Source organism: Mycobacterium sp. RTGN6 (assembly GCF_033804605.1).
Classification (GTDB): Bacteria; Actinomycetota; Actinomycetes; order Mycobacteriales; family Mycobacteriaceae; genus Mycobacterium.
The window spans coordinates 745107-802777 of record NZ_JAPZKZ010000002.1; the positions used below are offsets into that span (position 1 = coordinate 745107).

The window sequence follows — 57671 nt, forward strand, 5'->3', positions numbered from 1 at the left end:
TCGGCGCTCGGGGGTTACCAGCGTCGCCGCCGCGCTGCGCGAACGGATGCCGGAGCACGCCGTCGTCGAGGGTGACGCTCTTGCGGGCGAACGCCCCGCGGTGGTGGTCGTGGTGGCGTCGGCCGTCGCACCGGTGGCCGAATCCGATTGCACTGGAATCGATGTGGTGACTGCGGAGGTCGACGCGGTGGTTGGGGTGATCGCCAAGATCGACGCGCACCGCGGGTGGCGCGACGTGCTCGCCGCCAACCGCGCCACCTTCGCGGCGCGGTCCTCGCGGTACCGGGCGATTCCGTGGCTGGGCGTCGCGGCGGCCCCGGACGTCGGCGACCCGAACGTGGACACGCTCGTCGCGGCGCTGCGCGAACCTCTCGACGAGTCATCCGGGCGACTGACCCGGGTGGGACGGTTGCGAGGGTGCCGCGCCGCGCTAGTTCGCGAGCGCCGGTCGACGCGGACCGAGCGGGCGATGACGTTGCGCGCGGGGCTGCACCGGGAGCGCCTTCGGCTCGGTCGGTTCGTCCGGCAGCGCTGCGCTGGGCTGCGCGCAGAGTTCCGTGCGGCCGCCGCCGAGGTGCCTCGTGGCCGGGCCCGCGACTTCGAGCAGGCGCTCGCCGCCGAGGCCAGCGAGGTGCTGGCTGAACTCGACGAGCAGATCGCCACGGGGTTGGGGGAGTTGGCCGCCGCACTCGGCGTTGCTGCCCCCGCTACGCCCGGACTGATCGTCGCGCCGGAACTACCGGGGCTGCCCATCACGACGCCGGGTGTGGAGAGCCGCCTGACCGTCGCGCTGGGCGCGGGGTTCGGGTTGGGCGTCGCGATGGCGGTCAGCCGCGTGATGACCGGGCTCGCGCCGGGACTCACCGTCGCGGCGCTCGCGGTCGGCGGGCTCGCGGGGTGTGCGTTGACGGCGTGGCTGGTGATGGCGCGGGCGCTGCTGCAGCACCGGGCGGCGCTCGACAGATGGGTGACCGAGGCCGTCGCAGCGCTGCGTTGGCAGGCCGAGGACGTCATCGCAGGCGGGCTGCTCGCGGCCGAAGCCGGCCTCGCGACGGAACTCGGGGCCCGCGACGAAGCCCTATCCGTCGCGGCGGCGGAACGCATCAGGGGCATCGACGACGAAATCCGCAGGTTGACCCGGCACGAGGAAACGGGCAGGTGAGCCACTGTGAGTCCGCAGCATTCAATTGCGGAAAATGCGGCCCAACTTTTGCGTATCTGAATCGTTCCTGTGAGGGATCGGACATACTCCCGATTTACCGCGGGTATGTCACCCACGTTAACCTTCATTTAAGGACCACCGCGACCGCAAGCAGGAGTTTCACATGACCGCAGCGACCATTCCGGGTTTGGACAACGCACCGACCAAGCACGAGGGATTGCTTGCTTGGATCCGTGAGGTCGCCGAGCTAACTCAGCCCGACCGGGTGATGTTCGCTGACGGCTCCGACGAGGAGTACGAGCGGTTGGCCGCGCAGCTCGTCGAGGCGGGCACCTTCCAGAAATTGAACCCGAAGAAGCAGCCGAATTCGTATCTCGCGCTGTCCGATCCGTCCGACGTGGCCCGCGTGGAGTCGCGCACCTACATCTGTTCCGAGCGTGAGATCGACGCAGGTCCCACGAACAATTGGATGGACCCCGCCGAAATGCGGACCGTCATGAAGGAGCTATACCGCGGCTCGATGCGTGGCCGGACGATGTGGGTCGTGCCCTTCTGCATGGGTCCGCTCGGTGCCGACGATCCGAAGCTCGGCGTCGAGCTCACCGACTCCGAATACGTGGTCGTCTCGATGCGCACGATGACCCGGATGGGCAAGGCCGCGCTGGACAAGATCGGTGACGACGGCTTCTTCGTCAAGGCCCTGCACTCGATCGGTGCGCCGCTGGAGCCCGGCCAGAAGGACGTGCCGTGGCCGTGCAACGACACGAAGTACATCACCCACTTCCCGGAGACCCGCGAGATCTGGAGCTACGGGTCCGGGTACGGCGGCAACGCGCTGCTCGGCAAGAAGTGCTACTCGCTGCGCATCGCGTCGGCGATGGCGCACGACGAGGGCTGGCTCGCCGAGCACATGCTGATCCTCAAGCTCATCTCGCCGGAGAACAAGGCGTACTACATCGCCGCTGCGTTCCCGTCGGCCTGCGGCAAGACCAACCTCGCGATGCTGCAGCCCACCATTCCGGGCTGGCGCGCCGAGACCGTCGGCGACGACATCGCATGGATGCGCTTCGGCAAGGACGGCCGGCTGTACGCCGTCAACCCGGAGTTCGGCTTCTTCGGCGTCGCGCCGGGCACCAACTGGGACTCCAACCCCAACGCCATGAAGACCATTGCCGCGGGCAACACCGTCTTCACCAACGTCGCCAAGACCGATGACGGCGACGTGTGGTGGGAGGGTCTTGAGGGCGAACCCGACCACCTGATCGACTGGAAGGGCAACGATTGGGTCCTGCGCGAGACGGATACCAAGGCGGCGCACCCGAATTCGCGCTACTGCACCCCGATCTCGCAGTGCCCGACGCTGGCCCCGGAGTGGGACGACCCGCAGGGCGTGCCGATCTCGGCGATCCTGTTCGGTGGGCGTCGCAAGACCACGGTTCCGCTGATCACGCAGGCCCGCGACTGGCAGCACGGCGTATTCATCGGCGCCACACTGGGTTCCGAGCAGACGGCCGCGGCCGAGGGCAAGGTCGGCACCGTGCGGCGTGACCCGATGGCCATGCTTCCGTTCCTCGGCTACAACGTCGGCGACTACTTCCAGCACTGGATCGACCTCGGCAAGAACTCCGACGAGTCCAAGATGCCCGCGGTGTTCTTCGTCAACTGGTTCCGCCGTGGCGAGGACGGCCGCTTCCTGTGGCCGGGCTTCGGTGAGAACAGCCGCGTGCTGAAGTGGGCCATCGACCGCATCGAGCATCGGGCCGAGGGCAAGACCACCCCGATCGGCATCGTGCCAACGGCCGCCGACCTGGACCTGTCCGGACTCGACGTCGAGGCGACGGACGTCGACGAGGCGCTGGCGGTCAATGCTGACGAGTGGCGCAAGGAACTGCCGCTGATCGAGGAGTGGTTCGAGTTCGTCGGCGAGAAGCTGCCCACCGGCATCAAGGACGAGTTCGACGCGCTGAAGACCCGCCTCGCCAAGACCGACTAGTTCTGATCGGATTCTCCGCGAGCGTGCGTGTCGGTACGCCGACACGCCGACGATTGCGGCAGTTCGCGCACGCTCGCGGAGGAAGCCGGCGCTTTCGCCGACCTAGTTGACACCCGTCAAGTTGGGACGTCGTAAAGTCTGCTCATGCAGATTCGCGACACCGCCGAAGCGACCCCTGACAAGCCCGCCATCATCTTGCATCCATCCGGGACGGTTGTGACCTTCGGCGAGCTCGAGGCCAGGGCGAACCGGTTGGCGCACCTGTTCCGGTCGGCCGGTCTGGTCGAGGGCGATGCGGTCGCGATCCTCATGGAGAACAACGAACACATCCACGCGGTGATGTGGGCCGCCCGCCGGGCCGGGCTCTACTACGTACCGATCAACACCCATCTCACCGCGGCCGAGGCGGCCTACATCATCGACAACAGCGCCGCCAAGGCCATCGTCGGCTCCGGCGCGTTGCGCGAGACCCTCGCCGGGCTCGGCGTGGAACTGCCCAACGGACTTCCCTCCGTGCTGCTGATCGCAGATGGCGACCTTGACGGCTGGCAGCGGTATCCGGAATGCGTTGCAGATCAACCCAGCACCCCGATCGGGGACGAGATCGAGGGTGACCTACTGCAGTACTCGTCGGGCACCACCGGCCGCCCGAAGGGCATCAAGCGCGACCTGCCGCACGTTCCCCCCGCCGAGTGGCCGGGCATGATGTCCGCGCTGGTCGGGTTCTGGATGCACCCGAACACCGTCTATCTGAGCCCGGCGCCGCTGTACCACACCGCGCCTTCGGTGTGGTCGATGCAGACGCAGGCCGGCGGGATCACCACCGTGGTGCTGGAGAAGTTCGATGCCGAAGGAGCCTTGGACGCCATCCAGAAGTACCGCGTCACGCACGGTCAGTTCGTCCCGGTGATGTTCACGCGCATGCTGAAACTTCCTGAGCACGTGCGGAATTCGTATGATGTGTCCAGCCTGGAACGCGTCATGCACGCCGCAGCACCCTGTCCGGTGGAGATCAAGAAGCAGATGATCGACTGGTGGGGGCCGATCGTCGACGAGTACTACGCCTCATCTGAGGCCATCGGTTCGACGCTGATCACGGCCGAGGACTGGCTTACACATCCCGGCTCGGTCGGCAAGCCCATGATGGGTGTGCTCCACATTCTCGACGAAGACGGCAATGAACTACCCCCGGGTCAGGCCGGCGAGATCTACTTCGAAGGTGGACTCGACTTCGAGTACCTCAACGACGCCACGAAAACGGCGTCGTCGCGCGACTCCCACGGGTGGAAGACCGTGGGGGACATCGGCTATCTCGACGACGACGGCTACCTGTACCTCACCGACCGGCGCCATCACATGATCATTTCCGGCGGGGTCAACATCTACCCGCAGGAAGCCGAGAACATGCTCGTCACCCACCCCAAGGTCATGGACGCCGCGGTGTTTGGCATCCCCGACGACGAGATGGGTCAGCGCGTTCAGGGCGTCGTGCAGACTGTCGACCCGGCCGATGCGACCGACGCGTTCGGTGAGGAGCTGCAGGCCTGGCTCCGAGATCGGTTGTCGCACTACAAGTGTCCGCGGTCGATCTCGTTCGAGGCCGAACTTCCGCGCACCGATACGGGCAAGCTCTACAAGCAGAGCCTGATCGAGAAGTACTCGACGCCGGTCGGATGAGCCCGATGGGCCCGTACGTCGTCGACCTCGCGGATCCCCCGCACGAGCCTCCGCTCGGCGTCGTCGTCGCGGTGGGCGATCCCGGCGCCCTTGGGGCCGAATACTGGCTGCAGCGAGCGAGTTTCACCCTCGTCGAGCAGGCCGCACCCGACCGGCGTACCGTCACCGTTCCGTCGGTGACCGAGGCGATGAGCGGGCTCGCCGAACGAATGGCGCGGTGGCCGCAGGCGGCCGCGGTGTGCGACGACGTGCTGCGTGCGGTCGACGTCGACGCCCCCGCATTCCCTGGCGTGGTGACGGAGTCCCTGGCGTACTCGACGCTGCAGTCCGGAGCCGAGTTCGCGCGCTGGCTCGCCGAACGTGGGCCGGCGACGGTGCCCGCGCTCGCCGATCCGGTGGTGGCCGAACGGACCGGGGACGTGCTGTCGGTGCGGTTCAACCGGCCGACGCGCCACAACGCGTTCTCGACCGACGCCCGCGCGGCGCTGCTCGACGCGCTCGACGTCGCGCTGCTCGATCCATCGGTCACGGAGCTGGTGCTCGGCGGTAACGGCCCATCCTTCTGCAGCGGAGGCGATCTCGCCGAGTTCGGTACCCTCGCCGATCCCGCGAGCGCACACCTGGCGCGCACCCGCTACAGCCCGGCGCTAGCCCTCGACGCGCTCACCACTCGGCTCGGCGTTGCGTGTCGGGCCGAGGTGCACGGGCAGGTGCTCGGCAGCGGGCTGGAGATGGCCGCGTTCTGTGGGCACGTGACCTGCCGCGCTGGCGCCACGCTCGGCCTCCCTGAGCTCGCGCTCGGGCTGCTCCCCGGCGCGGGCGGCACGGTGAGCATCACGCGACGGATCGGCCGTTGGCGCACGGCGTATCTGGTGCTCTCGGGGCGGTTCATCGACCCGGCGACTGCGCTGGACTGGGGCCTCGTCGACGCCGTCACCCCCTAACTGGAGCGGCGCAACGTCACGCGGTAGGTGTATTGCTCCGGTAGGAAGTGGCTGACCGCCAACTCGACCGGCGTGCCCGACGAGTCGGAGTACAGCCGGTCGACTCGTAGCATCGGATGCCCGGGGGCACAGTCGACACCTCGGGCGACGGACTCGTCGGCGGGGGCCACGGTGATCGACTGCGCCGCTTCGGTGATCGGCTCATCGAGGTGCGGCTCGAGCAGCGCGATCACGGTGCTGGTACTGACGGCGCCGTCGCGAAGCTCGGCCGCGCCGGCGACGACCCGCGCGACGGACTCCGGCAGGTGCACCTTGGTCACCACGAACGGCACGCCGTCGTGAAGCCGCCGGAACACGACGATGTACACGACGTCGTCGTCCAGCCGCAGCCGACTGGCCGCCTCGACGTCGACCCGACGACGCAGGCCCGACACCACCTCCATGGTGGTGTCGTCCGACAGGCTCATCAGGTCCTCGATGGAGCCCAGTTGGCGCAGATACCGGCCGGAGTCGTTGGCGTAGGTGCCGCGCCCGGGCACCCGGTACACCACGCCCTCGGCGACCAGGTCCTGAAAGGCGCGGCGCACGGTCTGGCGCGATACGCCGTGGCGGGCGACCAGTTCGGACTCGGTGGGCAGCCGGGCGCCGTCGCGGTACTCGCCTGCCGCAAGTTCGTCCCGAAGTTGTTGGCGCAGCGTCTGATACGCCGGAGCGGTCCGCATGATCAGATACCGCCGCGGGCCACCAGCTGGCTGGCGATGACGTTGCGCTGGATCTCGTTGGTGCCCTCCCCGACGATCATCAACGGCGCGTCGCGGAAGTAGCGCTCGACGTCGTACTCGGTGGAGTAGCCGTAGCCGCCGTGGATGCGTACCGCGTTGAGTGCGATCTCCATGGCGACCTCGGAGGCGAACAGCTTGGCCATGCCGGCCTCCATGTCGGCGCGCTCTCCGCTGTCGTAGCGTTCGGCGGCGTGCAGCGTCAGCTGGCGGGCGGCGGTGAGCTTGGTGGCCATGTCGGCGAGGTAGTGACCGACGGCCTGATGCTTCCAGATCGGTTGCCCGAAGCTCTCCCGCTGCTGCGCGTACGCCAGCGCGTCCTCCAGCGCGGCCGTGGCCACCCCGAGCGCCCGCGAAGCAACCTGAATGCGGCCGGTCTCAAGGCCTTTCATCATCTGCCCGAAGCCCTTGCCGGGCACGCCGCCGAGGATGGCCGCCGTGGACGTCCGGTAGCCGTCGAACGACAACTCGCAGGTCTCGACACCCTTGTAGCCGAGCTTCGGCAGGTCGCGCGACACGGTCAGACCCTCGCCGTGCTCCACCAGCGCCACCGAGATGCCGCGGTGCTTGGGTTCGGCGTCGGGATCGGTCTTGCACAGCAGCGCGATCAACCCGGACCGCCGCGCGTTGGAGATCCACGTCTTGGCACCGTTGATGACGAGGTCGTCCCCGTCGGCCCGCGCCGTCGTCGACATGTTCTGCAGGTCCGACCCGCCGCTGGGCTCGGTCAGCGCCATGGTGGCACGCACCTCGCCGGTCGCCATCGCGGGCAGGTAGCGGCGCTTCTGTTCGTCGGTGCCGAACAGCGACAGCAGCTTCGCGACGACGGTGTGCCCGCCCATCGCCCCGGCCAGGCTCATCCAGCCGCGGGCCAACTCCTGGGTGACCATCACGTAGCAGGACGTGGAGACCGGTGTGCCTCCGTACTCCTCTGGCACCGCGAGCCCGAAGATGCCGATGCGCTTCATCTGCTCGATCCACGCTTCGGGGTATTCGTTGGCGTGCTCGACCTCCCGCACGGTCGGCTTCACGTCGCGGTCGATGAAGGACCGTACGGTCTCCACCAGCATGAGTTCTTCGTCGTTGAGTCGCATATGTACGGCCATATTGACACGCCCGGCCCAATACTGCCAGCATGTGACGCTGTGACTTTGTACGGCCATATGCCCGGCGGCCCCCATTTCGACGAGCTACGGGTCGGCCAGGTCTTCGACTGGGCGCCTGCGATGACGCTGACAACGGGCGCGGCGGCGGTGCACCAGTCGATCCTCGGGGACCGGATGCGGCTGCCACTCGACGCCGAACTAAGCCGCGCGGTGACGGGCTCGTCGTCGGCGCTCGCACATCCGGCGCTGGTGTGCGACGTCGCCATTGGGCAGTCGACGCTCGTCACGCAGCGGGTCAAGGCGAATCTGTTCTATCGCGGGCTGTGGTTCCATCGCTTCCCGGTCGTGGGTAACACGATCCGCACCACGACGGAAGTCGTTGGACTCAAACAGAACTCGGCCAAGCCGGGGCGGGCGCCCACGGGGCTGGCCGCGTTGCGCATGACCACCGTCGATCAGGACGACCGGCTGGTGCTCGACTTCCACCGCTGCGCGATGCTGCCGCTGAGCGAGGGCGCGCCCGACACCGGATACGACGACGATCTCTCCATCGTCGGCAACGACATGCCTGCACCCACGGATCCGACGGGGCAGTGGGACGCCGACGCGTTCCGCACCCTGGTGCCCGGCCCGCACTTCGACTCCGAGCTCAAGGGCACCGTCATCCCGACGACGGCCGACGTCGTCAGCGGTGCCCCGGAACTCGCCAGGCTGACGCTCAACATCGCTGCCACACATCACGATTCACGCGTCGGTGGCCAACGCCTGGTCTATGGCGGTCACACCATTGGCTTGGCTTTGGCTCAGGCGTCACGGGTGCTGCCGAACCTGGTGACCGTGCTGGGCTGGGAGTCCTGTGACCACACCGGCCCCGTGCACGAGGGCGACACGCTGTACAGCGAAGTGCACGTCGAGGCCGCCACCCCATTGGCCGACGGCCGTGGCGGCGTGCTGCGACTGCGGTCGCTCGTCTACGCGGCCGGTGACGACCTTCAGGTACTGGACTGGAGATTCACCGCTCTCCAGTTCTAGCGGCCCGATCCGATGTCGCCGCCGGGCGGCTCCGGTCACAATGGGGGGTGTGGACGCGGTGGAGGATTGGGGCGCAAGCGGCCTCGCCGACCTGACCGGCGATCCCACCGGACCTCCGGACTTCTCCCGCGCGCAAGTGCTCGGGTACGCACGAGGCGTGACGGCTTCGTACGGGGAGGCGACCGGCGTCGACGTCGACGCCGCAATGCTGCTGGCCGGGCGCGCGGGGCTGCTGGGCTTCGGCCGCGGCGGGCGCATGTCGGCGGGCGGGGCCAGCAGGTTGTTCGCCGCACGCGACGGCTGGTGCGCATTGACCCTGTCCAGATCCGATGACGTCGACGCCGTGCCCGCCCTCGTCGAGGCCGCCGAAGCGCCGGCCGATCCGTGGCGAGCCGTCGAGTCCTGGGCCGTTGGCCGCAGCGCCGCGGAGGTGACCGAACGCGCCCGGCTGCTCGGCCTGCCCGCTGCGGCGCTGGGGGAGGCCCGCGCCACGCCGGTCGCACCACGACGGATCGGTGAGCGCACGGCGCCACGTGGACTGTCGGGTCTGCTGGTGGTCGACATGTCCTCGATGTGGGCAGGCCCGTTGTGCGGCCAACTCCTGGTGCGCGCCGGAGCCGTCGTCGTGAAGGTGGAAAGCCGTGCCCGGCCCGATGGCACCAGATCGGGACCAGCTGTCTTCTTCGACTGGATGAACAGCGGAAAGCTTTCCTATGCAGTCGATTTCGACGATCCGACGCGTCTGCGCGCCCTGCTGGCGGTCGCCGACGTCGTGCTGGAGTCCTCGCGACCGGCAGCGCTTCGACACCGCGGGCTCGGCGCGGAGGACGTCGCGGGCAAGCCGGGGCGAGTGTGGCTGCGGATCACCGGCCACGGCGTCGATGGCGACCACGCGAACTGGGTGGCCTTCGGCGATGACGCCGCCGTGGCCGGCGGGCTGGTCGGAGCTGGCGCGGACGGCCCCGTGTTCTGCGCCGACGCCATCGCCGATCCGTTGACGGGCCTGCAGGCCGCGCTTCTGGTGGCCGAGTCGTTGGCGCGCGGCGGCGGCGAAGTGTTGGACGTGGCGATGGCCGGAATCGCCGCAACGTATGCGCAACTTCCGACGGGCCCGAGTGGCGGCGGCCCCGCGTTGCCTCCCCGACCCCCTCCGGCATCGCCTCCGGCGGCGGCACTGGGCGAACACGACGTGTGTGTCGAGCGCCTGATCGACGAGAGAGGCCCGGCCCCATGCTAATTCAACGCGCCATCCGCTTGGACGGCACCGTCGTCGACGTCAGGACCGACCACGGCATCCTCGAGGTGGCCGAGCGCCTGGCGCCCGTCGCGGGGGAGGACGTACTGGACGTCGCGCACCGTACCGTCATCCCCGGGCTGCACGACCATCACGTCCACTTGCATTCCGCCGCAGCGGCATTGACCTCGGTGCGGGTCGGACCTCGCGAGGTCGACGATCGCGAGTCGTTGCGCCGGGTGCTCACCGGCGCGAGCGTCGGCGAGGACGGCTGGATCAGGGCGGTCGGGTACCACGAAGCCGTCGCCGGCCCGCTCGACCGCAACGCGCTCGACGAGCTTTCGCCCGGCGTCCCGGTCCGCGTGCAGCACCGCAGCGGCGTGTTGTGGACGCTCAACTCGGCCGGCTTGGCCCGGGTCGGACTGCCCGACCATCCCGACGGGCGGCTGCGCAGTGCCGACCCGCATTGGTCGGATACGTTGCAGCGCCGCGAATCCGGGCTGTCGGAGATCAGTCGCCAGCTGGCGGCGTACGGCGTCACCGGGGTCACCGATGCCACTCCGGACCTCGGGATCGAGGACGTCGTCAAGTTCGCAGAAGCCAGTCGGCGCGGGGAGCTCTTGCAGCGCGTGCACTGCCTGGCCCCTGGGAAGCGCATCTTGCACGACGACGACCTCGACCTCGGTGCGCTCACCGACTGGATCGGCGACCGCCATGACGAGGGTGCCCCAGTGGCGGTGCACTGCGTCACGGCGGCGCAACTCGTCGTGACGATCGCGGCCCTTCAGGCAGCGGGTGTCAGGCCAGGCGACCGCATCGAGCACGCGGCCGTCGTCCCCGACGACTGCGTGTCCGAGCTAGCCGGACTCGGCGTGATGGTGGCGACGCAGCCGAATTTCGTCGCCGAGCGCGGGGATCAATACCTCACTGACGTACCCCACGGCGACCATCCGCAGCTGTGGCGGGTGGCGTCCCTGCTCGCCGCCAACGTGCCCGTCGTCATGTCGACCGACCTGCCGTACGGCGACGCCGACCCGTGGGCGGCGATGCGCGCGGCGGTGCACCGCAGCACCGCTGCGGGCGTCGTCCTCGGTGCCGACGAACGCATCCCGGCGCCGACCGCGCTGACGATGTTCCTCGGCTCGCCCGGGCAGCCGATGCGACCGCGCACGGTCGAAACAGGTCAGCCCGCCGACCTGTGCGTGCTCGCCGCGTCGCCCGCCGAGGTGTTGGCAGAGCTCGACGCGGCGATGGTCGCCGCAACGATCGTCGACGGATGCGTCGTCTCCCGAACTGACTAGTGGCGCGGAGTCAGACTTCTACGGTTTCGCTCTGCGTGAGCGTTCGCCGCAGGAATTCGATCTGGCTGGCGGAGAACGATTGCGACACAGACGCTTTCGCGGCGATGGCATCGAAGCCGTGGAAGGCGCCCGGGACGACCTCGACGTCGCACGGCACGCCTGCCGCCCGTAGCCGCTCGGCATAGGCGAGGTCCTCGTCGTGGAATAGGTCTACGGTACCGACTCCGATCCATGCTGCCGGTAGTCCGCTCAGGTCGTCGTGGCGGGCGGGGACCGCGACGTTCGGATCGGCGTCACCCAGGTAGCTCGACCAACCGAACCTGTTGCTCGCGCGCGTCCACAGCCGGTGCGCCGAGTCGTCGGGTCCGACCTCGTGGCCCGACCGGTCGTCGAGCATCGGATACACCAACAGCTGGGCCGCAAGTGTCACCTCCCCGCGATCGCGAGCCAGCAACGCGAGCGCGGCGGCCAGGCCGCCACCCGCACTGGCCCCGCCGACCGCGACGCGGTTGGGGTCGACGGCCGGTAGCCCGGCCAGCCACGTCAGCACCGCGTAGCAGTCCTCGAGTGAGGTGGGGTAGGGGTACTCGGGTGCCAAGCGGTAGTCCACCGACGCCACGGTGACGCCGAGCTCGCGCGCGAAGCGACGGCAGAGTCCGTCGTCCTGCGATGCGTTGCCGATGACGTACCCGCCGCCGTGGATCCATACCAGTCCGGGCCCAGCACCGGTCGAGTTCGGTGGCCGGTGCAGTCGCACGCCGACACCCGATGTCAACGTCAGCACCTCGACCTCGTCGGGGGCGCGGCGGTCCATGAGTCGCATGGCGCCACGGAGTAGCGGCAGCGTGTACGGGGTCACCATCGAGCGGGGGACGAACCGCGCGGCACGGCGCAGGTCCGGGTGGAAATCAGACACGCAGCCGACCCTACGCGGCTGGCGGCGGCGGCGGTGGCGGGGCGAACCCGGGCAACGTGATCGGCGGCAGCCCCGGGATCTCGATGACGCCCGGCTGCGGTCCAGGGGGCTCGGTCGGCTCGACGGCGGGCCCTGGGGGCGGCCCCTGCCCAGCCGGCAGGGCGGCCGACGTCGGTGACGACGCCGTCGTGGTCGGCGTGGCCGTCGCCGACGGTGCGGGACTGGCCGCGGTGGACGTGGGACTGCGGGGCGGTTGGGTCGCGACCGGCTCCGGCGGGGCGATGGTGGTGGAGGTGACGACGGCAGGCGGGGGAGGCTCGGGCGGCGACGAGGGCGGGGGCGGGGGCGGTGCCTCCGGCGCTGCGACGACGGCCTGATCGCCCGCGGACGTGCCCCGCACGCTTCCGACGAGCGGCCGCAGCCCCTGCTCGGCCGGGGAGACGAGCCCGCAGAAGACCTGGCGGCTGCCCGCATCCCAGCTGGCCGGGGCGATGGTGCCGTAGTTCAGCACCAGGCCGGTGGTCTGCATCGGGGTCGGGGCGACGTAGGCCTCGGTGGCCCGGGTGCACTCGTCCCTGACGAACGCGTCCTGCTCGGGGCCGGGCGGCACCCCACCGGGGAACCGGTCGGTCAGGTTCACCGAACCGGTGACCTCGACGGCGTGCGCCGCCGCGCAGTCCACCGGGAACTCCGTCGACCGGTTGGTAGCCGGGTCGAGGCCCAGGCACGTACCGGCGGGCCACACCTTGGACTGGTCGAGTGTGGCGACCTGGCCCTTGAACGCGACCGGTTTGCCTTCGGCACCGAGTAATTGCAGACCGCACAACAGGTTTCGGCCATCGGCTTGGCGACCTTCGGCGTCGCCGGCCCAGAGCACGCTGATGGTGAACCTGCTGTTGGGGTCGTACCGGGGTCCGAGGTACTGACGCACCGCGGCCTGGCACGGTTCGCCGAAGTTGGTCATGTTGACCGCCTTGGCGACCTCGAACATGTGGTCGTCGCGGCACTGCACGAACGACGGCTTGTCGGGCGAGTCGGCCGGCCAACTCAGGCAGGTGCCGCTCTGGGCATTGCTGAACACGACGCCTGCCCGACTGTCTCCGCTCGGCTCGCCCCTGGTGTCCGGTGTCGCGGTGAGAAGCTGGATGACACCGCCGATGAGCAACGCCACCAGCGCCAGCCCCAACGCCGCCCGGCGGTTCGAGTGCGGGCTGCGTTCACAAGGGTTCGCTGGGACGCTCACGGGAAGCGGTCCAGATCGGTCGTGGAGCGCAGCGACCACCGTCTGGAGGTCGGCCGTATCCTCGGTCGGCAGCGACGGCGAGTCCTTCATCACCGTCAACGACGCCTCCCTGCGGTCAGCGTCGGCCCGTTAGCTGCGACGACACGCGAGCCAGGTTTGCTAGCCACGACCATCAAGCCTGGCACAGGTGCGCTTATCTCGCTACGTGGGCCCCCAGACGGCTCCTCTTCCGTGGCCTGGCCGTTACTTGAGCAGCGGATCCCGCGGCAGGCCGAGGATGCGCTCGGCAATGGTGTTGCGCGTGATCTCGGACGTGCCGCCGGCGATGGTCATGGCGCGGTTGCCGAGGTACGCCTGGGCCACCTGTTGAGCCTGGCCGACGACCGCCGCGGATCCGGCCAACTCCATCCCGAGTTCGGTCAGCCGCTGGCACTGTTCGGCGACGAGCAGCTTGGTGACGTTTCCCTCGGGACCCGGTTCGGCACCCGCGATGGCACGCGTGACGCGGCGAAGGTTGAGCAGCCGCAGGGTGTGTCCCTCGGCGATCACCTCGCCGGCCTGTCGGACCCGAGTGGCCGCCGTCTCGGCGGGGGCGCTGTCGAGCAGCTTGATCAGGTCGTCGGCGGTGAACCCCGTCGGCGCTCCCGAGCCACCGCCGATCGAGATGCGCTCATTGCCCAGCGTGGCCCGCGCGACGAGCCAGCCCCGGTTGACGTCGCCCACCACGTCGCCGTCCGGCACGAAGACGTCGTCGAAGAACACCTCGTTGAAGTGTGCGTGGCCGGTGATTCCCCGCAACGGGTTCACCGTCACGCCCGGCGCCTTCATGTCGATCGCCATCATCGTCACGCCGGCGTGCTTGGGTGCGTCGGGATCGGTGCGCACGGTCGCGAGGCCCCACTGGCACTGGTGCGCGAGGCTCGTCCACACCTTCTGGCCCGTGACCCGCCAGCCGCCGTCGACCTTCTTGGCCGACGTGCGGACCGCGGCCGCGTCCGAACCCGCGCCCGGTTCGGAGAACAACTGGCACCACATCACCTGCCCGCGCAGCACCGGTTCGACCCACCGGTCGCGCTGATCGTCGTTGCCGGCTTGGGCGATGGTGAGCGTGACCCAGCCGGTGATGCCCATGTCGGGTCGGTCGACCCCACTGAACTCCTCTTCGATCACCAGCTGTTCCAGCACCGCGGCGGCCCTGCCGTACGGGGTCGGCCAGTGCGGTACCAGGTAGCCCGAGTCCACCAGGAAGTCGCGCTGCTGCTCCTTGGGAAGCGACCGCAGCGTGGTCACGGCATCGCGTGCGGCAGTGCGGAACTCCTCGGCTTCTTCTGGCAGCGTGAACGACGCACCGTGCGCCTGGCCCGAGCGTTGACCGTCGACCACGTCGATGAGGGGGTCGGCCCCGTCGCCCATGATCGCGGCCAGGGTGCGCGCCCGGCGCAGATACATGTGCGCGTCATGCTCCCACGTGTATCCGATGCCGCCGTGCAGTTGAATGTTGTACTCCCCGTTGAAGATCTGAGTACGAATCGCGTGCGATGCGGCCACCGCAGCGGGGAACCAGGCGCTGTCCAGATCGTCGGCCCTGGCCGCGTCCCACGTGGCGGCCGTGGTCTGCTCGGCGTTGACGAGCATGTTGGCTGCGTGGTGCTTGACCGCCTGGAACGTGCCGATGGTGCGACCGAACTGCTCCCGAACCTTGGCGTACTCCACCGCCATGTCCAATGCGGCCCAACTGATTCCGACGGCCTCGGCGGACGCCAGGATGCGCAGCACGGTGCGCGCCCGACGCGCGGCGCCGCGGAGTACCCGCGCTTCGGACAGGGCCACGTTGCGCAGTGCGACCGAGCCGATGCTGCGGGTGGTGTCCATTGGCGAAAGTGCGGTGACCGCAACGCCTTCGGCGTCTGCGTCGACGACGATGATGTCGTCCCCGGCGGCCAGCACCAGCACGGCGGCATCCGGGGCACCCAGCACCGCCGGGCTCTCGCCGGTCACCACCAGGTCGGAGCCGACGACGATGCTGCCGGACAGCCCGAGTGCGCCGACGGTCGTGCCGTCGGACAGCCCCGGAAGTAGCTGGGCACGCACGGAATCCGCTGCGCAACGATCGATCACCACTGCGGCGGCCACGGTCGGCAGGAATGGGCCGGGGCACAGTTCGCGGCCCTGCGCTTCGAGCACCACGGCCAGTTCGGACAAGCCGAATCCGGAGCCGCCGTACTCTTCGGCGACGGCCAGGCCATGCCAGCCGAGCTCTACCGCGGCCGACCAGATGTCGGCCGGGTGGGTGGAACCCCCGGAATCCGGATCGAGCGTGGCCCGCGCAGCGGCTCGGCTGTTCAGCCGTCTTAGCTGGCCAGTTGCCGAATCGGCGAGCGCACGGTGTTCGTCGGTGATCGCCAGCGCTGTCGTTCCCAGAGATATGCCCACCAACTCACATAACCACCCACCTGCGCGCGTCGTACCTGTGATTGGAGTCACATTCGAAGGCCCAACGTGGCGCGGGTAGACAACTTGCCCAGATTGTCGCTTACCCGTCAGTAACCGAGGTACGCTCGCGCGATGACGGCTCGACCGGACACCCGGTACCCCGGACCGACCTTGGCCACCCGCGCGAAGTGGTTGCTGGATGCGAGTCCGTCGGACTACCTGCTGGCGCTCAGCGTCGCGTCGACGTCGCTGCCCGTGATCGGCAAGCACCTCGAGCCGCTCGGCGGCGCCACCGCCATGGGCATCTGGGGCGTGCGCCACATGCCCGACTTTCTCGGCGCGGCAGTCAAGTCCTGGTTCACGCCGGGAATCGGCGAGGTGCGCAAGCGCGACCGCGACAAGACCAACGAGGTCGTGCAATCCGCGCTGCGCGGCGTCGTGTCCCCCGAGGCGCTCGACATCGAGTGGCCGGCGCCCGACTCCACCCCTCCGGTGTGGAAGGCGTTCGAGCATCGCCGCAACGTGTATCGGAGTTCGGTCCGGTACGGCGACCATCCGTCACAGCTGCTCGACGTGTGGCGGCCAAAGGAACTACCGGCGCAGCCCGCGCCGGTGATGATCTTCGTGCCGGGCGGCGCGTGGGTGCACGGCGGCCGGATCCTGCAGGGCTACGCCCTGATGTCGCACATGGCGGAGCTGGGTTGGGTCTGCCTGTCGATCGACTACCGGGTGGCGCCGAATCACGCATGGCCCCAACACATCACCGACGTCAAGACCGCGATCGCCTGGGCTCGGGCCAACGTCGACAAGTTCGGCGGTGACCGCGACTTCGTGGCCATCGCAGGCACGTCGGCCGGCGGACACCTGGCAGCGCTGGCCGGCCTGACACCCAACGACACCGAGTACGACACCCCACTGCCGGAGGGCTCGGACACCTCGGTGGACGCGGTCGTCGGCATCTATGGCCGCTACGACTGGGAGGACCGCTCCACGGTCGAGCGGGCGCGGTTCGTCGACTTCCTCGAGCGCGTCGTGGTGAAGCGCAAGATCACCAAGCGCCCGGAGCTCTTCCGCAAGGCCTCGCCGATCGCACGCACGCGCGCCGACGCACCGCCGTTCCTGGTGGTGCACGGCTCGGGCGACACCGTCATCCCAGTACAACAGGCCCGCGACTTCGTCGAGAAGCTGCAAGGCGTGTCGCGGTCGGTGGTCAGCTACGCCGAACTGCCGGGCGCAGGGCACGGCTTCGACATGACCGACGGGGCGCGTACCGGATCGGCGGCCACCGCAATCGGGTTGTTCCTCAACCAGGTTCACCGAAATCAGACTCTGGTGGGGTCGAAGCAGGTTATATAGGCCTCCGGGAGGAGGTCAGGTGTGAAGAGGCTCAGCGGCTGGGACGCCGTACTGCTGTACAGCGAGACGCCGACGGTGCACATGCACACCCTGAAGCTTGCGGTCATCGACATCTCCGAGCTCAAGGGCAGGCAGTTCGGCGTCGACGAGTTTCGCCACGTCATCCACGGCAGGCTCCACAAACTCGACCCGTTCCGCTACGAACTCGTCGACATCCCGTTCAAGTTCCACCATCCGATGTGGCGGGAGAACTGCGAGGTCGACCTCGACTACCACGTGCGCGCGTACCGGGTCGACGCGCCAGGTGGCAGGCGGGAACTCGACGATGCCGTCGGCAAGATCGCCAGTACCCCGCTGGACCGCAGCCGCCCGCTGTGGGAGATGTACTTCATCGAGGGTTTGGCCAATGGCCGGATCGCGGTGCTCGGCAAGATCCACCACGCGCTCGCCGATGGCGTGGCGTCGGCGAATCTGCTGGCCCGTGGCATGGACCTGCAGGCCGGCCCCGACGACCGCGACTCCTACGCAACCGATCCCGCGCCCACCCGACCCGAGTTGGTGCGCACCGCGTTCGCCGACCACATGCGCCAGATCGGCAGGCTGCCCGGCGTGATGGGCTACACCGCCAAGGGAATCAACCGGGTGCGCAAGAGCTCCAAGAAGCTGTCGCCTGATCTCACCCGGCCGTTCACCCCGCCGCCGAGCTTCATGAACCACATGGTGGACGGACAACGGAAGTTCGCGACGACGACGCTGGCGCTCGCGGACGTCAAGGAGACGGCCAAGCATCTGAGCGTGACCATCAACGACATGGTGCTTGCGATATCGGCCGGGGCACTGCGAACCTTGTCGCTCAAGTACGACGGCCACGCCGATCACCCGCTGTTGGCTTCCGTCCCAGTGAGTTTCGACTTCTCGCGGGAGCGCATCTCGGGCAACCGCTTCTCGGGCGTCATGATGGTGGTGCCGATTCAGCTCGACGATCCGCTGGCCTGCGTGCAAGCCGTGCACGACGCCGCGGTGGATGCCAAGGAGACCCATCACCTCATGGGCCCGGAACTGGTCAGCCGATGGTCGGCGTACTTTCCACCCGCTCCTGCCGAGGCGTTGTTCCGTTGGCTCGCAGGCAAAGACGGTCAGAACAAGGTGCTGAACCTACCGATCTCCAACGTGCCTGGCCCGCGCGAGCCCGGCCGCGTCGGCGGCGCGCTTGTCACCGAGATCTACTCGGTGGGGCCGCTCACCACGGGCAGCGGGCTCAACATCACGGTGTGGAGCTACGTCGACCAACTCAACGTCTCCGTGCTCTCCGACGGTGCCACGTTGGAGGACTCGCACGAGCTCATCGACGCGATGCGCGATGCATTCATCGAAATCCGGCGTGCTGCAGGACTTTCCGATAAGTTGACCGTCGTCGAAACTGCCATGGCGGAGTAGGCTACGTCAGGCGTGCGCTCGTTGACGTAGTTCGGCGGTGGCCTGTTCGGCGGTCATCGGCCTGCCGAGCAGGAATCCTTGGGCAAGGTCGCATCCGCATGCCTGCAGGGTCTCGAGTTGTTCGACGGTCTCGACTCCCTCACCGACGACGGTGAGATCGAAAGCGCGAGCGAGCATCACAATCGCGACGATGATGGCCTTCGCCCGAGCGGCAGGGAGGTCCTCGATGTACGACTTGTCGATTTTGAAGCACTCGAAGACCGGGTAACGGTTCAGGTAGGAGATGGAGCTGTATCCGCTGCCCAAGTCGTCAAGCGAAATGCCGACCCCCATCTGGTGCAGCGCGGCGAGGGTGCCTGCCACTCGAGCAGTGTCGGCGACCCAGACGGTCTCGGTGATTTCCAGTCCCAACGCCGCGGGGTCGAGTCCCGTCGCCGCCAAAACGGCGGCAACTTTCCCCGCAAACGCGCCGTCTCGCAGCTGTAGCGCGCTGATGTTGACGCGTACGCCTACGTCGGTGAATGTTCGCCACACGGCGGCCTGCGCGCAGGCGGTGCGCAGCGCCCATTCGCCGAGATCGCCCACCAGACCGGTGCGTTCGGCGGCGGCGACGAACTCGATCGGGTCGATCACGCCGAGGGTGGGGTGGGTCCATCGGGCGAGTGCTTCCATGGCCACGATCTCCCTAGTGGCGATGTCGACCAGGGGTTGATACCGCAGATTCAGTTCGTCTCGACCCAGTGCCGCGCGCAGGTCCATGGACAGGCGACGAGTTCGGTCTGCGTCGTACAGGTCGTCCCGATCGAAGATGGCGTGGCCTCCGGTGCCGGTGTCCTTGGCCCGATACATCGCCAGATCGGCGCGGCGGATGAGTTCCTGGCGGGTGGAACTCGGGTCAGAGACGGCGATGCCGATGCTTGCGCTCAGCGGTGTCGGTTCGTATCCCGGCGCGTGCGGGGTGTTGATCGACGCGGTCAGCGCATGCGCCAATTGCTGTGCCTGGTCGATGCCGCTGATGTGTTCGGAAATGATGAGGAATTCGTCGCCGCCAACGCGGGCAACGGTGTCCTGTGGCCGCGCGGCGGCGGCGAGCCGGCCGGAGAACCGCACCAACGCGCGGTCTCCTGCTTCGTGCCCGAGACTGTCGTTGATGATCTTGAAATCATCGATGTCGAGCAGTAGCACCGCCATCGAGGTGTCGTCACGTTCTGCGCGGGCCAGGGCCTGTTCGATGCGTTCATAGGCCAGTGTTCGATTGGGCAGGCCCGTGAGGGGGTCGTGCATGCTGCGCTCGTGGAGCAGCCGGTCGAGGTCGAGTCGACGAATCGCTGCGGAGAGCACACTGGCGACAGTCTGCAGAAAGGACACGTCACGATCGTTGTAGACCCGGTTGTCGTTGCTGTGCACCGACAGCGCACCCCACGGTCCTTCCGCGCCCGGAATCGGTACGCACACGCCGCTGCGGAAGCCGTAGCTGGCCATTGCCGCGGTCGAGAATCGGGTTTCCTTGTCTCGGTCTTCGCAGACAACCACAGTGTTGGTGATCAGCGTGTATCCCATCAGTGACTGGGTGCCGGCTGGCAGGGTGGATGGGCGCGGAAACTGACCCGTGAATCCGAGCAGCGCAATGCTGTCGTCATCGCCCTCGATTGGGCGGGTGATCATCGATCGGTGCACCCCCATCAGCTTCGACGCTGCCATGGTTGCTGCGTCGAGTAGTTGGTCGAGCTCGCCGTCGAGGGCTAATTTGCTCAACTCGGCGACTGCCTGCTGCTCGGCGGCCCGGTATTCCGACGCTTCGACAACGGCTTCCCACTGAAGTTGGTCATGCCGATCACCGCGATCCCGCACGACCGACACGATGACACTCGGCTCACGCGGGCCGCGGTCGACGATGAACGCTGCGATCTCCACCGGGATCGGTTGCTTGGTGACGAAGTGCGTCAACTCGGTGAGCCCGCGCCACTCCCTAGTGCGGCGCAGTGCGAACTTGGCCTCGCCCGCCATTTCGCGCCCGGAGTGGCTCAAAACGTCCGCCATCGACACGGGCTGGTCCACCGGCAGTTCGGCCAACCCGACCAGCGCCAGACCAGCCGGATTGACGTGAAGAATTCGTCCGGACAGCTCACACACGGCGATCATGTCGGTTGACCGATCGAGCACCGAACGCAGAACGCCGATGTCGTTGATCGCGTCGCGCACGGCACCCCCGCTTCTGACTACCCAGCGACGAACCTAGCGCCGCGGTGGCGCCGTCACTAGAGCCCCATCAGGATAGGCGGTGGTAGCTCTCCAGGTGCACGCAATGATCATGCGGCTCCTGGTCGAGGCTCGCCACCCAACGTCGGGTCCCCCTGGCGGCAAAATCAGCATCCCGGCCTCAATGACCTCGACTCGCGGGACCAGTCGATGCCTCAGCGTGCGGTATACGCGGTGAGCGACCCGGATTCAAGTGTCGAGCTGCAGGTAGGGCAAATACCCGAACCTGAGCGAGGCGCCCCGTCGGGTCACCGTGGGAGCGTTCGACCAACCTCAGGTGGTAGATAGCTGGAACTGACCGTCGTCGCGAGAATCGGTCAGCCCCGGGTGGCTTTCACCCAGTCGAGGAAGTGCTGCACGGCGATGGCGGTGAAGTGCCCGTGGGGGGAGCCGAAGAAGTCGAAGGCGTGCTGGGCGTGCGGAATCTCGGAGTAGACGACCGGTTGGTCCGACTTCTCCTCGAGCGCTTCAGCGAACGCGCGCCCCTCGCCCACCGGAATGATCGTGTCGTTCACACCATGGAGCACGAAGAACGGCGGAGCGTCCGGGCGGACCTTCGTGATGGGAGACGCGTCGAGGAACACCTGGCGGTTCTCCTTGAAGCGCTTCTTCACGATGTAGCGCTGCAGGATCGAGATGAACTCGGGGCGTCCGTCGCCCTCGGTGCTGAACCAGTCGTAGCGGCCGTAGATCGGCACCGCCGCGACTACTGAGGTGTCGGCGTCCTCGAACCCGGGCTGCCATTCCGGTTCGTTCGGCGTGAGCGCCGCGAGCGCGGTTAGGTGTCCGCCCGCCGATCCGCCGGTGATGGCCACGAAGTCGGGGTCGCCGCCGTACTCGGCGATGTGCTCCTTGACCCACGCCAGCGCCCGCTTCACGTCGACGATGTGCGCGGGCCAGGTGTTGCGGGGACTGACCCGGTACGCGATCGACACGCAGATCCAGCCACGCTCGGCGAAGTGGCTCAGCAGCGGGTAGGCCTGCGGGCGGCGCATCCCGATCGCCCAGGCCCCGCCGGGAACCTGCAGCAGCACGGGCGCCTTGCCGTCGAGGGGCAGCTCAGCGCGGTGCCAGATGTCGGCGACGTTGGCGCGGTGAGGGCCGTAGCGCACGGTGTCGGCCTTCTTGACGTACGCACGCCGTGTCCATGCCGTGCGGATGACGCCGCCCCGCCGTCGCCGCCGTTCCTGCTCCGCCACCGCCTCGTAGTTCTCGCCCAGCGTCGCGCGCAACGGCTCCTCGAAGTGCGGCCGCGACTGCATGGCGCGTCGATAGACGAATCCGAGCACGCCCCAGCTGAGCACCGTGAGCGCCAGCGCGCTCCGGCCACGCACTCCGGTGAAGTCGCCGCGCAGCCCGCGCCGGGCCGCATCGAGTACCGAGGCGCCGATGACCACCGGAGCCGCCTCGCTGCTCGGCCAGCCGAACGCGAACACCGGCAGCGTGGCGTAGCCCTGCCTGCGCAGCGGCGCGTAGGAGTTGGCCGCGTTGACGAGTTCGGCGGTGGCCCGCAGCAGGGGGTAGCGCCGGCGCGCCCTACGCCCCATCGCCGTCGGCCTGAAGTTCGGCAAGCTCACGCCGAAGGATCTTGCCAGTGCTGCCGCGTGGCAACTCGCCTAGCACGATGATCGACCGCGGCACCTTGTAGTTCGCGAGGTTCTCGCGCACGTGGGCCTTCAATGCGTCTGGCGTCGCCGACGAGCCGTCGGCCAGGACGACGAACGCCGCGAGCCGCTGCCCGTACTGCTCGTCGTCGACGCCGAGCACCGCGGCCTCGGCCACCTCGGGGTGCGCCGCGAGCGTCTTCTCCACCTCGATCGGGTAGACGTTCTCGCCGCCGGAGACGATCATCTCGTCGTCGCGGCCCACCACGAACAGCCGGCCCTCGGCGTCGAGGTATCCGACGTCGCCCGAATGCATGTAACCGTCGTGAAAGGCTTTACCTTTCTCGGCGGCGCCTCCGGTGTAGCCGTCGAACTGGGTGGAGTTGCGCACGTAGATGGTGCCCACCTCGCCGGTCGGCAGCTCGCCGAAGTCGGCGTCGAGGATCCGGACGTCGGTGCCCTCCGCGGGCCGCCCAGCCGTGTCGGGGGCCGCGCGCAGATCCGCCGGGGTGGCCGTCGCGATCATGCCCGCCTCGGTGGCGTTGTAGTTGTTGTAGATGACGTCCCCGAACTGGTCCATGAACGTGGTGACGACGTCGGGCCGCATGCGCGAACCCGAGGCGGCGGCGAAGCGTAACGTCTTGCCGCTGTATCGGTTTCGAACGGCGTCGGGCAGATCCATGATGCGGTCGAACATCACCGGGACGACGCAGAGCCCGGTGGCGCGGTGGGTGTCGATGAGCGCGAGGGTGGCTTCTGGGTCGAACTTGCGGCGGGTGACGACGGTGCACGCCATTGATGCGGCGAACGCCAGCTGGGAGAAGCCCCAGGCGTGGAACATCGGCGCGACGACGACGGTGACCTCCTCGGTGCGCCACGGCGTCCGGTCGAGGATCGCCTTCAACGTCTCGGGTCCGCCGCCAGAGTGCTTGGCGCCCTTGGGTGTTCCGGTGGTGCCCGACGTCAGCAGGATCACCTTGGACTTCTCGCCTACCCGCACGGGTTGCGCGCCGGAGTGTGTGGCGATCATCTGCTCGACGGTGAACTCGTGGCCTCCCGTGTCGGTCCACGCCACGATGCGCACGGACTCCGGGGCGTCGGCCAACGCGCGGTCGACCGTCGGGGTGAACTCCTCGTCGTAGACCACGGCGACTGACTTGCCCGCGCCCTCACGCGAAATCACTTCGGCCAGTGCGGGTCCCGCGAACGACGTGTTGAGCAGCAGCACGTCGGCGCCGATCCGGTTGGACGCGATGAGCGCCTCGACGAAACCGCGATGATTGCGGGCCATGATGGCGACCACGTCGGGCGGTCCGTCGGGCAACGCCTGCAACGCGGCGGCGAAGGCGTCGCTACGCTGGTCGACCTCGCGGAACGTGAGCGCGCCGAGCTCGTCGACGAGGCCGAGGCGGTCGGGGCAGCGCTGTGCGGCGGCGGCGAAACCCGAAGTGATGCCCATGTGTTCGCGTGCCATGGCGGCGGCGATGCGCACGTACTTGTCGGGCCGCAGCGGCGCGATGACGCCTGCCCGCACCATGGTGGTAACCAAGCCGAACGCGCCGGTGAGCCGGTCGGTGAGCTCCATGATCAGCCGAGTACCGGCAGCTTGCGTTCCTTGGCGAGCTCGTCGAGCGCCTGCTGCATGACGTGGCGGACGTGGGCGTCGACCTCGTCGACGTCGGGGTCCTCGCCGAACTCGGCGACGATGTCGATGGGCGGCAGTACCTGGGTGACGATCTTGGTGGGCAGCGGAACGTTCACGGGCAGTACGGCACTGAGTCCGAAGGGGAAGCCGAACGAGATCGGCAGGATCTTCGCGCGGAACAGCTTGTCCAGCCGCAGCGCCTTGGCGACGGCCGTTCCGCGGCTCAGGTACAGCTGGCTTTCCTGTCCGCCGATCGACACCGACGGTACGATTGGCACCCCGGCGTTGAGCGCGGCCCGCACGTAGCCGGTGCGGCCGCCGAAGTCGATGGTGTTCCGCGACGTCGTCGGTCGGTAGACGTCGTAGTCACCGCCGGGGAACACGATGACGACGCCACCTGTGCGCAGCGCCTCGTCGGCGTTCTCGTGGTTGGCGGGGATGAACCCGGTCTTCTTGAAGAAGTCAGACGTGGGCCCGACGAAGATCAGGTCGAAGCCGAGCGTGTAGGCGGGCCGGTCGTAGCCGTACTTCTCGTAGAAGTCGGTCGCGAACACGGGGACGTCCATCGCGAACAATCCGCCCGAGTGGTTGGAGACGACGAGCACGCCTCCCGGCGGGATGTTGTCGAGGCCGCGGACCTCCGCGCGGTGGTAGCCCTTGATCAGCGGGCGGATCAGGCCCATGACCTTCTCGGTCAGGCCCGGATCCCACTTGGTGACTTCCGATGGTTCACGATCGGCGTTGGCCACGGCTCCCCCTAGGCAAAATTGGAACGTGTTCTAGTTTTAGGGTACCGGGGTTGGCGCTGGCTGGGAAATCCCGTGTTCGCCGCGGGCTACTGCGGGCAGACGGCGGCGGACCATTCGTCGATGCGGCCGTTCATCTCGTTGTAGTCCGGGTCGTCGAACTGCACGCCTCCGACCTCGACGAAGTGATCGATCGCCTCTTGAACGTCGGCGGGCGGGTCGAACTTCGAAAGGGCGTCGGCCGCCGGTTGGGCCTCCTCGGCGTTGCCCGCCAGAATCAGGTCGAGCTTGGCGCTGTACAAGTCGGCGCAGGCGCTCGGATCGAGCGTTTCCCCTGGCGCGGCCTCGGTGGAGGGCTCTTCCTCAGTGGTCTCCGCTTCGGACGACTCGCTCTTCGACTCCGACGCTTTGGTCTTTGCCGTCGGCGTGGTGATCACCACCTTGTCGCTGCCGCAGCCAGACAACAGCAGCGCGCCGGCTGCGACTATCGCGACGATCCACCGATGGGACATGCCATTGCTCCTTTACCGGCCGCAGCCTGCGACTTCGGCGGAAATTTAGCAGAGCAAACGTGGACGCATCAAGATATCTGGGAAATTCCTGGGTAAAGTCCAACGCCTAGATCGAGGCGATGAACTCCGAGGTGTAGAACTCGGCGGGTGTTTGCGAGTTTGACGCGGCCCGTTCGACGATGACCCACGCTCCGGTCTTGCCGGACGCCACGGGCCCCTGCAGGGTCACCGACCCCGCGCCGGCACCGTCGGTCGTCAGGCTCCCGGTGATGACGCCGGGGTCGCCTGGCGCGCAGCCGATGGATGCCCGGGGCGACTGGATGACGCGCACGGCGTACGACGTGTTGGGCAGGGCGGTCGCCATGTCGACCTTCGCGACCACGCTGCCGTCACCGGCTGGGCCGACGTAGGCGACGGGTCTGGCGTATCCCGCCGCATCCACCCACTTAGCCTGACTGAAGTCGCAGGCGCGCCACTTGGCCGACAACGGCATCGGGGACGAAGCCGAGGCCACGGGGGGCGTGAGCGACATCGTCGCGGCAATCAGCGCCACTCCAAAGGAAGTAACTTTCGCTAACGACAATTTGGACACGAGTTCAATACTGCCCAACATCGGACGCAGCCGCAGTTGTCGGTGTCACAGATTCCGTGTGAGTTTGACCAAAACCGCGCTTTAGGTCGGAGCATGGGCGACATGACTCAGGTGCCTTCATCGCTCAACCCGACCAACTACTTCACGCGCATCGGATACGACGGCCCGACCGCGCCGACCGAGGAGCTCCTGCACGGGTTGGTCGCCGCGCACGGCCGCACCATCCCGTTCGAGAACCTCGATCCGCTCATGGGTGTACCGGTCGACGACCTCGGGCCCGCGGTGCTCTCCGAGAAGCTCGTCGAACGCCGACGGGGTGGCTACTGCTACGAGCACAACGGGCTCGTCGGCTACGTACTCGACGCGCTGGGTTTCGGCGTCGAGCGGATCTCCGGGCGGGTGGTGTGGATGCTCGGGCCGGATGCTGCGCTGCCCGCGATGACCCACAACGTGCTCGCCGTGACGGTGCCCGACGATGCGGAGCGCTTTCTGGTCGACGTCGGGTTCGGCGGGCAGACGCTGTCGTCACCGATCCGGCTGATCCCTGGGCTCGTACAGCAGACCCGGCACGAGCCGTACCGCATCGTCGACCGCGGCGACGAGCTGGTGCTTGAGACTCAGGTGCGCGAGCAGTGGCTGCCGCTGTACCTGTTCACCACGATCCCTCGGCCCCGCATCGATCTGGAGGTCGGAAGTTGGTATGTGTCAACGCATCCCGCGTCGACGTTCGTGACCGGCCTGAGCGTGGCGCTGGTCACCGACGAGGCCCGATACAACCTGCGCGGCCGAAACCTCGCGATCCACGGCAGGGACGGCAGCGAGAAGATCCGCTTCGAGACCGCGGCCGAAGTGCTCGAGGTGCTCGGGGAGCGCTTCGGCATCGACGTCGACGACCTGGGTGAGCGTAGCGTTGTGGAGGCTAGGGTGGCACAAGTGCTCGACGCCTGACTAAGGCCCGATGACCAACGCCCACGGATCGTCGGCGGCCAGCGCCTGCTCACCGAGCCTGCGCGCGTGGTACCCCGTCGTGCCGAATTCGTCGGCCCAGCTTCGGGCCCGCATCGTCGCCAACCACAGCGGATGCTCCATGGTCACGCCGATCGCCCCGTGAAGCTGGTGCGCGATGGTGCTCACCGGACCGACGGCTCGGCCCACTGCGACCTTCGCCACCGTGATCGCGTAGTCCGCCTGCGGGCTGTCGAAGCCGAAGTCGGCCGCTGCTGCCGTCGCTAAAGCCGCTGCCGCACGGGCCCGTTCGAGCTCACCGGCCATCCCGGCCAGGGAGTGGGCGACGGCCTGGAACGCGATCAGCGGGCGGCCGAACTGCACGCGCTCCCGGGTATGCGCGGCGGTGAGCTCGGTGGCCGCCTCGAACGCGCCGACGATCTGCACGCAGCGGGCCCACGCGCCGCGGCGTACGAGTTCGTCACCGACAGAAGCGGGGAGCGCGACGAGGTCGTTGGCGGCGACGTCGAACGTGATGGACCCGCGGGGTTCGCCGGCCGGGCCGTGGCTCTCGATCACGTCGGGCTCGGAAATCCATGTCACGCAGGTGGACTCGCCGGTGCGGGCGGCGAGCAGCACCGGCCCGCAGCGGGGCCACGGCACACCGGTCGCCGTGCCGACGATTCGACCGCCAGCCGACACGGCATCGGCGAGCGCGACGGTCAGTGGGCCGGAGGTGGGCACGTCGAGTCCGGCGCGCGTCGCCAACCACCCTGCGAGGACGTCGGTTTCGGCCACGGGCACCGCGCCGGCCCAGCGCGCGAGCCCGCCGAGCACGATGGCAGATTCCCGCACACCGGCCCCTTCGGCGGTGGTCAGTCGGCTCAACCCGGTGTCCTCGAGCGTGTGCCACAACTGCGCGTCGAAGGCATTCGGCAGGCCGCGTTGGCCTCCGGATTCGAACGAGCGGCGGCCGACGTCGTCGACGAGCTGGCTCAGTTCGTCGGTCGGCGCGCTCGCAGTGTCGCGCCCCACGTTCTTTGCGACGACGCCGCGCAGCACTTCGTTGGTTCCGCCGCGCAGCGTGAACAGCGGAGAGTGCACGCGCGCCGTGTCGAGCAGATCGCGGAGTCGCCCAGCATCGGGTGACCCCGCGTCGACGTGGTCGATTAGGTCGGCGGCCACCTCGACAGAGTCCTGCTCGAAGCGGGTGCCGAGGTCCTTGACCAGCGCGGCCCGCGACGCGGCGTCGTGCCCGTCCGTGAGTGCACGCGCCACGGATATCGACAGTTGGCGCAGTGAACACATTCGGGCGACGAGGTCGCCCGCCGCGACCGCTGGTGCATCTGCGTCGCCCTGTCGTCCCAGCGTGCGGATCACGTCGAAAAGCATTGTGGCCGTGGACAGGATGCGTTCGGGCCCGCTGCGTTCGAACCCGAGCTCGGAGGTCACCTGGTGCCAGCCGTTGCCGACCTCGCCGAGGACGTCGTCGTCGGTTAACGCGACGCCGTCGTAGAGCACCTCGTTGAAGTGGTGCTCACCGTTCATCAGGAGGATCGGGCTCACCGTCACCCCCGCGGCGTCGGTCGGCACGATGAACTGGCTGAAGCCGGCGTGACGATGATCGGGATCGAGCGGGCTGGTCCGGGCCAGCACGACGACCTGATGGGCGAGGTGCGCCCCGCTGGTCCACACCTTCGTCCCGGACAAGCGCCATCCGTCGTCGACTCTGGTGGCGCGGGTCGCCACGGCGGCGAGATCGGAGCCCGCACCGTGTTCGCTCATCCCGATCGCCGAGTACAGGCGGCCCTCGGCGATGAGGGGCAGCAGCCGACGGCGCTGCGCCTCGGTGCCGTACGCGAGCAGCGCGGGCGCCACCTGGCGGTCGGCGATCCAGTGCGCGCCCACCGGCGCGCCGTGAACCAACAACTCCTCTGTCACCACGTAGCGGTGCAGGTAGCCAAGGCCGCGGCCGCCGTACTCGGTGGGGATGGTCAGGCCGACGAAGCCGGCGTCGGCGAGCCGGATGCTGAAGTCGGCGTCCCACCGCGAGAGCCAGCAGTCGACCGCGGGCGCCCAGCCATGCCGGTCGCGATCGGTCGCCAGGAAGGCCCGGATGGCCGATCGGAGATCGGCCAGCTCGGCGTCGTTGGCGCGCAGCGAGTCGTATTCGGTCACTGGGCAGCTGAGTGTAGTGAGCGCAGGAATCGTCATGTTCCTTGGCACGCGTTGAAGCGATACTCGATCACTGTGAGCGATCAACCAAGCGCACCGCGGCGGGACCGCCTGCGGGAGCTACTCGATGCGGTCGTCGCCGCCGACAACTCCGACGTCGCCGACATGGCGCGCAGCAGTTTCGCCTCCGAGTTCCACTTCTCGCGCCAGGTCAGCCGGCTCACCGGGGAACCGCCCGCCGCGCTGCGTCGCCGCGTGATGCTCGAGCGGGCGGCCCGGCGGCTGCAGGGCGGTCAGGGTGTCGCCGCCGTCGCCGCGGACGAGGGCTGGTCGTCACCCGAGGTGTTCTCCCGTGCGTTCCGGCGCGCGTACGGCGTCCCGCCGTCCCAGGCCGCCGACGTCGACTTCTGGTTGGACGCACCGAACGGTCTGCACTTCCATCCGCCGGAGTCCTTGTGGTTGCGGCAGGAGGGCGACGGTACGCCGCCGGACGTCTCCCAGCTGATGGTGGCCCACGACGTCGCCGACACCGCCTACCTCATCGACCAAGCCGCATTGCTCACTGAAGAGCAATGGGCACAACCGATCTCACCCGGACAGATAGTGCTGGAGTGGGACGGCGAGGAGCCTAGCGTCGGTGCGGTGCTCGGCGCGGTCGTGTGGTCCAAGCAGGTGTGGCTGGCCAGCATCGAGGGTCGGGACCAACCCGAGCTTGGCGGTGTTCGCGAGGCGGCCCAACTGGCCGACGACCACCGCGCCGTCGCGGCCAGCTGGACCGCGATGATCACCGACCACACCGAGCAGGGCCGGCTGGGCGACACCGTCATCGACGCGTTGTGCGACCCGCCCGAGTCGTTTCAGTTGTACGGGATCGTCGCCCACGTACTCACGTTTTCGGCGCATCGGCGGGAACTGGTTCGCACCATGCTTGCCCGCCACGGTGTGCACCCCAAACGGGGCGACCCGCTGGATTGGATGAGAGGAAATTGAAATGGCCTGTGTGTATTTCACCGCGTCGAGCTTGGACGGATTCATCGTCGACGAGGCCGACAGTCTGGATTGGTTGATATCCCGCGACGTGGACGCCGATGGGCAGTTCGGCTACCAGGCGTTCGTGAAATCCGTTGGCGCACTGGTAATGGGCTCGGCGACGTACGAGTGGATCGTGGCGAACCAGCCGGGTGACTGGATGTACGAGCAGCCGAGTTGGGTGCTGACCAGCCGCCCGCAGCTCATCGCCGACGGGCATCCGGTGCACACGTTTCACGGTGACGTCGCGGAGCTCCAGCCCAAACTGATCGAGGCGGCCGATGGCAAGGACGTTTGGCTCGTCGGGGGCGGCGACGTGGCGGCGCAGTTCGTGGCGGCCGGACTGGTCGACGAGATGATCGTGACGTACGCGCCGTGCTCGCTGGGCAAGGGCGCGCGGGTGCTACCGGTTCGGTCGGAGTGGAAGCTCACCGAGGTCGGGCGCAACGGGGACTTCGTGTGCGCGCGTTGGGCGAAGGCTGCCTAGCGGTCGACGGGAGCGGAGTTGCCGCCATCCCGTTCGTTCGGCTGCACGGCCGACGCCTGCACTGACATGATCGGGCTGGGGGTTGGATCGCCGATCTAGGGGGAGAGCGTGGCAAACCGTCCGACGGGTGGGAACGATGACGAGAAGCCGGTCCGCCAAGCCGTCGTAGTCGTGCATGGCATGGGCTCACAGGAGCCCGGACAAACTCTCTTCGGCTTCGTCAAGACCGCGCTGTCGCCCGTGCCGGGTGACCGACCGTGGCGTTACTACTCGCGTCCGGCAGAGATCACTCAGTCCTACGAGGCCCGCCGGTGCATCGCGCCGCAACTAAACGGAACCCCCCCACCGCAAGAGCACACCGAGATATTCGAATACCACTGGTCGTACTTGATGACCGGTAACCGGTTTGGGGACCTAGTGCCCACGACGGCGCGACTGCTACTGCGCCGGCGGGCCGGGGTTCCCGATGGCCTCTACGGCGCGTGGCGACTGCTGTGGTGGATCTTGGCCGGAGTGGTCCTGTTGGTGCTGATACTGCTTGCCCTGGTACTGCTCCTGGTTCCCGACAACGTGACCAAGGTGATCGGTGCGGTACTAACGAGCGGTGTCGTTGTCGGTGCTGCGACGCTCGGCGTTGGCTGGGTCGGTAACAAAGTCGCCTCTTCCTTCGTCGACGTCACCCGCTATCTGGACAAGTCGCCGCGGTCCTACTCCGCGCGCCGAGCAATCCGCGGCGGCCTGGTCGATCTTTTGCAGCGGATACACGACGAGGGCTATGACCGCATCGTCGTGGTAGCGCACAGCCTGGGGGGCTACATCGCCTACGACGCACTGACCTCGCTGTGGGCGCAGATGCACGGACTAAACGCTGGCGCGGTACCCGATCCCCCGAGGCCGGGCGACCCAGCCCTGGCCGGCCTCGAGGACCTCGAACAACATTGCGACGTACTGCTGGCTCCGCTTCGTGCTCGGGAAAGCGCGGGTGACGCCAGCACCACGGCGTCCTTGCCGTTTGCGGCCGACGCCGACGACACGGGGACTCGTCCGGACGTTGTCGAGTACCAGCGCTTGCAGTTCGAACTGTGGAAAGGACTTCGGCGCCAAGGCAATCCGTGGCGCGTCACTGACTTCCTCACCGTCGGCACGCCAATGACATTCGCAGATCTGCTGATGACCACGGCCAAATGGCGCGATGGTTTCGGCAAACCCGACGGGCGCAAGGCCAGTTGCTCGATGTTCGGCGACATGACCCGTCGGGGAGATCTGGTGCGGTGCCCGCCACGCGGCGAGACCCGAACGGTTGAAGATGTTCGCGAGCCGGCCCACGTCCACTACGGCCGGAGTCGAGCGCCTGGTCTGCAAGTCCTCGGCTCGCAATCAGTGTTCGGACCGGTGAGATGGACCAACGTCTGGTTTCCGGTAGTCCGCGGCAGCGTGCGCGGTGACTGGTTCGGCGGCCCACTCCGTCCGCTGTTCGGACCGGGTATCCGTGACATCCGGATCGACGGCAACTTGGACAGGCGCTTGACTCCGGCGCTCGCCCACACGTACTACTTCACGTTCGAGAACGACAATAGTGAGGGATCCATCGCACGTACCGTGCGAGATACGTTGGCCTTGAGGGACTCCTACGATTCGCTCGTCGAGCTGCGGCAGTCGGCCCTTCCGACGGATCCAAGTACCGGCGGTCCCGTGATCGAGAGTTGAGCGTTGGCTGACCTGGAAGTGGCCGTCAATCAACATCGACACGAATTCGTGGGATCCCATGGTTCATTTCGACGTGAACAGGTTCTGTCACGGACGATGCGCGTATTCTCCGGAATGGGACTGTGGGGGGTCACGAAATGCCCGATAACCAGGAGCTCGTGTTCGATGCGGGGCCGGTGAGCCCCGGCACCCATGCGCTCGTCATCGGCGTCGGCGACTACCCGCACCTGATCGGCGGCAGTGAACCGACCAGCCCCCACGCCGACGGAATGCAGCAGCTGACGTCACCACCGGTTTCTGCGCGCGAATTCGCCGACTGGTTGCGTGCGGAGTACCAATGCACTGGAAGGCCATTGGCGAGTCTCGCCTTCCTGCTCAGTGAGCCCGGACAGGCACAGGATGTCCCACTCGCGAATTCGACCAACGTGGTCGAGGCCGTTCGGGAGTGGAAACGGCGCGCTGCAGCGGACCCCGCGAATCGCCTGATCTTCTTCTTTTGCGGCCACGGTGTTTCGCAAGGCGAAGACATGGCCCTGCTGTTGTCCGATTTCGGTGCCGACGACGACAACCCCCTCAACGGTGCATTGGACTTCCGGCAGCTGGTCGGCGGGCTCAAGAAATGCGCAGCCAGCGAGCAGGTGTTCTTCGTCGACGCCTGCCGAGCCAGCAGCGACATGATGATCGAGCGTGCGGAAGGCTTCGCGGGAGTGGTGCCGCTGCTTCCAGGAACCCGGCCACCTGAGTTCGGCCCGCAAGCCCCGGTGACGTACTACGCGACGTTGACCGGGGCGCGTTCGCACGGGCGCCCCAATGCGGCGAGCCTCTTCACCGCGGCACTACTGAAGAGCCTGCGCGGTGCCGGCAGCGATGAGCATCAAGACGGTGAGTGGAGCGTGCTCACCGGGCGCCTGCAAGACGCGCTCAACGACTTTCTGAAGGAGCCGAGTTTCGCGGGTCGGTTGACCCTCGCGCAGGTGCCAGTGGCCAACAACCTCACGTCCTACGAATTGCACCGACTGCGTGGCCTGCCGTCGGTACCGGTCTACGTAGGGTGCGAGACGCCCGATGAGAACGCGCAAGCAAAGTTCATCTGCCGCACCGGCGGCGTCGAGAAGGAAGTACGCGAACCCGACGGGAACGACGGTCAGTGGGTGCTCGAACTTCCCTTTGGCGATTACGAATTCGAGGCGATCGTGACCCCCACCGACATCCGAACCAAGAGCCAGACGGTGCGGCCTATTAGCCGTCGGCTCACGCTGGTGGCACCGCAATGAGCACGCTCGAGGTGAGGGTCAACGCCCAGGCGGTCGAAGACGGCACCGTCGGCGGCGCGCAGCTCGCTGGCAACATCTACTCCGTCGAGGGAGTAGCACGATCTCGCCGCGACGTAGTCCTGCCCATCGGCGAACACGTCACTCCGGCGACATTCGTCGTCGATCCTGGTCGCTACGTCGTAGAGGCGGCACTGCCGTCCGGGCGCCTCCTTTCGCATGAGGTGGTCGTCGCAGAGGGTCAAACGGTCCCCGTCGAATTCGACGCCACCGATTCGCCAAGTGCAGACCTCTCATGGCAGTACATCGTTGGCAATGTGGAAAGCGCGGATATCTACACCGCGGAGACCGCGGTTCCGGTGCCGCGGTCACGGGGTGCACAGACGACTCTTCCTGGGCTGGTCGCAGACCAGGTCGCCGGCGCACTCGCCTTGCCAGGTGTGTGGTGTACCGGCGACGCCGATCAGGGGATCGGGTTCGCGGAGCTGCTCGAGGTTGCCGAAGGTCAAGCCGAACGGGTATTCGATTCCTTCACGTCGGCGAGTTGGGTGGACAAGCACGAAGACATCGAGCCGGTGGCGGGGGACGACGGTTTGGTGCTGTTTCGGTTCAACAGCAACACCTTTCCGGGATTGTCTGCCTACGCCACCGGCGGACGACGATTCCTACTCGTCACGTCGATCGTCGGACGATTCGTCGTCACCGTGCCCGTGCCGTGGATGGACGTACGCAGCGCTACGGAAGTCACGGTCGAGGTGCTGGTGAACGGCCGGCAGAGTCCGTTCGGGAACCCCGTCGCGGTAGCCGTGCCCGACCCGACCCTCGGCGCTGGCCTCGGGTACTTGGCCAACGGCGCTTTGGCGCGCGCCGCGACTGTGTTCGGCGACGTCGAAGGGATGCTGTTCGACAAGATGCTGAATCCGCTCGGAGCCGCTGCTGGTGGCTACGTGCTCGTCGGCACCGACACGGCCCAACAACGCACGTATTGGGACGAGTGGATCGACAATCTCGACTCGCGGTTCCCGTCGATGAGTGATGGGGCCATCCTGCGGGCCATCAGAAAGCTCCGAATGGCGCAGAGCGCCGAGGACCTGAACGCGGCCCGCGATGCGCTGATACGTGCATTTCGGCGTGGGGTGCCGATCTTCACGTTGGGGCTCAGCTGGCTCATCGACGGATTGTCGGAATTCCCAGACGACGAGTGCCGCGCCGCACTGAAGCAGGTGCGTCGACTCTCGTGGCGCGTCGACATGCGTGAACCATTCGTCATCATAAGGACAGGACCGACGAAATGATCGAACTACAGATGCTGCCCGGTATAGAGGGCGACTGCTTGCTGCTGTCGTACGGCGACCAAGCCCGGACGCGCCGGGTGATGATCGATGGCGGACGCAAAGCGACCTATCCACTGATCAAACAGTCGCTCAAGGACATTGGCGGCGAGGCGATCGACGTCCTGGTGATCACCCACGTCGACCAGGACCACATACTCGGCGTCCTCGCGCTGTTCGACGACCCGGAGTCGCCCGTCGAGTTCTCCGATGTCTGGTTCAACGGTTTCGACCATCTCAACGACAACCAACTCGAGCAATTTGGCCCTGCTGACGGCGAGCTTCTCACCACGCTCCTCGTCGAACGGAAGTTGCCCTGGAACAAGGCCTTCGATGGTCGTGCGATCGAGGTGGGCCGCGCCCAGCAGCCGTTCGACCCCGAAGCCACGTTCGACATCGTGGCACCGGACCGAGCGCTGCTGGAGAACCTGATCCCCAAGTGGCAAACCGAATGCGCCAAGGAGGGCCTGATCCCAGGCGTTGACCCCGTGGACGAACCGCCGGACGGCTTCGAGCGCTTCGGCGCACTGGACGTTGCGGCGGTGCGAGAACTAGCGGCGACGCCGTTCGAGCCGGACACTTCCCCGACGAACAAGACCAGCATCAGCTTTCTCTTCGAGTACGACGGAACCCGGATTCTCTTCACCGGTGACGGTGACGTTCCATGCCTCATCGCTTCGCTTCAACCGATTGCAGTGCAAGAGGGCGGTCGAGTGCGCATCGAGGCCCTGAAGGTCCCTCACCACGGCAGCGATCACAACATCTCGCGAGAGCTCTTGGAGCTCATCGATTGTCGGCGCTATCTCATCTCGACGAACGGCTCCCGGCACAACCATCCCGATGACATTGCGATAGCGCGGATCCTGGAATTCGGCGGTCCAGGAAAGGAACTGGTCTTCAACTACGCCTCGCGTGCCGCACTTTGGCGCAACGCGACTCTGCAGGCCGAATTCGACTACACCGTCACCGGACCAGTCGACGGCGCCGACGGGTTCGTGCTTGTCCCCTTTTGAGGTTTCAGTCGCTAGCGGCTGACGGAAGGCAGGCCGTTGCGGCGCACGAACTCCCTTGACTTGATGAGGAATTCGAGTTGACCGGCGACGTCGCGCAGCGGTCCGACGGTACGTGTGGAACGGCATAGCACGACCGCTCCCTCGAGTGAGGCGATGCACATCACCGCAAGCGACCCGGCTTCGGCCTCGTCGAACCCGTCGGCGACGAACGCCCGGCTCAGCGCGGCCCGCCACCGGTCGAGGAGCTGGCCTGCGACGGCGGTCAGTTCGGGATCGTCGTCGGACGAGCCGATCGCGGCGGCGACCACCGGGCAACCAGCGGTGAATCCGCTGTCGGCCAGGGTGCGTTCCCAGAACTCGACGAACTCGACCACGAGCGAGAGCGCGCCATATTCCACCGCGTCGTCGATCAGTGTGGTGATCGAGTCGCCCGCGAACTGCAGGGCCTCGGTGAGGAGTTGATTCCGTCCTTCGGGAAAGTGGTAGTACACCGAACCGCGCGGAGCGCCGCTGCGGGTGAGTATCTCGTCGATCGTGACGCCGGCGGCACCGCGCTCGCGCAGCACCTCGGCGGCGCTGAGCAGCATCTTGTGCCGGGTGGAGCCGCGCTTGTTGGCGGGCTTGATGGCCGATTCCGGCATCAGGCGGCGGCTCGCGGGCGGCGCAGCTGCGAGAGCCGCGCTTGCACCGCGCGCGAGCGGTCCTTCAGGGCCTCGCGGCGATCGTGCACTCGGTGCGTGAATCTGCGACCGAGGATGTTGACCTCAACGATCCACATGGCGCCTCCTACCTATGTAATCGACCATAGAACTCGCAACACACTTAATCAAGCTATGTATTCCCGGTCACACCAAATTGATCGGTAACTAGCTGGTGAACGCCCATGGCACCGGCTGACCGTGCACCGGACCGCGCGAGCGAAAATTATGGTATGTTGCATAATTGTGTGTGCGGGCGTTCACTGCCTTCATGGCCACCACCCCCGATCCCACGCTGGACACCGTCACGCTCGAACGCGACGGATTCGTGCTCGTCATGGGCCTCAACCGGCCAGCGAAGCGCAACGCCTTCACCATCGCGATGCTGCAGGACCTCGCGCGCGCCTATGCCTTGCTCGAGCGCGACGACACGCTGCGGGCCGGCGTGCTCGTCGCCCACGGCAAGCACTTCACGGCGGGCCTCGACCTCGTCGACGTCGGCCCCTACATCGCCGAGGGCCGTGACCCGTTCCCCGAGGACGGCCGCGACCCATGGCGACTCGACGGTCCATGGACCAAGCCAGTCGTCGCCGCGGCGCAGGGGCGCTGTCTCACCCTCGGAATCGAACTACTGCTGGCCGCCGACATCCGGGTCGCCGCCGCCGACACGCGATTCGCCCAACTCGAGGTGCTGCGCGGCATCTTCCCGTTCGGCGGCGCCACGATCCGGTTGCCGCGCCAGGCCGGCTGGGGCAATGCGATGCGCTGGCTGCTCACCGGCGACGAGTTCGGCGCGGAGGAAGCGCTGCGGATCGGCCTCGTCCAGGAAGTCGCGCCCGACGCCGATACGGCGCAAGCCAGGGCCAGAGAGCTCGCGCACACCATCGCAGACCGGGCCGCTCCGCTGGGCGTTCAGGCGATCCTGGCGTCGGCGCACCTGGCCGCTTCCGACGGTGACACGGCTGCGATCGCCGCCCTTCGACCAGAGGTCACCCGCCTTTTCGGGACCGCCGACGCGGCGGAAGGCATGCAGTCCTTCATCGAGCGTCGTCCCGCCCGTTTTGCTGGTTACTGACTGGTAGTCGGAGCTAGGCTCGGGGCGCAGTCCAGATGGGTGAAAGGCGCGCCACATGGGTCACTACAAGAGCAACGTGCGTGATCTCGAATTCAACCTCTTCGAGGTGCTCGACCTGGAAAAAATCCTGGCCACTGGGGAGTTCGGCGACCTCGACGGCGAGTCGGTCCGCGAGCTGCTCGCCGAGGCGTCCCGGCAGGCCGAGGTGACGCTCGCGGAGACGTTCGCCGAAAGTGACCGCCACCCGCCAACGTTCGACCCCGACACGCACACCGTCACGTTGCCCGAACCGTTCAAGAAGTCGTTCCGCGACTGGCAGCAGGGCGAGTGGTTCCGCGTCGGGCTGTCCGAGGAGGTCGGCGGCATGCCCGCGCCTGCGATGGTGACCTGGGCCGTCAACGAGTTCCCGCTCGGTGCCCAACCAGCGGCGTTCATGTACCTCGCCGGTCCGGTGCTCGCGAACATCCTGTACCACATCGGCAACGAGCAGCAGAAGCGTTGGGCCGCAATGGCGATCGACCGCAATTGGGGCGCGACGATGGTGCTCACCGAACCCGACGCCGGGTCGGACGTCGGCGCGGGGCGCACCCAGGCCACGCAGCAGGCCGACGGCACCTGGCACCTCGACGGCGTCAAGCGATTCATCACCAGCGGCGACTCAGACGACCTGTTCGAGAACATCATTCACATGGTGCTGGCGCGGCCCGAAGGGGCAGGCCCTGGCACCAAGGGACTCAGCCTCTTCCTAGTGCCCAAGTTCCTGCTCGACCCCGAGACGGGGGCGCCAGGAGCACGCAACGGCGTCTTCGTCACCGGACTGGAGCACAAGATGGGGCTGAAGGTGTCCGCGACGTGCGAGCTGACGTTCGGCCAGCACGGCACGCCGGCCGTCGGATGGCTCGTCGGTGACGTTCACCGCGGGATCGTGCAGATGTTCAAGATCATCGAGTACGCCCGAATGATGGTGGGCACCAAGGCGATCAGCACGCTGTCGACCGGCTACCTCAACGCGCTCGAGTACGCCAAGACCCGGGTCCAGGGCGCCGACATGACCCAGATGACCGACAAGGCCGCACCGCGGGTCACCATCCTGCACCACCCCGACGTCCGGCGGGCCCTGCTGGTTCAGAAGTCCTACGCCGAGGGGCTGCGCGCGCTGTACCTCTACACGGCCGCCCACCAGGACCCCGCCGCCGCGGCCGTCGTGTCGGGCGCCGACGAGTCGATGGCCGAGCGCGTCAACGACCTGCTGCTGCCGATCGTCAAGGGCGTCGGATCCGAACGGGCGTATCAGTGTCTGACGGAGTCGCTGCAGACCTTCGGCGGTTCGGGCTTCCTTCAGGACTACCCGATCGAGCAGTACATCCGCGACGCCAAGATCGACTCGCTCTACGAGGGCACCACGGCGATTCAGGCGCAGGACTTCTTCTTTCGCAAGATCGCCCGCGACCAGGGCGCCGCGCTTGGCCACGTCGCCGGCCAGATCCAGGCCTTCCTGGACGGCGAGTCGGCCCGGCCCGAACTCGCCGACTGCCGAGCGCTGCTCGCCACGGCGCTCGCCGACCTGCAGGCGATGCTCGTCGCCATGACCGGATATCTGATGGGGTCTCAGCAGGATGCGCGCGAACTGTATCGGGTTGGGCTCGAGTCGGTCCGCTTCCTGCTGGCCGTCGGTGACGTGCTGATCGGGTGGATGCTGCTGCAGCACGCCGAGCTCGCGCTCGCCGCACTCGACACCGACACGGCCGAGAAGGACCGCGCCTACTACGCCGGAAAGGTCGCCACGGCAAGGTTCTTCGCGGAATCGGTGCTCCCGCGGCTGTCCTCCGATCGCAAGGTCGTCGAATCCGTCGGCCTCGGTGCGATGGACCTTGCCGAGGAGTCGTTCTAGGCGTCGTGGGCCACTACAAGAGCAATCTGCGGGATCTCGAGTTCAACCTCTTCGAAGTGCTGCACCTCGACGAGGTGCTTGCTACGGGGGAGTTCGGTGGACTCAATGGGGACGCGGTGCGGACCCTGTTGTCGGATGGCGCCGCCGAGGCCGAGGGTCCGCTGGCCGAGGGCTTCTTCGACGGTGATCGCAACCCGCCGACATTCGACGCGGACACCCATTCGGTGACGCTTCCGGAGCCGTTCAAGGAGTCGGTCCGCGCGTGGCAGCGCGGCGGATGGCTGCGCTACGGGCTGTCCGCAGGCATCGGCGGGACTCCTGCGCCGGCGATGGTGCGGTGGTCGATCAACGAATTCCTCGTTGGCGGCCAGCCCGCGGCCTTCTTCTACCTGGACGGCCCACCCATGATGGACGTGCTCTACCGCGAAGGCAATGAGCAGCAACGGCATTGGGCCGCGCTCGCCGTCGAGCGCAACTGGGGTGCCACGATGGTGCTCACCGAGCCCGACGCGGGCTCGGACGTCGGCGCGGGGCGTACCAAGGCGGTTCCGCAACCCGACGGCACCTGGCATCTGGATGGCGTGAAGCGGTTCATCACCTCCGGCGACTGCGACGACTTGTTCGAGAACATCGCGCACCTGGTCCTCGCCCGACCCGTCGGTGCCGTCCCTGGCACCAAGGGGCTCAGCCTGTTCCTGGTGCCCAAGTTCCTGCCCGATCCCGAGACCGCCGCCCCCGGCCCGCGCAACGGCGTCTTCGCCACCGGGCTCGAACACAAGATGGGGCTGACGGCTTCGGCCACCTGTGAGCTGACGTTCGGGCAGCATGGGCAGCCCGCGGTCGGGTACCTCGTCGGCGACGTGCACAACGGCATCGTGCAGATGTTCAAGGTCATGGAGTTCGCCCGAATGGCCGTGGGCTCCAAGGCGATCGCGACGCTGTCGACGGGCTACCTCAATGCGCTGGAGCATGCGAAGGCGCGCGAAGCGGGCCTCGTCGACCCCGACGTGCGCCGGTCGCTGATGACGCAGAAGGCGTACGCGGAGGGCATGCGGGCGCTGTACCTCTACACCGCCGCACACCAGGACCCGGTCGCGGCGATGATCGTGTCCGGTGCCGACGCCGGTATGGCCGCCCGGGTCAACGACCTGCTGCTCCCGATCGTCAAGGGCATGGGATCCGAACGGTCCTACCAGTTCCTGGCCGAGTCGGTGCAGGTCCTCGGCGACTCCGGCTATCTCAAGGATCATCCGCTCGAGCAGTACGTCCGCGACGCCAAGATCGACTCGCTGTACGAGGGCACCACCGCGATCCAGGCGCAGGACCTCATCTTCCGGAAGATCCTGCGCGACAAGGGCGAAGCGCTCGGCCACGTCACCGCGCAGCTCACGGCGTTCCTCGAGGCACCCGATGCGCGAACGGAACTCACCGCGGGTCGCGCTCGACTGGCGGCGGCGCTGGCCGACGTCGAGGCGATGGTCGACGCGCTGGCCGGCTACTACACCCGATCACGCGCCGAACCCACCGAGGTCTACCGCATCGGCCTGAGCTCGGTGCCGTTCCTGCTGGCGGCAGGCGACCTGCTCATCGGCTGGCTGCTGCTGTGGCACGCCGAGCTCGCGCTCATCGCGATGGATGCCGGACCGTCCGAGCGCGACGCGGCCTTCTACCGCGGCAAAGTCGCGGCAGCGAACTTCTTCGCCCACAACGTGTTACCGCGGCTGTCCGCTGAGCGCCGGATCATCGAGCGCGTCGACCTGGGTGCGATGGAGCTCGCCGAGTCGGGCTTCTGATGCGGTTCACGCTCGCGACGATCGCCTGCGCGCTCGCACTGACGGGGGTGGCTTGCACGACAACCGCTACCCACGAAGCGTCTTCGCGCCCGGAGTCGACGACTCCGCCGACCATCGCCTTGAGCCGGCTGCCGGTGTCGCCGTTCTTGCCACCTTCGGTAGTGGTCCGGGGTTCGTTGGAGATGATCGGATACATGACCAGCCCTGGGCCGGACGGCGGTCTCGTTGCGACCGTGTACCTCTGGGCACCGGAGGTGACGTCGAAGGCGCCGGAGGACGATCCGGGTGCATCGCCCCCGTGCGAGCTCGCGCCGAGGGTTACCGGTGCTGGCACCGATCACGTGGTCGTCGACGTCGACCTCGTCTGGACGCCGAACACGTCGAAGAGCGTGCTCATGAATGGCGACTGCCGCGCCGACGGCGGCAAGCATCCGGTCCGGCGCTCGTACGTCGTGGGGCCGGTGTCGTCGTCGGCGAGGTTGTTCACCAGCAAGCCGGAAGCGGACACGCCGCTGCCCAGACTGGCTGAGCCGCCGGGCTAGCACGCTATCTAAACAAACGTCGAGACTGCGGTGAGATCGCATCTCGGCGTTGAAATGCGATCTCACCGCAGTCTCGGCGAAGGGGTGGCGGGTGGTGCAGGTTATTCCGGCTTGTAGCCGAACGGCAGCAGCACGCTCTTCGCCTGCGTGTATTGCTCGATGCCTTCGGGGCCGTTCTCGCGGCCGATGCCGGAGTTCTTGTAGCCGCCGAACGGGGCACCGGGGTCGAAGGCGTACATGTTGACCGCGTAGGTGCCGGTGCGGATCTGCGCCGCGATCTTCATGGCCTTGTCGTTGTCGGTGGTGAACACCGAGCCGGCCAGACCGTAGACGGAGTCGTTGGCGATGCGCACCGCGTCCTCTTCGGTGTCGTAGGGGATCACCGCCAGCACCGGTCCGAAGATCTCCTCCTGGGCGATGGTCATCGAGTTGTCGACGTCGGCGAAGACCGTGGGCTGCACGAACCAGCCGGAGTCGAGGCCCTCGGGGCGGCCGCCACCGGTGACGATGCGCGCGCCCTCCTCGACGCCCTTCTTGATGTAGGCCTCGACGCGCTCGCGCTGCTTCTCGCTGATCAACGCTCCGATCATGGCGCCCGCGTCGTCGGGCAGCCCGACGGGCATGGCTGAGGCTGCGGCGGCGAGCTTCTCGACGATCTCGTCGTAGCGCGACCGCGGCGCCAAGATGCGGGTCTGTGCGACGCAGGCCTGCCCGGTGTTCATCAGCCCGGAGAACACCAGCATCGGCAGCGTGGAGTCCAGGTCGGCGTCTTCGAGGATGATGGCGGCGGACTTGCCGCCCAGTTCCAGCGAACACGGCTTGAGTTTCTCGGCGGCGATCTTGGCGATCTCCTTGCCCACTGCCGAGGAGCCGGTGAAGGTGAACTTGTCGATTTCGGGGTTGGCGGTCAGCGCGCGCCCGGTGTCCGGGCCGCCGGGCACGACTGAGAGCACGCCCTCGGGCAGGCCGGCCTCGGCGAAGATGTCGGCCATGGCGAACAGCGACAGCGGGGTCTCGGCGGCCGGTTTCACCACGATCGTGCAGCCGGCCAGTAGTGCGGGTCCGAGCTTGTTGGCGGCCAGGAAGAACGGCACGTTCCAGGCGGTGACGGCGGCGACGACGCCGATCGGCTCGCGCAGCACCATCGTCGTTCCGTAGACGCCGTCGCGGAAGTCGCGCCAGGTGAACTTGTCCGCCGCGCCCGCGAAGTACTGGAACGACGACATCGCCGCGCCGTACTGCATCATGTCGACGATGGTGGGCGGCTGGCCCGTCTCGGCGGCCAGCAGGAACTTCAGCTCCTCGGCGCGCTCTTCCAAGATCTTGACGGCGCGGCCAAGGATCTCGGCGCGCTCGGCGGGCGACAGGTGCGGCCACGGGCCCTCGTCGAAGGCCTTGCGCGCGGCGGCGCACGCGGCGTCCACGTCGGCCGCGGCGGCCAGCGGCACCTTGCCCACCAACTCGCCGGTGGCAGGCGAGTGCACCTCGATGACCTCGCTGGTCGACGGCTCGACCCACTTACCGCCGATGAACAACTTGTCCCACTCGGTCTTGAACGCCGTGCTCTGTGTCATGAGCGTCACATTACCCATCGAATCGCGAAACGAGAACCTGTTGCAGTTCGCATGCTCAGCGCGGTTGCAACACCAGCACCAGATTGCTCACCGTGAATTCCCGGAGCACCGGGATGCGCGTCATCCACCAGGCCCATCGTGGGTGGTAGCGAGGGAATGCGGCGACGAGCGCTCCCGTGCTCTTCGCCCACTGGAGCCCGTCGGCAGCGGAGACGGCGAACAACGACGAGCCGTAGTCATTCTTGGGGCGACGACCGTGTTTGCGGGCGTAGCGGTCGGCCGCCCGAGCGCCGCCGAGATAGTGCGCCCACCCCATTTCGTGTCCGCCGAACGGGCCCAGCCACACCGTGTAGGACAGCACCACCAGGCCACCGGGCCGGGTGACGCGCAACTGCTCGCGGCCAAGTAACCACGGCTCGCGAACGTGCTCGGCCACGTTCGAGGACACGCAGATGTCGATGCTGTCGTCGGCGAACGGCAGCGCCATGCCGGAGGCTCGGACGAACGTGCCTGCGCCGGGTTCGCCGGCTGGCCCGGCGTGCATCTCAGCCGGATCGGGTTCCACGCCGACATAGTCGAGTCCAGCGTCGGCGAACGCTTCGGCGAAGTAGCCCGGGCCACCGCCTACGTCGAGCACGGTGCGTCCCGCGGGTGAGGTGCCGTTCATCGCCGTCCACAACGACGTGACCAGTGCGACGGTGTCCTCGGCCAGCGCGCCGTAGAACCGCGCCGGGTCCGACTGCTCGAACCGGAACTCGCTGAGCAGGCGCACCGACCGGGTCAACGTGGCCCGAGCAGCGAACAGATCGGTGACGTCCACCGGTCGAGCCTAAGACGGTGGCTACTCTGGACGGGATGTCCACCACGCCGATCCGCTCCGTCTTGCTGCTGGGTTGGCGAGACACGGGTCATCCGCAGGGCGGTGGCAGCGAGACGTACCTGCAACGCATCGGCAGCCAACTCGCCGCATCGGGCGTCGCGGTGACGCTGCGCACCGCGCGGTACCCGGGGAGCGCACTTAGCGAGGTCGTCGACGGCGTCACGATCAGCAGGGCCGGCGGCCGGTACACGGTCTACGTGCTCGCGGGGCTGGCGATGGTCGCGGCTCGCCTCGGGCTCGGACCGCTGCGCCGCGTGCGACCCGACGTCGTGGTCGACACGCAGAACGGGCTGCCGTTCCTATCCCGGCTGGTGTACGGCGGCCGCGCGGTGGTGCTCGTGCATCACTGCCACCGCGACATGTGGCCGGTGGCCGGTTGGCTGCTCAGCCGGGTGGGCTGGTTCGTCGAGTCGACGCTCTCGCCACGGCTGCATCGCAACAACCAGTACGTCACGGTGTCGCTTCCGTCAGCGCGCGACCTCGTCGAACTTGGGGTGAACGCCGATCGCATCGCGGTGGTCCGCAATGGACTCGACGAAGCACCCGCACACACCCTGACCGAGCCGCGGTCGACGACGCCGAGGGTCGCCGTGCTGTCACGTCTGGTGCCGCACAAGCAGATTGAGCACGCGCTGGACGCCGTTGCCGCGCTCCGGCCGACCCAGCCCGAACTTCACCTCGACGTCATCGGGGGCGGTTGGTGGGCGGCCCGACTGGTCGAGCATGCCGAGCTGCTGGGCATCTCGGATGCGGTGACGTTCCACGGCCACGTCGACGACGAGACCAAACATTATGTGCTGCAACGCTCTTGGGTGCACGTACTGCCGTCACACAAGGAGGGGTGGGCGCTGGCGGTCACCGAGGCGGCACAGCACGCCGTGCCGACCATCGGCTACCGATCCTCCGGTGGGCTGACGGACTCGATCGTGGACGGCGTGACGGGGCTGCTGGTCGACGACCACGCCGATCTGGTCGACGGGCTCGAGCGGCTGTTGACCGACCAGGTGCTGCGCGAGCAACTCGGCGTCAAGGCGCAGGCCCGCAGCCTCGAATTCTCCTGGCGCCAAAGCGCAACGGCCATGCGCGACGTGTTGGAGTCGGTCTCCGACGGCCGCCGGGTCAGCGGCGTCGTCTAACGAGCAGGCCCGGATGCCACGCCGAACGCCTCACCGACGAAGGGGGCTGGAGGCGGCCACCACGGTGATGAACCGATGACGCACGACAGCGTCAAGGACGTCACATTCGTCGACCTCGAGACGTTCGTCGTGTTCGCGCGCTCCGAGCACTTCGGTCAAACGGCGAACGAACTGGGGGTGAGCGTCGCCACCGTGCAGCGCGTCGTCCGATCGCTGGAGCGCAAGCTCGGGGTGTCGCTCATCGAGCAGTCGGGTCGCAGAGTCCGCATGCTGCCCGCGGGGCGGGTGCTCGAGCGCGAGGCTCACGCGGTGCTGCGCGGCAGACAAGACGCGATCTCGAACACTCGCGCCGACGCCGGCCACACGAGCCTGCTGCGAATCGCCCACACCTTCTCGCTCGGGCTTGGCTTTGTGCCCGGCGTGCTCGCCGAACTGCTCGAGGTCGTCCCGGGGGTGCGATTCCGCTGTTGGCAGGGGTCCGCGACCGACGTCATCGCAGCGCTGCTGCGCGGTGAGGCCGACGTCGCCTTCACCTCGGTCGCCCCGTCCGACCGCGACTTCGTGGTCGAGCCGCTGTTCACCGAGTCGCTGCTGCTCGCCGTGCCCGCAGCCGATCCACTGGCGGCGGTCGTCAGCGCCTCGCTCGACGATGTCCGCGACCGCCCCTTCGTGGCCATGGAGCTTGGCGCGAGCAGCCGCACGTCGATGGTGAATGCCTGTGCCAGAGCGGGATTCGTGCCGCGCATCGCCGCAGAGGGCAACGACCTGTTCGTGGTCGAGTCGATGGTCGGTGCGGGTATCGGCGTCTCGCTGGTGCCGCAGGGGATGACCGACCACCAGCATCCCCGCGTCGTGCGGTTGCCGATCGTCCACCCGGTGATACCCGATCGGACGGTCCTGCTGGTCTATCCCCGGTCGAGCGCCCAGTTCGCCAACGTGCAGGTGTTGAGCAAGATCGCGCTCCTCCGGGGGCGCGCCCGGCAAGAATCGTTTCACAAATTGCAATGATCGCGTCTCGGCGCGACGTTGTTCGGCCTGATCGGGCTTCGTAGCGTTCACCACATGCCGTCTTCTGTGGTTCAGCGCACAACTCGCTTCAGTCGTGACCTAGCTCATGCTGCGTCCCGGCCGCTGCCCGCGGGCGTGGACCAGGCTGCGCGCCGGTCACTGTTCAACGTGTTCGGCACCACCATTGGGGCGGCCACCTCTCCGGCCGTCGAGGTCGCACTCGAGACCGTGCGCACGCTGCGGATCACTGGCTCGGTACCGGTGTTGGGCCGGCGCGACACCGTCGACCGGCATTGGGGCGCACTGATCGCCGGGACCGCCGGTCATTACGACGACTTCGACGACACCCACCTGGCCACCGTGATTCACCCCGGGGCCGCGACACTCGGCGTACTCGTCGCCCTGCACGACACTCCGGTCGCATCGGGAGAGGCGTTCCTGCGCGCATTCGCGCTCGGGTGCGAGGCGCAACTGCGGATCGGAAACGCCATCTCGCCGAACCACTACGACCGCGGCTGGCACATCACCGGTACCTGCGGGGTCTTCGGCGCGACAGTGGCCGCCGCCGTGATTCTCGGGTACGACGCGGACCGGCTGGAAGCCGCATTGGCTGCCGCGTCGACGATGACCCTCGGTCATCGGGAAGCCTTCGGCTCGATGACCAAGCCGTTCCACGCGGGCAAGGCCGCCGCGAATGGACTCCTTGCCGCCCAGCGCGGTGCCCGCGGCGGCGCGGCCTTCGAAGCGCTCGGTGACTTCGGCATCCTGACGATGTTCGCCGATGCCGTCGACGACGCGAAGCTGTTCGGATCGTGGGACGGGGACTGGGAATTGGAGCGCAACGCGTTCAAACCGTATCCGTGCGGGATCGTGGCGCACCCGGCGATCGACGCGGCGCTCGAAGCGGGCGCGAAGGTGACCGCCGACGCCATCGTCGGAATCGACGTGAGCTGCCACCCCCTTGTGCCCGAGTTGATGGGCATCGAGCAACCCGCCGACGGACTGCAGGCGCGGTTCTCGGCCCGGCACGGCGTCGCCGTAGGACTGCTCGACCGCACGGTCGGGCTGGCCCAGTTCAGCGACGCGCGGGCCACCTCTGCCGACGCCACCCGGCTGCGGGCGATCACCAGGCTGGTCCCGAGCGACGACTGCGCCCGTGACGCCGCGACCGTGACGGTGCACTCGGCCGACCGCGACGACGTCGTCGCGCACGTCCCGCACGCCCGGGGCAGCCTGGCCCGCCCGCTCACCGACGCCGAACTGTCGGCAAAGGTGAGCGCGCTGACCGAACCGGTGCTCGGAATCGACACCGGTGCAGCACTTCTTCGCGCGGTCGAGGAGATCGACGCGCCGACCGGATTCGCCGATGTGCTCGCCGCAGCACTCCCGGCGCAAGAGAGGGAACGGGTATGACCTACATCGACGACATCGTGACGTTCATCGCAACCGCCGAACCGACGGTCAACGACCAGTCGCCACCGCATGGCTGGGGCGCAGTAAGCGCCGCGGTCGACGCCGCAGCCGAGCACTCCCCGGGTGCCGACACGTCGCTGGCCTACGCGGTTGGCTGCGCGGTCGCCGAACAGGTTGCAGCGGTGCTGGATTCGGCGCAGTCCGCCGACGGATGGAGCAGACGTAGCGTTGCCGGAGCGGTCGGCGCGGGCGCGGCGGTCGGCCGGTTGCTGGAGTTCGACGACGCCAAGTTGCGCCACCTGCTGGGCCTGTGTGCGACCCAGGCGACGGGGCTGCGGAGTCTCGACGACACCGAAGCCGGCACGCTGCAGGTCGCCAAGGCGGCGGCCGACGCGGTTGAGGCCGCGCTGCTCGTGTCCAACGGCTTCACCTCCTCGGCGGACGGACTGACCGGCCGCAGAGGCCTTTTCGCGCTGATGGCGGCGCACCATGGTGAGTGACTCGAGCGGGAAGGTCGATGCCCGACCGGGGCCCCCCGAGCCGGAGCCCCCCGAACCCGTACCCCCCGAGGCGCCTCCCGACCTCGGGTCCGATGAGGAAGGGCCGACGGAGGACGAGATCCGGCTGACCCGACGGGTGCACGTGGTACTCGGCGCGGTGGTGGCGGCACTGGGTGCTTGGCTGCTGTACCGAAGCCTGACGGAACTGTCGTTCCGCGGTGAGAACGGGGAGCCCGGGCCGGGATTGCTACCGGTGCTGCTGACGATTTGCCTGGTCGCACTGGGGTTGTTCTTGGCCGTGGTATCCGCGTTCGGACCCCGCGCCCGCAGCGCCGAGGCGCCGACGCTTTCGTTCGGCCGAGCCGAGATCGGTCGGGCACTCCTGGTGTGGCTGGCGCTGGCGCTTTGCGCGGCGCTGCTGGAGCCCGCGGGCTTCCTGGTAGCGGGTGAGGTGATGGTGCTGGCGATCATTCTCGTTGTCGAGCGGATGCGCGCGGTCCCGTCGATCATCGCACTGTTGCTGTTGCCACTGGCGATGTACCTGGTGTTCGACATTCTGCTCGACGTGGACCTCCCGATGGGAACCCTCTGGCAATGATCGACTTTCGAATTCTTCCCGGGCGGAGCTCGGCTGAACGGACAACAGTGATCGGAGGTAGTCGATGGATGCGGTGAACGGTCTACTGTCGGGGCTCGAGGCCGCGCTCACGCCGACTAATCTGATGTGGCTCGTCGTGGGCTGCCTGCTGGGCACCCTGGTCGGCATCCTGCCCGGTCTCGGACCTCCTGCGACCATCTCGATTCTGCTGCCGTTGGCCACGGGCTTCGACCCGGCGACGGGCCTGATCATGATGGCCGGCATCTACTACGGCGCCAAGTACGGCGGATCGACCACCTCGATCCTGATGAACATCCCCGGTGAGTCGTCGTCGGTCGTCACCTGTATCGACGGCTACGAGATGGCCAAGCAGGGCAGGGCCGGACAAGCCTTGGGCATCGCTGCGATCGCCTCGTTCGTCGCGGGCACCATCGGCGTAATCGGCTTGACGTTCCTGGCGCCCGTGGCGGCGGACGTAGCGGTCAACTTCGGTCCGCCCGAGTACTCGGCCTTGATGATCTTCGCCTTGCTGCTGGTGATCATGCTGGCGGGCGACTCGATCAGCAAGGGCTTCATCTCGATGTTCATCGGGCTATTCCTCGCGACGATCGGCACCGACCTCTTCTCAGGAGAACAACGATTCACCGAGGGCCAGATCGAGTTGGCCGGTGGGGTCGAGTTCATCGCCCTGTCGGTTGGCATCTTCGCCATCGGCGAGGTGCTGGTCAACATCGAGCAGAAGACGCAGAAGCCATTGTTCGCGGTTCCCAAGAAGTTCCGCGAACTGCTGCCGTCGGTCAAGGACATCAAGAGGTCGACACCAGCGATGGTGCAGGGCGGTGTCGTCGGCTTCATCATTGGCATCCTGCCCGGCGCCGGTTCGACGGTCGCCTCGTTCGTGTCCTACATCATCGCCAAGAAGACGTCGAAGCATCCCGAGAAGTTCGGCAAGGGCGCCATCGAGGGTGTCGCGGCACCGGAGGCGGCGAACAACTCCGAGACCGGCGGCGCGATGGTGCCGTTGCTCACGATGGGCATTCCCGGATCCGGCACCGGCGCAGTACTTCTGGGTGCGTTGGTGCTCTATGGGCTCAATCCCGGCCCGCTGCTGTTCCACGAGCACGCCGACGTGGTGTGGCCGATCATCGCCAGCATGTACCTGGGCAACATCGTCCTGGTCATCATGAACCTGCCGATGGTGCCGTTGTTCGCGAAGCTGTTGAACACGCCCTACAAGGTGCTCTACCCGGGCATCCTGCTGATCTCGGTGGTCGGCGTGTTCAGCGTCAACTTCTCGGTGTTCGACGTCTGGTTGCTGGTGATCTTCGGACTGCTCGGCTACGTCATGCGCAAGCTCGACATCCCGCCCGCGCCATTGGTGCTCGCCTTCGTGCTCGGCCCGATCGCCGAGAACTCCATCCGCCAGTCGCTGCTGCTCAGCGACAACAGCCCAGTGATCTACCTGGAGCGTCCCATCTCCGCAGTACTCATCGGCCTGTCGGTGCTGCTGCTGCTGGTGCTGTCCTTCGGCCGCCGGACTCGCAAGGTTCGCGAACAGATGATCGACGTCGATGCCTGACCCAGGTCGACTCTCAACAACAATTTCGAAGGTGGACAACATGATTCGTGTCAGAAGGTTCCTCACCGTGACCGCGGCGGTCCTGTCGGTGCTCGTCGTAGCAGGCTGTGGTGGCTCGGGGTCGGGTGGAAGCCGCTCGGATTCGGTGGAGGTGGTCACCCACAACGCCGTCGGCGGCGGATCTGACGTCTTCACCCGCCAGCTCATCAAGGTGATGTACGACAGCAAGATCATTCCGAAGCAGTGGCCGGTACGCAATGTGCCCGCAGGCGACTCCATCGGCGCCATGTCGTACATGGTCGATCGAAAGGGCAACGCGGGGTTGATCGCTCAGGTCACTCCGACATGGCTGGCGACGCCGATGACGGTAGCCAACTCGTCGGTGAATCTCAGCCAGCTGACCCCGATCTCGCTCGTGGCCACCGAGCCCCAAGTAGTCGTCACGAACGCGAACTCCAAATTCAACACCTTCGCCGATTTCGTCGACGCCGCGAAGGCCGCGCCCGACACGCTGGTACAGGCCGGTGGGTCGAGCACCGCCAACGACGCGCTGACCAGACTGGTGCTGCAGGACACCCTGGGCGCCAAGTGGAAGTTCTTGTCGTTCGAGGACACCGGCTCTCGCATCACCGCGCTGCTGCGCGATGATGCGGACATCATGCTGAACAGTGCCTCCGACGTCTCCGAGCAAGTGAAGGCAGGTCAGCTCAAGGTGATCGCCGTCGTCGGCGACAAGCGGCTCGAGACGTTCCCCGACGTACCCACGACACAGGAACAGGGCATCGACTCCTCGAAGGTTCCCGTGCAGTTCCGCGCGATCATGGGCGCACCCGACATGCCGGAGGAGGCGGTGCAGGGCTATCAGGACGACCTGTCGAAGATGGTGGAGACCGAGGCCTGGAAGACCCTGGCGACCAACGACGGTCTGGTCACGCAGAACCTCCAGGACGACGAGTTCAAGAAGTACCTGCAGGAGCAGACCGACATCGTCGGTGGCCTGCTGGGGGAACTGGGTCTGAGGAAGGATCAGTGACCGAGTCGATACGTCCGGCCGGCGCCACGTCGGCGCTGGCAACGTATGCGGCGACGCTACGGTTCGACGCGCTGCCCAACCCGGTGGTCCACGAAGCCAAGCGCGCGTTGCTCGACCACGTCGGGGTGGCCGTCGCCGCCTCCGGTGAGGACTCGGTGGACGCCCTGCTGCGGGTCTCAGGCCGGCTGTCCGGTTCCGGCCCGTACACGGTGGTCGGGCGTACCGAGACCGCGACCATGCCCTACGCGGCGCTGATCAACGGCTTCGCCGCGCACCTGCTGGACTACGACGACACGTTCAACCCCGGTGACACCACCGTCCACGGCAGCGCCCCGGTGTGGCCGGTGATATTCGCGCTCGCCGAGGATCGTCCGGTGACCGGAGCCGAGGCGCTGACGGCGTTCGTCGCGGGCTTCGAGACTGAATGCCGGCTCGCGCGCGCGGCGGGCGATGTGCACTACGAAATCGGTTGGCACGTCACGGGAACGGTTGGACACGTCGGCGCCGCCGCCGCGGCGGGGCGGATGCTGCGACTGGCGCCCGACGTGCTCACGATGGCGCTGGGCAGCGCGGGCACCCAGGCGGCGGGACTGAAGTCGGTGTACGGCACCGACGGCAAGCCGCTGCATGCTGGCAAGGCGGCGATGGACGGTCTGCTGTCGGCGGTGATGGCGCAGGAGGGCATCACCTCATCGACCGACATCGTCGAGGGCCCCCGCGGCTTCCTCGCCGTCATGTCGACGGCCCCGGACCCAGCGAAGCTGCTGGAGGGCCTCGGAGTGCAGTGGCACCTGGTGGCCAACGGGTACAAGGCCTACCCCAACGGATCGCTCACGCATCCGGCGATCGACGCAGTGTTGCAGCTGCGGGCACAGCACGGTTTCGCCGCGGCCGATGTCAAACATGTTCGTGCGACAGTGAATTCGAAGGCCGCGACCGTAACCGGCAAGGTCGACCCGCGTACCGGGCTCGATGCCAAGTTCAGCCTGACGCATGCGGTCGCGGTGGCGCTTCTGGCGCGTCGCCCCCTGCCCGAGCACTTCACCGATTCCGCCGCGGTGGACCCCGAGATCGCCGCCGTGCGCGAACTCGTCGACGTGTGCTCCGACGCCGCAACCGGCAAGCGCGCCGCCGAGGTGACGGTGGAGTTGGCGGACGGCGGGTCGGTGACGTGTCGAATCGGCGACAACAAGGGCACTCCGAACAACCCGCTCTCCGACGCCGAGCTGACCGAGAAGTTCATCGACAACGTCGCGCCGCGACTCGGAGCTGAGACGGCGGGCGCGCTGGCCGCGGCGTGCTGGGCCGCCGAAGCCGCCGACGACTTCGCCGCAATCGTGCGACTGACGAGAAGGCCGACGTGAGCGGCGTCGCCGTGGTGACGGGCGGGGCCCGCAACCTCGGCCGCTCCCTGGTGTTGGCGCTGGCGCGTTCGGGCTACGACGTCGTCGTCAACGCCAGGACCGATGTCGAGGGCGCTGAGCAGACGGCAGCGGAGGCCCGCACCCTCGGTGTCTCGGCGCTCGTCGCGCTCGCCGACGTCGCCGACCCGGACGAGGTCACCCGGCTGTTCACGGCTGCCGACGGGCTCGGCCCGCTGCGGGTCCTGGTCAACAACGCCGCACTACGCACCCGGGTTCAACTGTCGGACTTGACGATCGCCGACTGGCAGGCGGTGCGCTCGGTGACCCTCGATGGCGCCATGTACTGCGCGCTCGCCGCGCTGCCGAGGCTGCGCGAGACGTGTGACGGCCGGATCGTCACGATGATCGGCGGCAATGCGCTGCGCGGGGACCCGGGCCGGGTGCACGTCTCCGCGGCCAAGCACGGCCTGATCGGAATGACGAAGGCGCTTGCGGTCGCGTGCGCGGACGATGGCATCACCGTCAACGCCGTGTCCCCGGGAAAGATGCGGCCCGAGAACGCGAGCGAGCAGGAAGCCGAACGCCGTCGCGGCATGGTCGCCGAGACCGTCGCGTTCCTGGCCTCGCCCGCCGCATCCGGTGTCACGGGTCAGCTGATCGAGGTCGGCCCCGCCACGTAGTCACGAGGGACGTGCGCGTGTCAGTCCTCGGCGCGCGGCACCGTCTGCGCGAGAAGCGTTGAAACGTCGTCCAACTGGTCGATGTTCCAGCAGGTGCTCAGCAGCGCCTCGGTGCGCTCGGAGCCCAGCACTGGACCGACGAGGTCGCGGAACTTGGTGCCCAACTCGTCGTCGGACAGTGGCGCCGCGGGGGTGCCGCGGTTGCCGCGCACCTCGGTGGTCAGCGTGCGCCCCGACGCGAGCACGAGTTCGACGTCGGCGGCCTGCTTGCCCAACGCAGGATCGGCGACGACCTTGACGCGGTCGCGGAGGTCGACGATGTCGGCGCGCGTCAGGATGTCCTCGCCGAGTTCCTCGGTGCCGACGCGGCGGAACGCCACGGCCGCGGCCGCGCAGTGGCGAAGGCTGAACTTGGCCTGCATACGGGTGGTTGGGCGGGGCAGGTCGGTGAAGCGCGCAGCGGGCGGCGACACCCGGACCTCGATCGCGGTGACATCGTCGGGTGCGACGTCCTCGGCGGTGACCAGCGCGATCACGCCGTCGATCATCGGGTGGGTCAGGGAACCACTCGGGTAGAGCTTGTATCCGTTGGAGGTGAGGTTCCACGTCTCGCCGAGGCCGATGCTGATCTTCTCCGCCGCCGGGTCGGTGCTCATCACCGCGAGGTAGCCAAAGTCACCCTCGAGGGCCTTGGCGCTGGCCGTCAGCCGCTGCTCGACGAGCGCGGCCGCCAGCACGCCGTCCATGGCGGCCTTGCCAGGGTGCATGCTCTTGAGGTCGCTTCCTGCCATCACGCGCAGTCCGGCCGCCTGCGTGGCGCCCGCGGCGATCGCGTGCTCGACCTGTTCGGCCCCCAGTCCCATGGTGCGGGCCGCGGCCGCCGCCGCACCGACGTGCCCGGACGTGCCGGTAACGTGCCAGCCCGCGTCGTAGTGCGTCTGACCCGCGGCGTGAGCGACGCGCGTCTCGACCTCGAAGCCCAGCGCGAACGTTGCGAGCGCCGCCCTGCCGCTGACCGGCTGGGCGTCGGTAACGGTGTCGGCCACCGCCAGGATGGCCGGCCAGACCGAGCAGCTGCCGTGCACGGTGGTGCCCGGCGGGTTGTAGACGTCGTCAAGGTCGAGCACGTGCGATGCGAACGCGTTGAGGAACGCGGCGTAGGGTGCCGAGACTTTCAGGTCGGTGCCGACCACCGTTGCGCCGCTGCGGTGTTCGTTGGCCGTCAACGCGTTTCGGGCCCGCCGCGTGGCGTCGTCGGTCGAGCCGGCGACGGTAACCCCGATGTGGTCGACCAGGGCACGTCGTGCCGCATGGAGGACGGATTCGGGAATCTGGTCCGCGTCGTGCTCGGCGACGAATCGCGCGAGCAGCGTGGTCGGGCTGGGATCAGGTTCGCTCACTGATCCTTCCTCAGCCCAAGCTCCGCCAGCAGGCCGCCGACGATGTCGGTCTGCTCCTGCAGGTACTTCTTGAAGTCGTCGTCCTGGAGGTTCTGGGTGACCAGGCCGCTGTCCTTGGCCAGTGCCTTCCAGCCCTCCGTCTCGACCATCTTCGACAGGTCGTCCTGGTAGCCCTGCACGGCTTCGGTGGGCATGTCAGGCGCGCCCATCACCGCGCGGAATTGCACGGGCACCTTGGAGGAGTCGATGCCCTGCTCCTCGGTGGTGCTGACGTCTGGGAAGGTTTCCAGGCGCTGGTTGCCGACCACCGAAATGACCTTGAGTTGGCCGGCTTTCACCTGCTCGGCGACGTCGGAAGCACTGCCGAGCATGATGTTGGCGTCATTGCGCAGCAGCGCGGTGATCCGCGATCCGGTGTCCTCGAACGAGAGGAACTTCCACTTCACGCCAAGGGTGTCCTGCAGCACGAGGCGGGTCAGCGCGTCGTTGGCCGTGCTGGAGCCGCCGGCCTGCACCAGGGTGTCGGGCGCGCCCTTGGCTGCGTTGACGAAGTCGGAGAACGAGTTGAACTGTGACTCCGCATTGGTGACGATCACCTGCGGTTCGGTGGCGACCAAGGTAATGGGGGTCAGCATGTCCAGCCCCACCGTGGCGTTGCTGACCGTCATGGGTGTCGCAAGCCAGGTGGGTGTGACCTGAGCGATCAAGCCCGCGTTGCCCTTTCGTTCGATCATGTACGACATGGCGCCGATCGAGTCGCCTGCGGGCACGTTGCGTACCGGCCACTGCGTCGGGATGATCTTGTCGTCGTACATCACCTTGATCATCTGGCGGGTGAAGACGTCCGAGCCGCCGCCGACGGCGTTGTGCGTGACCACTTCGACCGGACCGTTCGTGGGACCGTCGCTCGAACCGAACTTGCCGCACGCGGCCATTCCGAGCAGCGCCAGTATCGCGATGGTGATGGTGAGGAGTTTCCTGAATCGGATCATCAGAGTTCCTTCGTAGCGAGAGTTGAGGATTCGAGGGGGTTAGGCGTCAACGTCGACCAGCTGTTCGCGGACCTTCCGCGTCTTGCGGCCGAACGTCAGCACCAGCAGCAGGAGCACGGCGATGCCGATGAGCACCGCTGAGATGGGCCGCTGCAGGTAGATGATCGGGCTGTTGTCACTCAGCAGCAGCGACTGCCGGATCGAATTCTCCGCGATCGGGCCGAGCACGAACGCCAGAACCAATGGTGCAGGCGGGATGTCGAGTTTGCGCATCGCGTAACCGAGTAGGCCGAACACGGCGAGCAGCCCCACGTCGAACATCGAGAAGTTCACGCTGAAGACACCCACCACCGAGATCAGCAGGATCGCGGGGTAGAGCACCTTGTAAGGCGTGTTCAACAGCTTCGCGAATAGCGGCACCATCGGCAGGTTCATGATGACCAGGACGACGTTGCCCAGATACATGCTGGCGATGATCGGCCACACCACGTCGGCGTGCTCGTGGAATAGCAGCGGCCCTGGGTTCAGTCCGTAGAGCACCAGTGCACCGAGAAGCACTGCGCCGGTGCCGGATCCGGGTATGCCCATCGTGAGCAGGGGCACCATGGCGCCGCCGGTCTCCGAGTTGTTCGCGGCCTCCGGTGCGGCAACGCCTTCGATGGAGCCCTTGCCGAACTCCTCCGGGGTCTTGGACGTCTTCTTGGCGATGATGTACGAGACGAACGACGCGACCGTCGATCCGGCGCCCGGCAGGATGCCGATCAGGAACCCCACGAAGCCGCCCTGCAGCATGGCCGGCGTCGCCTTCCTGATGTCCTTACGGGACGGCAGCAGTTCGCTGAGCTTGCTGGGCACCTTGAACAGCTTCTTCTCGGTCTTGTCTTCGATGTTCACCAGCACCTCGCCGACGGCGAAGATGCCGACGCTCAAGGCGATGAACTCGATGCCGCCCGCTAGTTCGATCTGGCCTCCGGTGAAGCGCTGTTCACCCGAGAACAGGTCGGTCCCGATGGTGGCCAGGAACAGCCCGATGAACATCGAGATGAAGCCCTTGAGCATCGAGTCGCCTGCCAACATGATCACCAGTAGCAGCGCGAAGATCATCAAAGCGGAGTACTCGGGCGGACCGAAGTTCACCGCGACGTCGGCGGCCAGCGGAGCCAGGAACGTCAGCCCGATGACGCCGATGGTGCCCGCGACGAACGACGCGATGGCCGCGATGCCCAAAGCTGGTCCCGCACGGCCGTTCTTGGCCATCTCGTAGCCGTCGATACAGGTGACGACCGACGACGACTCACCGGGGATGTTCAGCAGGATCGACGTGGTCGAGCCGCCGTACTTCGCGCCGTAGTAGATGCCCGCCATCATGATGAGGCCGGTCGCCGGTTCGAAGCCTGTGGCCAGTGGCAACAGGATCGCAATGGTGGCAGGCGGGCCGAGTCCCGGCAGGATTCCGACCAGCGTGCCGAGCAGGCAGCCGACCACCAACCAGAGCAGGTTGGTCGGCGTGAAGGCCGACTGCAGCCCCGACAACAGTCCTTCGATCGCGCTCACCGACGTCCTCTCAGGAGAGTTCCGAGGTCTTC

General features: G+C 67.5%; 48 protein-coding genes and 1 pseudogene (1 of these 49 only partly in view). 29 read left to right on the forward strand and 20 right to left on the reverse strand.

Annotation, left to right across the window (positions count from 1 at the left end; genetic code table 11):
* The 4 genes from SLQ33_RS07665 to SLQ33_RS07680 all read left to right on the forward strand — a co-directional run.
* Nucleotides 1-1162, forward strand: partial view of a hypothetical protein gene (locus tag SLQ33_RS07665; protein ID WP_319453194.1) — the 3' portion only. Its footprint begins 35 nt before the window's first position; only the last 1162 of its 1197 coding nucleotides appear in the window; the start codon falls outside the window, past its left edge; the stop codon is at nucleotides 1160-1162.
* A 163-nt stretch (nucleotides 1163-1325) separates the two neighbouring features.
* Nucleotides 1326-3155 carry a phosphoenolpyruvate carboxykinase (GTP) gene (locus SLQ33_RS07670; RefSeq protein WP_319453195.1) on the forward strand — a complete coding sequence of 610 codons (1830 nt, stop codon included), beginning with the start codon at nucleotides 1326-1328 and terminating at the stop codon, nucleotides 3153-3155.
* Between the two features lie 144 nt (nucleotides 3156-3299).
* Nucleotides 3300-4832 carry a fatty-acid--CoA ligase FadD4 gene (gene fadD4, locus SLQ33_RS07675; RefSeq protein WP_319453196.1) on the forward strand — a complete coding sequence of 511 codons (1533 nt, stop codon included), beginning with the start codon at nucleotides 3300-3302 and terminating at the stop codon, nucleotides 4830-4832.
* Between the two features lie 5 nt (nucleotides 4833-4837).
* Nucleotides 4838-5776, forward strand: coding sequence for an enoyl-CoA hydratase/isomerase family protein (locus SLQ33_RS07680; protein ID WP_319453282.1), 939 nt, complete (start codon nucleotides 4838-4840; stop codon nucleotides 5774-5776).
* On the opposite strand, the gene SLQ33_RS07685 is transcribed toward SLQ33_RS07680, so the two are convergent.
* Nucleotides 5773-6498: a GntR family transcriptional regulator gene (locus tag SLQ33_RS07685; protein ID WP_319453197.1), complete on the reverse strand. Its 726-nt coding sequence runs from the start codon at nucleotides 6496-6498 to the stop codon at nucleotides 5773-5775. The two genes, SLQ33_RS07680 and SLQ33_RS07685, sit on opposite strands and share 4 nt — an antisense overlap.
* A gap of 2 nt (nucleotides 6499-6500) precedes the next feature.
* Nucleotides 6501-7649, reverse strand: coding sequence for an acyl-CoA dehydrogenase family protein (locus tag SLQ33_RS07690; RefSeq protein ID WP_319453198.1), 1149 nt, complete (start codon nucleotides 7647-7649; stop codon nucleotides 6501-6503).
* Between the two features lie 69 nt (nucleotides 7650-7718).
* Between SLQ33_RS07690 and SLQ33_RS07695 the strand changes: the two genes are divergently transcribed.
* Genes SLQ33_RS07695 through SLQ33_RS07705 form a run of 3 tightly spaced genes read left to right on the forward strand, consistent with a single transcriptional unit; the run spans nucleotide 7719 to nucleotide 11228 of the window.
* The gene (locus SLQ33_RS07695; protein WP_319453283.1) at nucleotides 7719-8693 is read left to right on the forward strand and encodes a MaoC family dehydratase; all 975 of its coding nucleotides are present in this window, start codon (nucleotides 7719-7721) and stop codon (nucleotides 8691-8693) included.
* Nucleotides 8694-8733: 40 nt separating this feature from the next.
* Nucleotides 8734-9930 (forward strand): CoA transferase, encoded by a 1197-nt coding sequence (locus SLQ33_RS07700; RefSeq protein WP_319453199.1) that lies wholly within the window; start codon nucleotides 8734-8736, stop codon nucleotides 9928-9930.
* Nucleotides 9924-11228, forward strand: coding sequence for an amidohydrolase family protein (locus tag SLQ33_RS07705; RefSeq protein ID WP_319453200.1), 1305 nt, complete (start codon nucleotides 9924-9926; stop codon nucleotides 11226-11228). The genes SLQ33_RS07700 and SLQ33_RS07705 overlap by 7 nt, the downstream gene beginning before the upstream one ends.
* A gap of 10 nt (nucleotides 11229-11238) precedes the next feature.
* Here SLQ33_RS07705 and SLQ33_RS07710 read toward each other — a convergent pair whose 3' ends face one another.
* From SLQ33_RS07710 to SLQ33_RS07720, 3 genes are all read right to left on the reverse strand, one after another.
* Nucleotides 11239-12090, reverse strand: a complete 852-nt coding sequence (locus SLQ33_RS07710) for an alpha/beta hydrolase (RefSeq protein ID WP_319453284.1) — start codon at nucleotides 12088-12090, stop codon at nucleotides 11239-11241.
* A gap of 64 nt (nucleotides 12091-12154) precedes the next feature.
* The gene (locus SLQ33_RS07715) at nucleotides 12155-13477 is read right to left on the reverse strand and encodes a septum formation family protein (protein ID WP_319453285.1); all 1323 of its coding nucleotides are present in this window, start codon (nucleotides 13475-13477) and stop codon (nucleotides 12155-12157) included.
* A gap of 153 nt (nucleotides 13478-13630) precedes the next feature.
* Complete coding sequence (locus SLQ33_RS07720; RefSeq protein WP_319453286.1) at nucleotides 13631-15808, reverse strand: acyl-CoA dehydrogenase; 2178 nt, start codon at nucleotides 15806-15808, stop codon at nucleotides 13631-13633.
* 144 nt (nucleotides 15809-15952) lie between these two features.
* On the opposite strand from SLQ33_RS07720, the gene SLQ33_RS07725 reads away from it, so the two are divergent.
* Nucleotides 15953-17176, forward strand: a complete 1224-nt coding sequence (locus SLQ33_RS07725; protein ID WP_319453201.1) for an alpha/beta hydrolase — start codon at nucleotides 15953-15955, stop codon at nucleotides 17174-17176.
* A gap of 21 nt (nucleotides 17177-17197) precedes the next feature.
* Complete coding sequence (locus tag SLQ33_RS07730; protein WP_319453202.1) at nucleotides 17198-18613, forward strand: wax ester/triacylglycerol synthase family O-acyltransferase; 1416 nt, start codon at nucleotides 17198-17200, stop codon at nucleotides 18611-18613.
* 6 nt (nucleotides 18614-18619) lie between these two features.
* Here SLQ33_RS07730 and SLQ33_RS07735 read toward each other — a convergent pair whose 3' ends face one another.
* The 6 genes from SLQ33_RS07735 to SLQ33_RS07760 all read right to left on the reverse strand — a co-directional run bounded on the left by SLQ33_RS07735 (nucleotide 18620) and on the right by SLQ33_RS07760 (nucleotide 25821).
* Nucleotides 18620-20815, reverse strand: a complete 2196-nt coding sequence (locus SLQ33_RS07735; protein WP_319453203.1) for an EAL domain-containing protein — start codon at nucleotides 20813-20815, stop codon at nucleotides 18620-18622.
* Between the two features lie 374 nt (nucleotides 20816-21189).
* Entirely contained in the window at nucleotides 21190-22419 is a 1230-nt protein-coding gene (locus SLQ33_RS07740) for an alpha/beta hydrolase (RefSeq protein WP_319453287.1), read from the reverse strand.
* The gene (fadD12, locus tag SLQ33_RS07745) at nucleotides 22409-24061 is read right to left on the reverse strand and encodes an acyl-CoA ligase FadD12 (RefSeq protein WP_319453204.1); all 1653 of its coding nucleotides are present in this window, start codon (nucleotides 24059-24061) and stop codon (nucleotides 22409-22411) included. Before fadD12 ends, SLQ33_RS07740 begins: the two co-directional genes overlap by 11 nt.
* 2 nt (nucleotides 24062-24063) lie before the next feature.
* Nucleotides 24064-24804, reverse strand: a complete 741-nt coding sequence (locus SLQ33_RS07750; RefSeq protein ID WP_413467608.1) for a lysophospholipid acyltransferase family protein — start codon at nucleotides 24802-24804, stop codon at nucleotides 24064-24066.
* Between the two features lie 152 nt (nucleotides 24805-24956).
* A complete protein-coding gene (locus SLQ33_RS07755) occupies nucleotides 24957-25379 on the reverse strand; it encodes a hypothetical protein (RefSeq protein WP_319453206.1) in 423 nt (140 codons plus the stop codon).
* Nucleotides 25380-25485: 106 nt separating this feature from the next.
* Nucleotides 25486-25821, reverse strand: a complete 336-nt coding sequence (locus tag SLQ33_RS07760; protein ID WP_319453207.1) for a hypothetical protein — start codon at nucleotides 25819-25821, stop codon at nucleotides 25486-25488.
* Between the two features lie 243 nt (nucleotides 25822-26064).
* Between SLQ33_RS07760 and SLQ33_RS07765 the strand changes: the two genes are divergently transcribed.
* On the forward strand, nucleotides 26065-26919 hold the full coding sequence (locus tag SLQ33_RS07765) for an arylamine N-acetyltransferase (protein WP_319453208.1): 855 nt from the start codon (nucleotides 26065-26067) through the stop codon (nucleotides 26917-26919).
* Here SLQ33_RS07765 and SLQ33_RS07770 read toward each other — a convergent pair whose 3' ends face one another.
* Both SLQ33_RS07770 and SLQ33_RS07775 read right to left on the reverse strand, forming a co-directional pair.
* A complete protein-coding gene (locus SLQ33_RS07770; RefSeq protein ID WP_319453288.1) occupies nucleotides 26920-27951 on the reverse strand; it encodes an acyl-CoA dehydrogenase family protein in 1032 nt (343 codons plus the stop codon).
* Nucleotides 27946-29094: pseudogene (locus tag SLQ33_RS07775) on the reverse strand (acyl-CoA dehydrogenase family protein); the annotation flags it as partial. The pseudogene SLQ33_RS07775 and the gene SLQ33_RS07770, both read right to left, overlap by 6 nt.
* A 72-nt stretch (nucleotides 29095-29166) precedes the next feature.
* On the opposite strand from SLQ33_RS07775, the gene SLQ33_RS07780 reads away from it, so the two are divergent.
* From SLQ33_RS07780 to SLQ33_RS07805, 6 genes are all read left to right on the forward strand, one after another.
* Nucleotides 29167-30081, forward strand: a complete 915-nt coding sequence (locus tag SLQ33_RS07780) for an AraC family transcriptional regulator (RefSeq protein WP_319453209.1) — start codon at nucleotides 29167-29169, stop codon at nucleotides 30079-30081.
* 1 nt (nucleotide 30082) lies between these two features.
* Nucleotides 30083-30607 carry a dihydrofolate reductase family protein gene (locus SLQ33_RS07785; protein ID WP_319453210.1) on the forward strand — a complete coding sequence of 175 codons (525 nt, stop codon included), beginning with the start codon at nucleotides 30083-30085 and terminating at the stop codon, nucleotides 30605-30607.
* 108 nt (nucleotides 30608-30715) lie between these two features.
* The gene (locus SLQ33_RS07790) at nucleotides 30716-32314 is read left to right on the forward strand and encodes a hypothetical protein (protein ID WP_319453211.1); all 1599 of its coding nucleotides are present in this window, start codon (nucleotides 30716-30718) and stop codon (nucleotides 32312-32314) included.
* Between the two features lie 137 nt (nucleotides 32315-32451).
* Entirely contained in the window at nucleotides 32452-33588 is a 1137-nt protein-coding gene (locus SLQ33_RS07795) for a caspase family protein (protein ID WP_319453212.1), read from the forward strand.
* Nucleotides 33585-34880: a hypothetical protein gene (locus tag SLQ33_RS07800; protein ID WP_319453213.1), complete on the forward strand. Its 1296-nt coding sequence runs from the start codon at nucleotides 33585-33587 to the stop codon at nucleotides 34878-34880. The genes SLQ33_RS07795 and SLQ33_RS07800 overlap by 4 nt, the downstream gene beginning before the upstream one ends.
* Nucleotides 34877-35929: a ComEC/Rec2 family competence protein gene (locus SLQ33_RS07805; protein ID WP_319453214.1), complete on the forward strand. Its 1053-nt coding sequence runs from the start codon at nucleotides 34877-34879 to the stop codon at nucleotides 35927-35929. Before SLQ33_RS07800 ends, SLQ33_RS07805 begins: the two co-directional genes overlap by 4 nt.
* 11 nt (nucleotides 35930-35940) lie before the next feature.
* On the opposite strand, the gene SLQ33_RS07810 is transcribed toward SLQ33_RS07805, so the two are convergent.
* Entirely contained in the window at nucleotides 35941-36570 is a 630-nt protein-coding gene (locus SLQ33_RS07810; protein WP_319453215.1) for a TetR/AcrR family transcriptional regulator, read from the reverse strand.
* Complete coding sequence (locus SLQ33_RS07815) at nucleotides 36570-36707, reverse strand: hypothetical protein (protein ID WP_319453216.1); 138 nt, start codon at nucleotides 36705-36707, stop codon at nucleotides 36570-36572. The genes SLQ33_RS07810 and SLQ33_RS07815 overlap by 1 nt, the downstream gene beginning before the upstream one ends.
* 191 nt (nucleotides 36708-36898) lie before the next feature.
* Between SLQ33_RS07815 and SLQ33_RS07820 the strand changes: the two genes are divergently transcribed.
* The 4 genes from SLQ33_RS07820 to SLQ33_RS07835 are packed head-to-tail and all read left to right on the forward strand — an operon-like array spanning nucleotide 36899 to nucleotide 41928.
* Nucleotides 36899-37702, forward strand: coding sequence for a crotonase/enoyl-CoA hydratase family protein (locus tag SLQ33_RS07820; protein WP_319453217.1), 804 nt, complete (start codon nucleotides 36899-36901; stop codon nucleotides 37700-37702).
* 55 nt (nucleotides 37703-37757) lie between these two features.
* On the forward strand, nucleotides 37758-39593 hold the full coding sequence (locus SLQ33_RS07825) for an acyl-CoA dehydrogenase (protein ID WP_319453218.1): 1836 nt from the start codon (nucleotides 37758-37760) through the stop codon (nucleotides 39591-39593).
* A gap of 5 nt (nucleotides 39594-39598) precedes the next feature.
* Nucleotides 39599-41386, forward strand: coding sequence for an acyl-CoA dehydrogenase (locus SLQ33_RS07830; RefSeq protein WP_319453219.1), 1788 nt, complete (start codon nucleotides 39599-39601; stop codon nucleotides 41384-41386).
* The gene (locus tag SLQ33_RS07835; protein WP_319453220.1) at nucleotides 41386-41928 is read left to right on the forward strand and encodes a hypothetical protein; all 543 of its coding nucleotides are present in this window, start codon (nucleotides 41386-41388) and stop codon (nucleotides 41926-41928) included. Before SLQ33_RS07830 ends, SLQ33_RS07835 begins: the two co-directional genes overlap by 1 nt.
* A 101-nt stretch (nucleotides 41929-42029) precedes the next feature.
* Here SLQ33_RS07835 and SLQ33_RS07840 read toward each other — a convergent pair whose 3' ends face one another.
* Nucleotides 42030-43502 (reverse strand): aldehyde dehydrogenase, encoded by a 1473-nt coding sequence (locus tag SLQ33_RS07840; RefSeq protein ID WP_319453221.1) that lies wholly within the window; start codon nucleotides 43500-43502, stop codon nucleotides 42030-42032.
* Between the two features lie 55 nt (nucleotides 43503-43557).
* Nucleotides 43558-44322 (reverse strand): class I SAM-dependent methyltransferase, encoded by a 765-nt coding sequence (locus SLQ33_RS07845; RefSeq protein WP_319453222.1) that lies wholly within the window; start codon nucleotides 44320-44322, stop codon nucleotides 43558-43560.
* A 35-nt stretch (nucleotides 44323-44357) separates the two neighbouring features.
* Between SLQ33_RS07845 and SLQ33_RS07850 the strand changes: the two genes are divergently transcribed.
* The 9 genes from SLQ33_RS07850 to SLQ33_RS07890 all read left to right on the forward strand — a co-directional run bounded on the left by SLQ33_RS07850 (nucleotide 44358) and on the right by SLQ33_RS07890 (nucleotide 53693).
* Complete coding sequence (locus SLQ33_RS07850; protein ID WP_319453223.1) at nucleotides 44358-45518, forward strand: glycosyltransferase family 4 protein; 1161 nt, start codon at nucleotides 44358-44360, stop codon at nucleotides 45516-45518.
* 75 nt (nucleotides 45519-45593) lie between these two features.
* Nucleotides 45594-46526 (forward strand): LysR substrate-binding domain-containing protein, encoded by a 933-nt coding sequence (locus tag SLQ33_RS07855; protein ID WP_319453224.1) that lies wholly within the window; start codon nucleotides 45594-45596, stop codon nucleotides 46524-46526.
* 54 nt (nucleotides 46527-46580) lie between these two features.
* Entirely contained in the window at nucleotides 46581-47939 is a 1359-nt protein-coding gene (locus SLQ33_RS07860; RefSeq protein ID WP_319453225.1) for an MmgE/PrpD family protein, read from the forward strand.
* A complete protein-coding gene (locus SLQ33_RS07865) occupies nucleotides 47936-48439 on the forward strand; it encodes an MmgE/PrpD family protein (RefSeq protein WP_319453226.1) in 504 nt (167 codons plus the stop codon). The genes SLQ33_RS07860 and SLQ33_RS07865 overlap by 4 nt, the downstream gene beginning before the upstream one ends.
* Nucleotides 48429-49037, forward strand: coding sequence for a tripartite tricarboxylate transporter TctB family protein (locus SLQ33_RS07870; RefSeq protein WP_319453227.1), 609 nt, complete (start codon nucleotides 48429-48431; stop codon nucleotides 49035-49037). Before SLQ33_RS07865 ends, SLQ33_RS07870 begins: the two co-directional genes overlap by 11 nt.
* 64 nt (nucleotides 49038-49101) lie before the next feature.
* Entirely contained in the window at nucleotides 49102-50616 is a 1515-nt protein-coding gene (locus tag SLQ33_RS07875) for a tripartite tricarboxylate transporter permease (RefSeq protein WP_319453228.1), read from the forward strand.
* A 40-nt stretch (nucleotides 50617-50656) separates the two neighbouring features.
* Nucleotides 50657-51649: a tripartite tricarboxylate transporter substrate binding protein gene (locus SLQ33_RS07880; RefSeq protein ID WP_319453229.1), complete on the forward strand. Its 993-nt coding sequence runs from the start codon at nucleotides 50657-50659 to the stop codon at nucleotides 51647-51649.
* The gene (locus tag SLQ33_RS07885; protein WP_319453230.1) at nucleotides 51646-53013 is read left to right on the forward strand and encodes an MmgE/PrpD family protein; all 1368 of its coding nucleotides are present in this window, start codon (nucleotides 51646-51648) and stop codon (nucleotides 53011-53013) included. Before SLQ33_RS07880 ends, SLQ33_RS07885 begins: the two co-directional genes overlap by 4 nt.
* Nucleotides 53010-53693 carry an SDR family NAD(P)-dependent oxidoreductase gene (locus tag SLQ33_RS07890; protein ID WP_319453231.1) on the forward strand — a complete coding sequence of 228 codons (684 nt, stop codon included), beginning with the start codon at nucleotides 53010-53012 and terminating at the stop codon, nucleotides 53691-53693. The genes SLQ33_RS07885 and SLQ33_RS07890 overlap by 4 nt, the downstream gene beginning before the upstream one ends.
* A gap of 20 nt (nucleotides 53694-53713) precedes the next feature.
* Here SLQ33_RS07890 and SLQ33_RS07895 read toward each other — a convergent pair whose 3' ends face one another.
* The 3 genes from SLQ33_RS07895 to SLQ33_RS07905 are packed head-to-tail and all read right to left on the reverse strand — an operon-like array spanning nucleotide 53714 to nucleotide 57639.
* Nucleotides 53714-55093, reverse strand: a complete 1380-nt coding sequence (locus SLQ33_RS07895; RefSeq protein ID WP_319453232.1) for an MmgE/PrpD family protein — start codon at nucleotides 55091-55093, stop codon at nucleotides 53714-53716.
* Complete coding sequence (locus tag SLQ33_RS07900) at nucleotides 55090-56085, reverse strand: Bug family tripartite tricarboxylate transporter substrate binding protein (RefSeq protein ID WP_319453233.1); 996 nt, start codon at nucleotides 56083-56085, stop codon at nucleotides 55090-55092. Before SLQ33_RS07900 ends, SLQ33_RS07895 begins: the two co-directional genes overlap by 4 nt.
* Before the next feature lie 39 nt (nucleotides 56086-56124).
* Nucleotides 56125-57639: a tripartite tricarboxylate transporter permease gene (locus tag SLQ33_RS07905; protein ID WP_319453234.1), complete on the reverse strand. Its 1515-nt coding sequence runs from the start codon at nucleotides 57637-57639 to the stop codon at nucleotides 56125-56127.
* Between the last annotated feature and the right edge of the window lie 32 nt (nucleotides 57640-57671).

What these genes read in the sequence shown, in the direction of transcription:
- SLQ33_RS07750 (WP_413467608.1), bottom strand. Translation starts at nt 24,804, where the DNA reads ATGGGCCTGATCCGCCCGCTGATCAAGGGCTACCACCGCGCGGAGGTC.
- SLQ33_RS07865 (WP_319453226.1), top strand. Translation starts at nt 47,936, where the DNA reads ATGACCTACATCGACGACATCGTGACGTTCATCGCAACCGCCGAACCG.
- SLQ33_RS07815 (WP_319453216.1), bottom strand. Translation starts at nt 36,707, where the DNA reads ATGTGGATCGTTGAGGTCAACATCCTCGGTCGCAGATTCACGCACCGA.
- SLQ33_RS07705 (WP_319453200.1), top strand. Translation starts at nt 9,924, where the DNA reads ATGCTAATTCAACGCGCCATCCGCTTGGACGGCACCGTCGTCGACGTC.
- SLQ33_RS07850 (WP_319453223.1), top strand. Translation starts at nt 44,358, where the DNA reads ATGTCCACCACGCCGATCCGCTCCGTCTTGCTGCTGGGTTGGCGAGAC.
- SLQ33_RS07805 (WP_319453214.1), top strand. Translation starts at nt 34,877, where the DNA reads ATGATCGAACTACAGATGCTGCCCGGTATAGAGGGCGACTGCTTGCTG.
- SLQ33_RS07870 (WP_319453227.1), top strand. Translation starts at nt 48,429, where the DNA reads ATGGTGAGTGACTCGAGCGGGAAGGTCGATGCCCGACCGGGGCCCCCC.
- SLQ33_RS07710 (WP_319453284.1), bottom strand. Translation starts at nt 12,090, where the DNA reads ATGGTGACCCCGTACACGCTGCCGCTACTCCGTGGCGCCATGCGACTC.
- SLQ33_RS07695 (WP_319453283.1), top strand. Translation starts at nt 7,719, where the DNA reads ATGCCCGGCGGCCCCCATTTCGACGAGCTACGGGTCGGCCAGGTCTTC.
- SLQ33_RS07875 (WP_319453228.1), top strand. Translation starts at nt 49,102, where the DNA reads ATGGATGCGGTGAACGGTCTACTGTCGGGGCTCGAGGCCGCGCTCACG.
- fadD4 (WP_319453196.1), top strand. Translation starts at nt 3,300, where the DNA reads ATGCAGATTCGCGACACCGCCGAAGCGACCCCTGACAAGCCCGCCATC.
- SLQ33_RS07825 (WP_319453218.1), top strand. Translation starts at nt 37,758, where the DNA reads ATGGGTCACTACAAGAGCAACGTGCGTGATCTCGAATTCAACCTCTTC.
- SLQ33_RS07900 (WP_319453233.1), bottom strand. Translation starts at nt 56,085, where the DNA reads ATGATCCGATTCAGGAAACTCCTCACCATCACCATCGCGATACTGGCG.
- SLQ33_RS07725 (WP_319453201.1), top strand. Translation starts at nt 15,953, where the DNA reads ATGACGGCTCGACCGGACACCCGGTACCCCGGACCGACCTTGGCCACC.
- SLQ33_RS07670 (WP_319453195.1), top strand. Translation starts at nt 1,326, where the DNA reads ATGACCGCAGCGACCATTCCGGGTTTGGACAACGCACCGACCAAGCAC.
- SLQ33_RS07765 (WP_319453208.1), top strand. Translation starts at nt 26,065, where the DNA reads ATGGGCGACATGACTCAGGTGCCTTCATCGCTCAACCCGACCAACTAC.
- SLQ33_RS07740 (WP_319453287.1), bottom strand. Translation starts at nt 22,419, where the DNA reads ATGGGGCGTAGGGCGCGCCGGCGCTACCCCCTGCTGCGGGCCACCGCC.
- SLQ33_RS07680 (WP_319453282.1), top strand. Translation starts at nt 4,838, where the DNA reads ATGGGCCCGTACGTCGTCGACCTCGCGGATCCCCCGCACGAGCCTCCG.
- SLQ33_RS07800 (WP_319453213.1), top strand. Translation starts at nt 33,585, where the DNA reads ATGAGCACGCTCGAGGTGAGGGTCAACGCCCAGGCGGTCGAAGACGGC.
- SLQ33_RS07785 (WP_319453210.1), top strand. Translation starts at nt 30,083, where the DNA reads ATGGCCTGTGTGTATTTCACCGCGTCGAGCTTGGACGGATTCATCGTC.
- SLQ33_RS07700 (WP_319453199.1), top strand. Translation starts at nt 8,734, where the DNA reads ATGGGGGGTGTGGACGCGGTGGAGGATTGGGGCGCAAGCGGCCTCGCC.
- SLQ33_RS07855 (WP_319453224.1), top strand. Translation starts at nt 45,594, where the DNA reads ATGACGCACGACAGCGTCAAGGACGTCACATTCGTCGACCTCGAGACG.
- SLQ33_RS07840 (WP_319453221.1), bottom strand. Translation starts at nt 43,502, where the DNA reads ATGACACAGAGCACGGCGTTCAAGACCGAGTGGGACAAGTTGTTCATC.
- SLQ33_RS07685 (WP_319453197.1), bottom strand. Translation starts at nt 6,498, where the DNA reads ATGCGGACCGCTCCGGCGTATCAGACGCTGCGCCAACAACTTCGGGAC.
- SLQ33_RS07795 (WP_319453212.1), top strand. Translation starts at nt 32,452, where the DNA reads ATGCCCGATAACCAGGAGCTCGTGTTCGATGCGGGGCCGGTGAGCCCC.
- SLQ33_RS07835 (WP_319453220.1), top strand. Translation starts at nt 41,386, where the DNA reads ATGCGGTTCACGCTCGCGACGATCGCCTGCGCGCTCGCACTGACGGGG.
- SLQ33_RS07755 (WP_319453206.1), bottom strand. Translation starts at nt 25,379, where the DNA reads ATGTCCCATCGGTGGATCGTCGCGATAGTCGCAGCCGGCGCGCTGCTG.
- SLQ33_RS07810 (WP_319453215.1), bottom strand. Translation starts at nt 36,570, where the DNA reads ATGCCGGAATCGGCCATCAAGCCCGCCAACAAGCGCGGCTCCACCCGG.
- SLQ33_RS07715 (WP_319453285.1), bottom strand. Translation starts at nt 13,477, where the DNA reads ATGAAGGACTCGCCGTCGCTGCCGACCGAGGATACGGCCGACCTCCAG.
- SLQ33_RS07820 (WP_319453217.1), top strand. Translation starts at nt 36,899, where the DNA reads ATGGCCACCACCCCCGATCCCACGCTGGACACCGTCACGCTCGAACGC.
- SLQ33_RS07690 (WP_319453198.1), bottom strand. Translation starts at nt 7,649, where the DNA reads ATGCGACTCAACGACGAAGAACTCATGCTGGTGGAGACCGTACGGTCC.
- SLQ33_RS07860 (WP_319453225.1), top strand. Translation starts at nt 46,581, where the DNA reads ATGCCGTCTTCTGTGGTTCAGCGCACAACTCGCTTCAGTCGTGACCTA.
- SLQ33_RS07880 (WP_319453229.1), top strand. Translation starts at nt 50,657, where the DNA reads ATGATTCGTGTCAGAAGGTTCCTCACCGTGACCGCGGCGGTCCTGTCG.
- fadD12 (WP_319453204.1), bottom strand. Translation starts at nt 24,061, where the DNA reads ATGGAGCTCACCGACCGGCTCACCGGCGCGTTCGGCTTGGTTACCACC.